The following is a 51204-nucleotide window of genomic DNA, read 5'->3' as shown; positions in this document are numbered from 1 at the left end:
CAACGTATTGACCGGGTACAGCTAGGCGGAGGCGTGTCGAGACCAACACAGCTCTCCCGAGCGGAGAGCGGCTTGTGCTGGACACGACACGCTCGACCAGCGGCGCGCTACTTCTCCAGGGCCATCAGCGCGAGGGCCAGGAGGAGGCGGTCGTGGGGGTCGGAGATGCTCTTGCCGGTGAGGTCCTGGATCTGCTTGATGCGGTAGATGACCGTGTTGCGGTGGCAGATCAGGTCGGCGGCGGCGTGGGTGGGGGAGCCGCCGTGGGCGATCAGGGCGCGGAGCGTCGCGAGCAGTACGTCCGACTGGTGAGCGGGCTGGGTCAGGATCGGGCCGAGGGTGCGACGCACGAGCAGCGCGGAGACCGCCGGTGAGGCGGTCAGGAGCACCTGCGGCAGGCGGTCGTCCACGACCGCGATGTCGGTACGTCCCCGGGGCACCGTCTCCACGGTGTGCGTGGCGAGCTGGAAGGCGGTGCCGAAGCCGCTGAGGTCGTCGGCGGTGGCGATCCCGACCCGGCCCGAGTTGCAGGCCGAGAGCTGCTCGACGAGCTCGGCGACGGCCGTGGCGACCGGGCGTGAGCCCAGCGGGACCAGCCCGAAGTGGTGGTCGCCGCGGACGTGCCAGAACGACATCAGATCGGCCCTCTCCAGCCGGTCGTCGGGGTTGCGCAGCGGTGAGTCGCGGCTGCCGTCGAAGGCGGCCACGACGCAGGCCATCTGCTCGTCGGCGGCGATGCCGAGGATGTCCTGCACCTCGGCGGCGAAGGCCGGGTCGCCGCCGCGCCCCTCCGCCAGCCCGTCGAGGAGCCGGCCCTGGAGCTGCAGGTCGCGGCGCTGGAGCAGCGCCGCCTCCTTGCGGTAGGCCGAGGACATCACCGAGTTCTGCACGTCCAGGTCGGTCCAGACCTGCCGCCCGGCGAGCACCATCACCCGGTCGTCGATGCCGAGCGCCTCCTGCTGGCGGACCATCGCCTCCCACAGCATCCGGGTGCCGACGGTGTAGGCGTTGAGGCAGTACTCCAGCGGTACGCCCTGTCGCGCTCGCCGCCGCCCGGTCTCTCGCCACAGGTCGACGGGATTGGCCCCAGGGGTCATCCCGGCCATGGCCTGGATGCCGCGGCGTACGTGCTCGCGGGTGCTCGACCGGAGGTCGGCCCGCACCGACGGATCGGCGTTGGCGTGCCAGTCTGGCTGGATCGCGATCAGGGTCAGCGTGATGTCGTCGGCGATCGCGTCGGCCTGGCTCACCAGCGAGGCCCAGGCACGCTCCACCAGAGGTCGAAGCTCCGAGTCGGGAGATGTGTCGCTCATCACACCCATGTGCGGAGCGTCCCACGACTGTTGCCACATTCGCCAGGGAATCAAGGAACCTCGGACGCTGCGCCTGAAGGATTTTGGGCGCACTGCCCATATCCCCGGTTGTGCGGAAAGTCCAAAGTGAGAGCCGTCACATAGGGCGAAGGGAGCACGATGCAGAAGCCTGGCGGAGGCAACGACCTTCAGACCTCGCCGCTGTTCGCGGTCGAGGGAGTCTCGGTCCGGTTCGGGGGAGTACGCGCCCTCGAGGGCGTCTCCTTGGAGGTCGCGCCCCACGAGGTGCTCGGCGTCATCGGCCCCAACGGCGCCGGCAAGACCACCCTGTTCAACGTCGTGTGCGGCTTCGTCAGCCCCGCCGAGGGCGAGCTCCGGCTGCGCGGCGAGAGGATCCGCGACCTGCGGCCGCACCAGCTCGCCGGCCACGGCATCGCCCGGACCCTGCAGGGGCTCGGGCTCTTCGAGCGGATGACGGTGCTCGACAACGTCATGGTCGGCGCCGACCGCCTCGCCCGCGCCGGCTTCCTGCGCGGTCTGCTGGGCCTCGGCCACCGCGACGACGCCCGGCTCGCCGCCAAGGCGCGGGAGGTGCTCGGCGAGCTCGGCATCGAGTCGTACGCAGCCCGCTACCCCGGCAGCCTGCCCTACCCGATCCGCAAGAAGGTCGCGCTCGCCCGCGCGCTGGTCGCCGAGCCCGAGCTGCTGCTCCTCGACGAGCCGGCCAGCGGGCTGAGCGCCGAGGAGATGACCGAGCTCGGCGAGATCATCACCGGCCTCACCGAGCGCACCGCGGTCATGCTCGTCGAGCACCACATGGACCTGGTGATGTCGGTCTGCCACCGCATCACGGTCCTCGACTTCGGCCGCGTCATCGCGGCCGGCACGCCCGAGGAGATCCGCAACGACCCGGCCGTGCTCGCGGCCTATCTGGGTGAGTCGGTCGACGACCCGGAGGTCCCGACAGGCTCGACCACCGATGGAGACGTGGTCTCGACAGGCTCGACCACCAGAGGGGAGGAGGCCTGATGTTCGCCGTCGAAGAGCTGAGCGCCGCGTACGGACCGGTGAAGGCGCTCAACGGCGTCACCTTCACCGCCGCGAGAGGCCAGGTCACCGCGGTCCTGGGCGCCAACGGCGCCGGCAAGACCACCCTGCTGCGGACCGTCTCCGGGCTGGTGCGGTCCACCGCAGGCACCGTGAAGCTGAACGGCAAGGACATCACCCGCACCGCGACCGAGAAGCTGACCTCGTACGGCCTCTCCCACGTCCCGGAGGGCCGCGGCGTCATCGCCGAGCTGACCGTCACCGAGAACCTCCGCCTCGGCGGGCTGCACCGCGCGACCGGCTCCGAGCCGATGCCGGTCGGGCGGGTCTTCGAGCTCTTCCCAAGGCTCGGGGAGCGCCGCGAGGCGACCGCCCACATGCTCTCGGGAGGCGAGCGGCAGATGCTCGTCATCGGCCGGGCGCTGATGGCGCGGCCGAGCGTGCTGCTGCTCGACGAGCCCTCCCTGGGGCTGGCCCCGCGGGTGGTCTCGCAGATCTTCGACCTGCTCCGCGGGCTGGTGCAGACCGAGGAGCTCACCGTCGTCCTGGTCGAGCAGAACGCCCGCAGTGCCCTGTCCATCGCTGACCACGGCGTCGTCCTCAACCTCGGCAAGGTCGTCGCCTCGGCGCCGGCTGCCGAGCTGGCCGCCGACGAGCAGCTCCGCCACGCGTACCTCGGCTTCTAGAAGGGCTGAAAGATGCAGCAGTTCCTCGACACCACCCTCGGCGGGCTGGTGCTGGGCGCGGTCTACGCCGCGTTCGCGCTGGCCCTGTGCCTGATCTGGCGCTCGACCCGGATCGTCAACTTCGCTCAGGCGGCGATGGCGATGGTGACCACCTACATCGCGCTCAGCCTGATCAACGCCGACGTGCCCTACTGGGTCGCCTTCGTCGCCGCCCTCGCCGCCGGGTTCGGGCTCGGCGCCCTGATCGAGCGGGTGATCATCCGCCCGGTCGAGGGCAAGGCCGAGCTCAACGCGGTCATCCTGACGCTCGGGCTGTTCATGGTGCTCCACGGGCTGACCGCGATCACCTTCGGCGTCCAGCACCGCGGCTTCCCCGCGCCGGTCAGCACCAACGCGATCGAGGTCGGTGACACCTCGATCGGGATCACCCCGTTCGGCATCCTCTCGATCGTCGTCGTCGCGGTCGTCATGGCCGGGCTGGTGGTCCTCTTCCGTTTCACCGACCTCGGGCTGCGGATGCGCGCCTCCGCGTTCAACGGCGAGGTCTCCCGCCTCCTGGGAGTACGCGTCGGCCGCATGCTCACGCTCGGCTGGGCGCTCGCCGCCGCCGTCGGTGCGGTCGCCGGGATGCTCATCGCCGGCGGCGACCTGGTGAACCCGAGCTTCATGGACCCGTTCGTGATCTACGGCTTCATCGCCGCCGTGCTGGGCGGCCTCGACTCGCCGCTCGGATCGGTGATCGGCGGGCTGATCCTCGGCCTCTCGCTCTCCTACGTCACCGGCTACGTCGGCGAGCACCTGGCTCCGCTGGTCGCGCTCGGGATCTTGATGGTGGTGCTGCTGGTGCGTCCCAGCGGCCTCTTCGCAGCGGCTGCGGCCAGGAGGGTCTGACCATGGAACGACTGCGCTCACTTCTCCGCCCGGTGACCTCGGTGCCGCTGGCGCGCCATGTCCTCGTCGCGCTGATCGCCCTCGTGGTGGCGATGGCCGTCATCGGCAGCTCCAGCCAGTACCTGCAGACCCGCTACGCCGAGATGGCCTACTTCGCCATCGCCGCCGGCGGCCTCACGCTCCTCACCGGTCTCTCCGGCCAGCTCTCGCTGGGCCATGGCGCGCTGATGGCCGTCGGGGCGTACGCAGCGACGCTGGTGCTCGAGCGCGCCGGCGGCGAGACGCTGGCCGACGTCTTCCTCGCCCTGCTCACAGCGATCGCCGTCTGTGCGGTGGTGGGGGTGGTCGTCGGGGTACCGGCGGCCCGGCTGCACGGGCCCTACATCGCCGGCGCGACGCTGACTCTGGCCGTGGCGGTGCCCCGGCTGGCCAACCAGTGGGAGGCGCTCGGCGGTGAGCAGGGGCTCCAGGTGCCGGTGCCTCGGGCGAGCGAGCTCCCGGCCTGGATCCAGGACCTGATCTGGTTCTTCACCGCCGTCGAGATCGACCAGTACTCCTTCCTCGCCTATCTCGGCTGGCTGCTCCTCGCCATCACCTTCGTGGCGCTGGCCAACCTGAGCCGCTCCCGCGTCGGACGCCGCTGGCGCGCGGTCCGCGACGACGACGTCTCCGCCGAGCTGGCCGGCATCCACCTCGGCCGCGCCCGCGTCGTCGCCTTCACCGTCAGCGCGATGTGCGCCGGGCTCGCCGGCGGGCTGATGGCCATGAACGTACGCCTCACCGCGCCGGGCGCGTTCACGATCACGCTCTCGCTGACCCTGCTGGCCGCCGTGGTCCTGGGCGGGCTCGGCAGCCTGACCGGGGCGCTCATCGGCGCCGGCGTACTCGCCTTCCTGCCCCACTTCGCCACCGATCTCGGGGAGTCGCTCGGGTTCAGCGCCACCCAGGCCGCGGAGGTCACTCCGGTGGTCTACGGGCTGGTGCTGATGCTCGTCATCCTCCTCGCGCCGGCAGGGATCGTCGGCAGCCTGCGCCCGCTCCTCGCCCGCATCTCATCCCGCACCTCATCTCTCGGGGCAACCAAGGAGAAGACACCATGAGAACCACTGCACGCAGAGCCGTCCAGGCCGTCTGCGTCCTCACCACCGCTTCCCTCCTCGCGGCCTGCGGAGCGGGGAAGGAGCGGCCCTCCGAGGACGGCACGGCGGTCGGCGTCACCGACACCACCATCAAGGTCGGCGCGCACTTCCCGCTGACCGGTCCGGCCGCGCCCGGCTACTCCGAGATCCCCTCCGGCCACCAGGCGTTCTACGAGTACGTCAACGACGCCGGTGGCGTCCACGGCCGCAAGATCGAGATGGTCGTCAAGGACGACGCCTACAACCCGACCAACACCAGCGCCGTCACCAACGACATGATCCTGCAGGACGAGATCTTCGCGATGGTGGCCGGCCTCGGCACCCCCACCCACCGCGCGGTCGTGCAGCGGCTCAACGACGACGGCATCCCGGACCTGTTCGTCTCCAGCGGCTCGCTGCAGTGGGGCGACGACCCGAAGAAGAGCCCGATGACGTTCGGCTGGCAGCCGGACTACGAGATCGAGGGCAAGATCATCGGCAAGTACGTCAAAGAGAACATGCCCGACGCCAAGGTCGGTCTCTTCCTCCAGGACGACGACTTCGGCGAGGACGGCGAGAAGGGCGCGCGGCAGTTCCTCGACTCCCAGATCGTCGACGTGCAGAAGTACACGCCGGGCGGCTCGACCGACTTCTCCCCGCAGATGTCCTCGTTCAAGTCCAAGGGGGTCGACCTGGTGCTCGGCTTCAACACGCCCTCCTACACCGCGCTGAGCCAGATCGCGGCTCAGGGGGTCGGCTTCAAGTCGAAGTGGTTCTACTCCAACGTCGGCTCCGACCCGGCGCTCGTCGGTGGCCTGCTGGCCTCGATGACGAAGGGGAAGATCCCGGCCGAGCAGGGCGTGAAGCTGATGGACGGGATGATGACGACCGAGTACATCCCCGGCGTCGACGCTCCCGAGGACGAGTGGGTCAAGCTCTGGCAGAAGGTCTGGGACAACTACTCCAAGAAGGGCGACGAGAAGCTGACCAACTACCGGATCTACGGCATGTCGCAGGCGTACACCTTCGTCCAGGCGCTGCAGGCCAACGGCAAGGACCTGACCCGCGAGTCGATCGTGGAGACCCTCGAGAAGGAGGGCGGCTCCTTCGAAGGCCCGGGCCTGGCGCCGTTCCGCTTCTCCGAGGACTCCCACATGGGCATCTCCGGAACGAGCGTCGTCGAGATCAAGAACGGCGCCTCGGAGCCGCTCACGCCGGTCCAGGTCACCGACATCGGCGACGCTCCGATCGAGGAGGACGACAGCGCCGCCTCGGACGCTCCGCCCTCCTCCGGCATCCCTGAATGATCCGGCCCCGGTGGTCGAGCCTGTCGAGACCCCCGATGCGTACTGATCAGTAGGTAGTCACACGTTCACGGATCGACCTCGGTACAGTGGTCAGCCAACCCCAATCGCCACTGGAGGTGGTCGGTCCGTGAACGTACTCGCACCCGGTAGCGGCGTGGTGGTGACCGGGGCAGCCCGCGGGATCGGGAAGGCCATGGCCACGCGGTTCGCCGAGGAGGGATGTCGGGTCGTCGTGGCGGACATCGACGCCGCCGAGCTCGGCGCGGTGGCCGACTCGATCGGTGCTCTCGCCGTCCCCGGCGACGCCGCCTCGGCCGCCGGCACCACGGCGCTCGTGGACGCTGCCCGGGAGGAGCTCGGCAAGATCGACGCCTGGTACGGCAACGCCGGGGTCGAGCGCGGCCGCGGCCTGGAGGCCTCCGACCACGCCTGGATGACCTCCTACGAGGTCAACGTCCTCGCCCACGTACGCGCCGCTCGGCTGCTGCTGCCGGAATGGGTCGCCCGCGGCGCCGGCCGGTTCGTGGTCACCTCCTCCTCCGCAGGCCTCCTCACGCTGCTCGGCTCGCCCTCCTACGCGGCCACCGAGCACGCCGAGATCGCCTTCGCCGAGTGGCTCGCCGCCACCTACCGGCATCAGGGCGTGGTCGCCCAGGCGATCGTCGCGCGCAGCGTGAAGACCGCGATGCTCGAGCGCTCCTCCGGACTGCCGGGCTTCCGTTCGGCCGAGGGCGCGCTCACCGCCGAGGAGGTCGCCGACGCCGTCTGGGAGGCCGGGCAGAGCTCGAAGTTCTGGATCTCGCTCGAGCCCGACGTGGCCGAGGAGTACGCCACCCGAGCCTCGGACGTCGACGCCTGGATCGACGACGTGAACCGGGTCCGGCAGGAGCTCGACGCTCCTCCCGACGCGGACTGAGCCGGGTTCAGTCGCCGAGGCGGGCGAGCGCGAGCTCGTGCGCCCGCGCGAGCGCCTCGTCAGCGGCGCAGGCGACGTCCGGCCGCACCCCGGTGCCCTCCCAGTTGGTCCCGGAGACCGGGTTGACCGAGCGTCCGGTGGGGACGGTGACCTCGAGGTGGGGGTGCACGGTCCAGCCGTCGCACGGGTGCGCGCCGCCGCGAGTGGTCTCGCCGACGATGACTCCCCGGCCGAGCTGCTGCAGGTCGTAGGAGAGTTCCTCGGCCGCGGAGAAGGTGTGCCCGCTGGTGAGCACGTAGACCGGCTTGCTGCCACCGAACCGGGCGCCCGGGACGTACGGCAGGGTCCAGGACTGCTCGACGCGGCCGTCGTCGCGCCAGTGCATGGTGTTGAGATGGGTGCGCTCGTCGAGGAGGTGGCTGCAGACGAAGGCGACGGTGTCGGGGTCACCGCCGCGATTGCCGCGCAGGTCGATGATCAGCGCCTCGGCGCCGGAGACGAGGGTGAGCGCGGCGCTCAGCGGCTCGGCGGCCCAGCCGAGGGGGAACAGCATCGGCGCCATCTCGAGGACGGCGACCCGGCCGTCGAGCAGCTCCAGCCTCGGCACGCCGCCCAGCGACGTCTCGAAGTCGCGCCGGATCGCCTCCATAGCGGCCGCGCCCTGCTCCGGCGAGACCGGCTCGGCGTGGTGCTTCAGCCGCAGGTGCTTGTCCTGGTTGACCGACTGGAGATCGGCGGTGACGAGCGCGGCGAGCTCCTCGGCGGTCGCGCCGTCGTACGCCCCCTCGTCGAGCCGCCGCTTCAGCACCTCGGCGACCTGCGCGGCCGTCTCGGGGAAGACGTAGTGATCGGTCAGCAACCGGATCGTCTCGTCGATGAGGGGAGCGGGCTCGAGGGTCTGCGCAGCGTTCACGGCAGGGAGTGAAGCAGAGCCGTCGGGCGGCGTCAACGACGTTGTGAGGGTGCCTCTACTAGTCTCGCCGACGTGGAACCTTTGGTCTCGACCTGGCTCAGCGGCCTCGACGGCGTCCCGACGCAGGCCCAGAACGTCAACCAGCAGCACTACGCGGCGAGCCTGGTGAAGGTGCCCGTCGCGATCGCCGCCTATCGGCTGCGTGATCGTGGGCTGCTCTCGCTGGACGAGCCGATCGAGGTGCATGCCGACTTCGACTCGGCCGTCACCGGCGAACGGTTCGAGATGGACCGGTCCGAGGACCAGGACCCGGAGACCTGGGAGGCGGTCGGCTCCTCGCTGCCGCTGGCAGGCCTCGTACGCCGCTCTCTGACCGTCTCCGGCAACCTGGCCGCCAACCTGGTGCTGGAGCGGGTCGGGCTCGAGGAGGTCGCCGAGGTGCTCGCGGACGCGGGGGTCACGCCGATGACGACGGTCGCCCGCGGGATCGAGGACGCGCCGGCGCGGGAGGCAGGGCTGCAGAACCTGGTCACTGCCAACGACATGGGCAAGCTGCTCACCAAGCTGGCCTCCGGGCGGTTGCTGTCGCCGGAGTCGACGGCCGAGATCGAAGGCATCCTGGTCGCCCAGAAGTACCGCGACGCGATCCCGCTCGGCGTGCCCGAGGACGCGGTGGTCGGCAACAAGACCGGCTGGGTCGACGGCGTCCGCCACGACATGGCCATCATCCGGCCCGCCCAGGGTGATCCGCAGGTGATGGTCGTGCTCACCACCGGGCTCGACGACGACGAGTCGGAGTTCCGGATCAGCGAGGTCGCGCGCTACCTGTGGTCGACCCTGTGACCGCTCCGCGGATCGTCGCGATTCGCACCCAGCGTGTCCGGGTGCCGCTGCACACTCCGTTCGTGACCGCGCTGCGGCGCACCGAGTTCGCCGAGACGGTGGTCGCCACCGTGGAGGACTCCGACGGCTGCGTCGGTTGGGGCGAGGCGCCCCAGGTGTGGCGAGTCACCGGCGACTCGCTGGCCGGCTCCGCCGCTGCACTGGAGGGGCCGATCGCCGACGCGCTGGTCGGTGCCGCCGCCGACCTGTCCTCGGCTCGGCTGATCCAGGACGCGGTCGTCGGCAACCGGTCGGCCAAGATGGCCGCCGACATCGCCCTCCACGACCTCTGCGCCCGGCGCGCCGACGTCTCGATGGGTGGACATCTGGCGAACCTTGACGGGCACTTTGTGGACTTGACGGGTGTTTCAGTGCCCGTCAAGTCCAGGGATACCCGGTCGACCGGGTATCCCTGGGGCGACCTCACCACCGACGTCACCCTCTCCGCAGGCGCCCCCGACGCCCTCGCCGAAGCCGCAGCAGCCCGAGCGGCAGACGGCTTCACGACCCTCAAGATCAAGGTCGGAACGGACGCCGCGGGCGATGCCGAGCGGGTGCTCGCGGTCCGCGAGGCGGCCCCGGGCTGCGTACTCCGTCTGGATGCGAACACCGGCTGGCGGGCGGACGAGGCGGTCGCTGCCCTGACCACCCTCGCCGACCGCGACGTCGAGCTCGAGTTCGTCGAGCAGCCGGTCGCTCGGCGGGACCTGGAGGCGATGGCGTACGTCCGTCGTCACCAGCCCTACGAGATTCTGGCCGACGAGTCGGTCTTCGACCTCGAAGACCTCGTCGACGTCATCCGCGCGGGTGCGGCCGACGCGGTCAACGTGAAGCTCGCGAAGTGTGGCGGCCTGACACCCGCCATCGAGCTGCTCACGATCGCCGAGAGCCACGGCCTCGGACGTCTCGTCGGCTGCATGATGGAGTCCCACCTCGGCATCGGCGCCGCCGCAGCACTGGTCGCGGCGACAGGCATCCCCGGCGAGCAGGACCTCGACGCCGGCTGGTGGGCGAAGAGCAGCCCGTACGCAGGCGGCGTCGGCTACGACGGTCCCCGCATCCATTTCCCCGACGGCCCCGGCCTCGGCATCGAAGGAGTCCTCGAATGATCACCGTCACCCGGCCGACCTTCGTCGTGACCGAGCCCGCCGACGACGCCGAGCACGAGACGGAGGTCGTGCCCGGTGAGGAGGTCGTCGTCGTGGAGGAGCAGGGGGAGTGGGCCCGCGTCCTGGTCCCGTCGCATGCCACGTCGAAGGACGAGCGCGGCTATCCCGGGTGGCTGCGTGCGGACGCGGTCGGCGAGGGCACCGAGCGGATCATCGTCACCGCCGTCGGGGTCGAGGCGCTGCTGGCGAAGGCCCGCACGTTCCTCGGCGTCCCCTACGTCTGGGGCGGCACCACCGACGCCGGCATCGACTGCTCGGGGCTCGTCCTTCGAGCGGCAGAGGCCATCGGCGTACGCGTCCCGCGGGACGCCCGCGACCAGGCTGTCGCGCTCGAGAAGGTCGGGCTGGACGAGGTCCGGGCCGGCGACCTCTACTTCTTCGCGAACCCGGACGGCCGGGTCACTCATGTGGCGATCGCGGCCGCACCGCCCGAGCCGGACGGCGCACGACCGATGATCCACGCCGACGGCGTCAAGGGGCTCGTCGTCGAGGAGCCGATGCCCGCGGACCGCGCCGCTGCCCGGGTCAGCGCCGCCCGGCTCTGACGTCTCGGCCGCCGAGATCGCAATCTCGGCGGGTAAAATCGAAGACTCGCGCGCCAGAAGTGACAATTCGGCGTGGTGAGTTAACTTCGAACGTATGACTCGTACAGGCGCACTGAGTCCACAGAGCCGCGATCAGGCGATCGGCACGATGGTCGGCGCGGGCGGTGAGACCGAGCTCGACGTGCTCGTCGTGGGTGGGGGTGTGACCGGCGCCGGCGTGGCGCTGGACGCCGTCACCAGAGGCCTGAGCACGGGCCTGATCGAGCAGCGCGACCTGGCCTCGGGGACGAGCTCGCGGAGCTCGAAGCTGGTCCACGGCGGGCTGCGCTATCTCGAGATGCTCGACTTCGAGCTGGTCCGCGAGGCGCTCCAGGAGCGGGGCCTTCTGCTCAACACCCTTGCGCCCCACCTGGTCCGTCCGGTGCCGTTCCTCTACCCGCTGACCAACCCGGTCTGGGAGCGTGCCTACGTCGGCGCCGGCCTCGCGCTGTATGACGGGATGGCGAGCTTCGGCCCGCTCTCCGGGATGGGCAACTCCGGGCTGCCGCGCCACCGCCACCTCACCCGCCGAGGCGTCTCCCGGATCGCCCCCGACTTCAACACCGACGCGATCACCGGCGCGATCAAGTACTACGACGCCCAGGTCGACGACGCCCGCCTGGTCATGACGATCGCCCGCACCGCCGCCTCCCACGGCGCTCACATCGCCACTCGCGTCCAGGTGACCGGGTTCCTGCGCGAGGGCGAGCGGGTCGTCGGGGTCCGCGCCCGCGACCTCGAGCACGACCAGGACCTGGTCATCCGCGCCAAGACCGTCGTCAACGCCGCCGGCGTCTGGACCGACGACATCCAGGAGATGGTCGGCGGCCGCGGTGCGCTGCACGTGAAGGCGTCCAAGGGCATCCACCTCGTCGTGCCGCGCGACCGGATCCGGTCGGAGGCGGGCTTCATCGTCCGCACCGAGAAGTCGGTCCTCTTCGTGATCCCGTGGGGCCGCCACTGGATCATCGGCACCACCGACACCCCCTGGACCTACGACCTCGCCCACCCGGCGGCCTCCAAGACCGACATCGAGTACGTCCTCGAGCATGTCAACGCGATCCTGCGGGAGCCGCTCGACCTCGAGGACGTCGAAGGCGTGTACGCCGGGCTCCGCCCGCTCCTCACCGGCGAGTCCGACCAGACCGCGACCCTGAGCCGCGAGCACACCGTGGTCACGCCGCTCCCGGGCCTGGTGCTGATCGCCGGCGGCAAGCTGACCACCTACCGGGTGATGGCCAAGGACGCCGTCGACGCCGCCGCCCACTCGCTCGGCACCACCACCAACATGACCCTGCGCGACTCGATCACCGACAAGGTGAGGCTGGTCGGTGCCGAGGGCTTCGAGACCCGCTCCAACCAGCGCGTCCTCCTCGCCCGCCGCTCGGGCCTGCACGTCGGTCGCATCGACCACCTCCTCGGCCGCCACGGCGGCCTGATCGACGACGTCCTCGACCTCATCCAGCAGCGCCGCCCGCTCGCGCTCCCCCTGGAGGGCGCCGACGACTACCTCGCCGCCGAGGTCGTCTACGCGGTCAACAGCGAGGGCGCCCGCCACCTCGACGACGTCCTCGAGCGCCGCACCCGCATCTCGATGGAGACCTTCGACCGCGGCGTACGCGCTGCTCCGGGGGTCGCCAAGATCATGGCCGAGGAGCTCGGCTGGGACGAGCAGCGCACCAAGGAGGAGGTCGACCACTACCTGCGTCGCATCGAGGCCGAGCGCCGCTCGCAGCTGCAGGTCACCGACGAGGAGGCGGACCGCGCCCGGCTCGAGGTGGAGGACCTGGTCTGATCCGCGGTGCGGAACACCCCCGAATTGGCGTGGCGGCTGCAGCGGTTGACGTAGCACCCTGACGACATGTTCCCCATGTCCGGCGCGGGACAGCGCCTGGTCGCAGATCCCCCCGAGCCGCTGGCCACCGACGAGTTCGTCCTCGCACCGCTTCGGCCGGAGCTGCTCGAGCTGGACACCGAGGCCTATCTGGCCAGTCCGGATGTGATCCGCGACCACAGCTGCGGCCGGTGGCCGGTCGAAGGGTTCGGCGCGCGGGACAATCTGCCGCTGGTGATCCGGCACTGGTCCGACCACCAGGCCGGACGGGCGTTCACCTACCTCTTCCTCGACCCGGAGAAGACCTCCTCGCTCGGCTGCCTCTACGTGCAGCCGCTCTTCCCCTACCTGGAGGCGATGGGCGCCGACGCCCGCACCCTGCTCAGGTACGCAGGGGGTGCCACCGCGCGCGTCAGCTACTGGCTCCGCCAGGACCGTGAGCCCGGCCTGACGGCCTCGGTCGCCGAGCGGCTCGACGAGTGGCTGCGTACGCAATGGCCGTTGAAGTCCTACCTCTACCGGGCCACGCCCGCGGAGGAGTGCACCGTCCACGCCCTCGACCGGCTGCCCCTGGACCGGGTCGTCATCGATCTCCCTGCCGAGCAGCACGACTACCTGTGGTGGGCCGCCGACGTTCGCATGGTGAGTTAGTGGGACGCGTGTCTGGCGTCCGAGACGACCGTCACATACTCTCGGTACATGAGCGCATCGAACCCGACCCCTTCCGGCGGCCCGATCGTCGAGGGCCCGCTCGATCCCGAGCACGACGCCTCGGCGTCCCTGGCCCTCGAGCCCGACTACGTCGCCCGCCTGGCCGGCCGCATCGCGGCGACCACGGGTGAGACCAACGAGGTCATCAGTCCGCTCAACGGAGCGCCGCTGGCGCACATCCCGCAGTCGAGCGACGACGATGTCGCCGCGGCCTTCGCCAGGGCCCGGATCGCTCAGGAGAAGTGGGCGGCGACGCCCGTCGCCGAGCGCGAGCGCATCCTGATCAAGCTCCACGACCTGGTCCTCGACCGGCAGGACGAGATCCTCGACCTGATCGTGCTGGAGTCGGGCAAGGCCCGCAAGCACGCCTTCGACGAGCCGCTCCACATCGCTCTGACCGCCCGCTACTACGGGCGCAGAAGCAGCAAGATCCTCGACACCGAGCGCAAGCTCGGCGTCATCCCGGTGCTGACCCGAGTCGAGCTCAACCACGTCCCGAAGGGCGTCGTCGGCATCATCAGCCCGTGGAACTACCCGTTCACGATGGCGCTGTGCGACGGCCTCGCCGCGATCGCAGCGGGCAACGCGGTGGTCATCAAGCCGGACTCGCAGACGATGCTGAGCGCGCTCCTCGGCGCCGAGCTGCTGGAGGAGGCCGGGCTCCCGAAGGACCTGTGGACCGTCGTCGCCGGGCCGGGCTCGAAGATCGGCACCAGCATCATCCAGCGCGCCGACTACGTCTGCTTCACCGGCTCGACCAACACCGGCAAGCTCGTCGCCAAGCAGGCCGCCGAGCGACTGATCGGCGCCAGCCTCGAGCTCGGCGGCAAGAACCCGATGCTCGTCCTGCGTGATGCCGACATCCAGAAGGCGGCCGAGGGTGCGACCCGCGCGGTCTTCTCCAACTCCGGCCAGCTCTGCGTCAGCGTCGAGCGGCTCTTCGTCGACGACAAGGTCTACGACCGGTTCGTGGAGCGCTTCGTGGCTCGCACCCAGGCGATGACCCTCGGTGCCACCCTCGGGTGGGAGAACGACATGGGCACCCTGATCTCGCAGGCCCAGGTGGACACCGCCGTCGCCCACGTCGAGGACGCCGTCTCCAAGGGCGCCCGCGTCCTCACCGGCGGCAAGGCCCGCCCCGACCTGGCCCCGTTCTTCTTCGAGCCGACGATCCTCGAGGGCGTCACCCCGGAGATGACCTGCTTCGGCAACGAGACCTTCGGCCCGGTCGTCTCGATCTACCGCTTCCACAGCGAGGAGGAGGCGATCGAGCGCGCCAACGACGGCGAGTACGGCCTCAACGGCGCCATCTACAGCCGCGACACCGCCCGCGCCCGCCGCATCGCCCGCCAGATCAAGTGCGGCACGATCAACATCAACGAGGCCTTCGGTGCCACCTTCGCCTCCATCGACGCCCCGATGGGCGGCATGCGCGAGTCGGGTCAGGGCCGCCGTCAGGGTGTCGAGGGCATCCTGCGCTACACCGAGACCCAGTCCGTCGCCTCGCAGGCGCTGCTGCGCTTCGCCCCGCAGTTCGGCATGAGCGACCAGGCGTACGCCAAGTTCATGACCGCCTCGCTGCGCGTACTGAAGGCGCTGGGCCGAGCATGAGCGAGAACCACTACGACGTCCTCGTCATCGGCTCCGGCTTCGGTGGATCGGTCAGCGCGCTGCGGCTGACCGAGAAGGGCTACTCCGTCGGTGTGATCGAGGCGGGCCGCCGCTTCGAGGACGACGAGCTGCCCAACAACTCCTTCGACCTGCGGAAATACCTGTGGGCGCCGGCGATCGGCTGCTACGGCATCCAGCGCATCGACCTGATCAAGGACGCCGTGATCATGGCCGGAGCCGGGGTCGGCGGCGGCTCGCTGGTCTACGCCAACACCCTCTACGAGCCGCTCGACCCGTTCTACGAGGACCCTGCCTGGAGCCACATCACCGACTGGAAGGAGGAGCTCGCTCCCTACTACGAGCAGGCCAAACGCATGCTCGGCGTCAACCTCTACCCGAAGCTGACCCCGGCCGACGAGGTCATGCAGAAGGTGGCCGCCGAGTCCGGCCGGGGCGAGACCTTCCACAAAGCACCCGTCGGGGTCTTCTTCGGGGGCCCGGGTCAGGCGCCCGGTGAAGAGGTCGAGGACCCGTTCTTCGGCGGCGAGGGCCCGAAGCGGCGTACCTGCACGGACTGCGGTGAGTGCATGACCGGCTGCCGCCACAACGCGAAGAACACCCTGGTCAAGAACTACCTCTACCTCGCCGAGAAGAACGGCGCCGAGGTCCACCCGCTGACCACGGTCACCCGCGTCTACCCGGCCAAGAACGGCAACGGGTACGTCGTGGAGACCCGCTCCACGAAGGCCAGGCTCGGCCTGGGCCGCACCACGCGGTTCACCGCCGACCAGGTGATCTTCTCGGCGGCCTCGCTCGGCACCCAGAAGCTGCTCCACAAGCTCAAGCGCACCGGCGACCTCCCGCAGGTCTCCTCGCGCCTGGGCGAGCTGACCCGCACCAACTCCGAGGCGATCCTCGGTGCGATCGCCCCGGACCGGACCATCGACTACTCCGAGGGCGTCGCGATCACCTCGTCGTGGCACCCCGACGAGCACACCCACATCGAGCCGGTCCGCTACGGCCACGGCAGCAACGCGATCGCTGCGATGCAGACGGTGCTCACCGAGGGCGGTCCCCGCCGGATCCGCCGGTGGCTCAAGGAGATGTGGAGCCAGCGGAAGTCGCTGCGGATGTTCTACGACTTCAAGCACTGGTCCGAGCGCACCGTCATCGCGCTGGTCATGCAGGCGATCGACAACTCGATCACCACCTTCCCGAAGCGCACCCTCTTCGGCTGGCGGATGTCCTCGAGGCAGGGTCACGGCAAGCCCAACCCGACCTGGCTCCCGGCCGGCCACGACGCCGTGCGGAAGATGGCCGGGGTGATGAGCTCGGGCGACAAGGAGGGCTACGCGGGCGGCACCATCGGCGAGCCGTTCAACAAGCCGATGACCGCCCACTTCATCGGCGGCTGCACCATCGGTGAGTCGCCCGAGACCGGCGTGATCGATCCTTACCAGCGGCTCTACGGGTACGACGGTCTGCACGTCGTCGACGGCTCCGCGATCTCCGCCAACCTGGGCGTGAACCCGTCGCTGACGATCACCGCGCAGGCCGAGCGGGCGATGGCGTTCTGGCCCAACAAGAACCAGCCGGACCCGCGTCCGGCGATGGGGGAGTCCTACGCTCGGATCCAGCCGGTCGCACCGGCGAACCCGGCCGTCCCGGCGACCGCCCGTGCTGCCCTCCAGCTGCCCATCGTTGACGTCTCGTGACTTTTCTGTTGCAAAGGTGACACGCAAATAAAGGAAATTCTGGTTGACCCGTAACCGAGGTCAGCGGGGTTCGTTGGAGTGATCAGACCCGGGATTGCTCCCTCCCTAATACATGCCGGGTCTTCAAGTCCGGGACACGTTTGCCTCGGGCGATCAGGGCCCGGCCACCTCCCTCCCCGGCCGGGCCCTGGTGCGTTTTCCGGGCAGCCGCAGGGAGATTCGGTTCGGGGCGTACGTCCTCGTTAGGATTCCTGCATGACGCAGGCTCCTGGGGCGGAAGAGCACGATCTGGTTCTCGTGGTGGACTTCGGCGCGCAGTACGCGCAGCTGATCGCCCGCCGCGTGCGTGAGGCGAAGGTCTACTCCGAGATCGTCCCGCACTCGATGCCGGTCGAGGAGATGCTCGCCAAGAACCCGAAGGCGATCATCCTCTCCGGCGGCCCCTCCAGCGTGTACGCCGACGGCGCTCCGGCCATCGACAACACCCTCTTCACCGCGGGCACCCCGGTGTTCGGGATGTGCTACGGCTTCCAGCTGATGGCGCAGGGCCTGGGCGGCACCGTCGACAACAACGGGGCGCGTGAGTACGGCCGCACCCCGGTCACCGTCGGCGTCTCCGGCATCCTCCTCCAGGACATCCCGCCCGCCCACAACGTGTGGATGTCTCACGGTGACTCGGTCTCCGAGGCGCCCGAGGGCTTCACCGTCCTCGCCAGCACCGAGGGCACCCCGGTGGCGGCGTTCGAGAACGTCGGGTCGCAGATGGCCGGCGTGCAGTGGCACCCCGAGGTGCTCCACTCCGAGCACGGCCAGAAGGTCCTCGAGCACTTCCTGCTCGACATCGCCGGCGCGCGCCCGACCTGGACGATCGGCAACATCGCCGAGGAGCAGATCGAGCGGGTGCGTGAGCAGATCGGTGACCACCGCGCGATCTGCGCACTCTCCGGTGGCGTCGACTCCGCGGTCGCCGCCGCCATCGTCGCGAAGGCGATCGGTGACCGGCTGACCTGTGTCTACGTCGACCACGGCCTGATGCGCAAGAACGAGTCGGTCGCCATCGAGAAGGCCTTCCGGGAGTCGACCGGCGCCGAGCTGAAGATCGTCGACGCCGAGAAGGAGTTCCTCGACGCGCTCGCCGGGGTCACCGACCCGGAGGAGAAGCGCAAGATCATCGGCCGCGAGTTCATCCGCTGCTTCGAGCGGGCCGAGGTCGAGATCCTCGGTGACTCCGACGAGAAGGTCGCCTTCCTCGTGCAGGGCACGCTCTACCCCGACGTCGTCGAGTCCGGCGGCGGCTCCGGCACCTCCAACATCAAGTCCCACCACAACGTGGGCGGCCTCCCCGAAGACCTCGAGTTCGAGCTCGTCGAGCCGCTGCGCGAGCTCTTCAAGGACGAGGTCCGCGCGGTCGGCTCCCAGCTCGGGCTGCCCGACGAGATCGTCCAGCGCCAGCCCTTCCCGGGTCCGGGCCTCGGCATCCGCATCATCGGCGAGGTCACCAAGGAGCGGCTCGACATCCTCCGTGAGGCCGACGCGATCGCCCGCGAGGAGATGACCCGCGCCGGCCTCGACCGCGACATCTGGCAGATGCCCGTGGTGCTGCTCGCCGACGTCCGCTCGGTCGGCGTCCAGGGCGACGGCCGCACCTACGGCCACCCGGTCGTGCTCCGTCCGGTCACCTCCGAGGACGCCATGACCGCCGACTGGGCCCGGCTGCCCTACGAGGTCATGGAGCGCATCTCCACCCGGATCACCAACGAGGTGAGCGAGATCAACCGGGTCACCGTCGACATCACCTCCAAGCCCCCGGGCACCATCGAGTGGGAATGAGCGAGCCCGGGCTCGCCCAGCGTCTCCTCGACGCTCATGTCGCCCACGAGATGGCGGCACTGCGCGGCGTACGCTTCCTCGATCTCGTCACCGGCGAGATCGACTTCGCGCTGCGCTCGGCCGCCGAGCTGACCCTCGACCAGGTGATGCCGCGCGAGCTCATCAAGGAGGTCGCGCTCAAGTACGTCAGCAGCTTCCGGCTCCCCGGCGCGATCCCGGAGGTCGCCGGTGCGCTCGCGACCCGGCTGAAGGCCCACCCCGCCAACGAGACCCCGCTGGGCGAGGTGGTCAGCCGGCCGCGCATCGACGAGCTGGTCGAGGCGCTCGTCGAGATGCGTACGCTGCGCCGTGAGCTCCTGCGCAGCCTCGCCGACAACTCCGGGATCCAGGCCGGCGTCGGCACCGTCGTACGCGGCACCGCGCGCGGCGCTCTCGACACCGGGCGCCGGCTCGCCGACAACGTTCCCGGGGGCTCCTTCGGGTTCTCGCTCGCTGAGCGGGTGGCCGGCCGGGTGGCCGGGTCGGTGAGGGGCACGCAGGTCGGCGCGGCCGTCGACCAGAACGCCCGCGAGCTCGCCGAGCGCGGAGCCGGAGCGCTGCTCGGCTACCTCACCGACACCGCCGCCAGCTCGGTCACCGACGACGAGGTGCACGCCGCGCTGCTGGAGATCTGGGACGCGCTGGCGACCCGGCCGGTGCGCGAGATCGCAGACCTGATCGACGACGAGCAGCTGGTCGCTCTCTTCGTCGGGCTCTACCAGGTCTGGCTCGACATCCGTGACTCCGACTATCTCCGTGCGCTCGTCGACACCGGTGTGGACTTCTTCTTCGACACCTACGGCGGCTTCACCCTCGACCGGCTCCTGGAGGAGTGGGGTCTGGGTCGCGACGACCTCATCGAGGAGGCGCTCCGCTTCGGTCCGCCGGTCATCGAGGCGCTCGCCGAGGCGGGCGTGCTCGAACAGCTGGTCCGGCGGCGGCTGGCGAGCTTCTACGAGTCTGCGGAGGCTCGGGCGCTCCTGGGGTGACTCGTGGGGGTGGGGCGAATTCCCGCCATGGCGGGAAATCGCCCCCGCGCGTGCTCGACCCGCCAGCCGGGTACCGAGGCGGAGAACGCGAACGACGAAGGAGGCACGAGATGGCCGAGACGATCGTCGACGACAGGCTCTGGGAGAACTTCCACCGCGCCGTGAACATGACCTCGCGCGACCTGCGGTCGTGGCTGGCGGTGCAGGGCGCGGGGGAGACGGCCGAGACCGAACCCGACCGGGCCGGCAGCGAGCTCGGCCACCGGGTGGCCGACATCCTGGGCAAGCGCCGCGTCGACCTGACCTCTGACGATGTCGAGGTGATGCAGCGCGTCACCGACAAGGTCACCGACCTGCGCGGCGGCGACACCGGTCAATGGGAGCCGACCGCCGGCGACGCGCAGTGGCGGCGCCGGCTGATGAACGTCGGGCACGACCCGCTCAAACCGTGAGCGCTGCCGAGTGGGTGCCGGAGTCGCCGACCCTCGACGACCTGCGCAACGCGGTCCAGGAGTGCCGCGGCTGTGAGCTCTACCGCGACGCGACCCAGGGCGTGATGGGCGAGGGGCGTACGCCGGCTCCGCTGATGCTGCTCGGCGAGCAGCCCGGCGACCGGGAGGACCGTGAGGGCGAGCCGTTCGTCGGGCCTGCGGGAGGTGTCCTCCACGAGGCGCTCGCCGACGCCGGGATCGACCCGGAGGAGGTCTACACGACCAACGTCGTCAAGCACTTCCGCCACCGCCTCTCCGGCAAGCGCCGCATCCACCAGGCGCCGACCAGCAAGCAGGTCGGCGCCTGCGCGCCGTGGCTGGCCGCCGAGCTGGATCTCGTACGTCCCCGAGGCGTCGTCCTCCTCGGCGGAACCGCCGGCAAGGCGCTCTACGGTTCGTCGTTCCGGGTCGGTGACTCGCGCGGCCACCTCATCGACTGGCCCGAGGCGATCGCCACCGCGGACCTCGACCCCTGGGTCCTCGCCACGACCCACCCCTCGGCGGTGCTCCGGGCGGAGGACGAGAGGCAGGAGACGTACGACGGTCTGGTCGCGGATCTGAAGGTCGCCGCCGAGGCTCTGGAGAAAAAGTGATGAGGGATGTCGAAGGAGCAGGTGCCCGCTCGACGTCTGGGTGAGAGCAACAACCACCACCCTTCGAGGAGATCGAGATGAGCACCAACGCACGACGAGCCGGCTGGGTCATCACCGTCCTGGTCACCCTGTTCCTCGCCTTCGACGCCATCACCCACCTGCTCCGGGTGGATGCCGTCATGGACTTCAACGACAAGGTCGGCGCGCCTGCCTGGTTCCCGGTCGTCTGTGGTGCCGTTCTGGGCCTGTCGCTGATCGCCTACCACCTCCCGAGCACCCGGGCGATGGGCACGGTCCTGATCACCGCCTACCTCGGCGGAGCCGTCACCGTGAACCTGGTCTTCGGCCAGCCGGCCTTCAACACCGTCTTCGCCATCGCGGTCGCCGTCCTGGTCTGGGCCGGCGCCTGGCCCCGCGACGAGCGACTGCGGGCCTTGGTTGCAGCCTGAGATGACAGCCTGTGGCGTTGCAGCGTCGTGTCTCGACCTCGGGGGCGCGAACGCGTAACGCCGGAGGTTGTCGGTGGCACGGTCTAGCGTCACGTGCGTGATGTGGAACTACCCGACGATGGCGGACGGCACGAAAGTGCCTTTCCGCCCTTCGGAGCGTCCGCGAATATCCCCGTGGATGCGTGCCCACATCCTGGAGCGACACCAAGCTGCTCCAGAGGATCGGCCGGAGTGGCCCACGAAGTCCAAGTTCCCGGCTGAATGGAACGCCGACCGGATCATCGAGGCGGTCGACCTCACTCTCGCTGACCCGGGCCGTCCGCCGGCGCGATACGGCGACAAGATCCGCTTCGAGCGAGTTGTCGACGGCCACGTCGTCCGCGTGCAGGTACGAGTCGACATGGAGCCGCCCGAGATCTGGAACGCCTATCCCGTGGAGAGGGAGGGCTAGCATGGTCGTCATGAACGTCGAGGACTTCGCCTATGGCGTGTTGATGGAGGCACTGCCTTCCATCCCTGCCGACGTGCTCGAGGTCATCGCCGACGACATCGATGCAGGTGAGTATCTGACGTCCTTGATCGAGCTCATCGAGCGAGCGCCGGAGACTGTTTCTCTAGCCGTCGTCGATGCTCTCGAAGGTCATCTCGAGGCTCTCCCGGAAGGGCCTCATCGCCGGATCGGCGCCGACGCGGTGGCTCGGCTCCGCCACCTCAAGTCCGCCTGATCTCCCCGCAGCGCGCCTAGCCGTGGCGGAGCCGGGTGAAGGCGCCGAGGACGGTGCGCTCGGAGAGCACCAGGTAGTCCTGCAGCTCGGCAGCGGCGGCGGGGCCGCCCTGGGCGAGGAACGTCTCGAGCATGGAGCGGTTGAGGGCGACGAACGGGGCGTGCAGGGCCTCGGGGTTGTCGATCTCCAGGAACGCGAGCCGCAGCTCGGCGGCGATGTCGCGGAAGAGCCGCTCCAGCCGAGGGCTGTCGGCGAGGGCGACGATGGCGTCGTGGAAGGCCATGTTGGCGCTGCCGACCGTGCGCCAGTCACGCTCCTCGAGGCTGGCCTCGCCCTGTTCGACCGCCTCGCGCATCATCGCGACGGCGGGATGGAGCGGAGAGGCGGCGGAGAGGGCGGCGGGTTCGACGTAGCGCCGGGCCCGGTAGATGTCGACGACGTCGGCGACCGTGGGTGAGGCGACCGAGACGCCGCGATGGGGGACGTGCTCGACGAGCCCCTGCTCGGAGAGGACGCGGAACGCTTCGCGCAGCGTGTTGCGCGAGACCCCGAGCTTCTCGGCGAGCGAGATCTCGGAGAGCCGGGTGCCGGGAGCGAACTCACCATCGATGATCCGCCGGCGCAGGGCGTTCGTCAGGGTGTCCTCGACATCGGGCATGACCGCATCCTAGGGGAATGGCATCCGCGGACAATCGAAACGTCATTTTAACAGGACCGACTACCATTGTTGAACAATCGATGCCATCCTGTACTACATAAAGAGTGTGGTGCCGCCCACACGGCCCGCTGATGGCAGGAGTCCCCCATGCCCGAGACGACGACAAGCGCAGAGCGCGCGAAGAGCTTCGCCCGTTCCCGTCGAGGACCCATCCTCGGCGCGATCTTCTTGATGGCCACCTCGGCCATCGGCCCCGGATTCATCACCCAGACCGCGACCTTCACCGCCCAGCTCGGCGCGGCGTTCGCCTTCGCGATCCTGGTCTCGATCCTGATCGACTTCGCGCTGCAGATGAACGTGTGGCGCATCATCACCGTCGCCGGCAAGCGCGCCGGCGACCTGGCCAACGACGCGGTGCCGTTCACGGGATACGTGCTCGCGACGCTGATCGTGGTCGGCGGGCTGGCCTTCAACATCGGCAACATCGCCGGCGCCGGGCTCGGCATGAACGCCCTGCTCGGCCTCGACCCCAAGGTCGGCGGCCTGATCTCGGCGCTGCTGGCGATCGGCATCTTCATGTACAAGCGCGCCGGCCGCGTCGTGGACATGGTCGTGCTCTGCCTCGGTCTGCTGATGATCGCGCTGACCCTCTTCGTCGCGTTCGCCTCGCAGCCCCCGGTGGGCGACGCGCTGCGTCAGACCTTCGCGCCCGACACGCTCAACTTCGCGACGATCACCACGATCGTCGGCGGCACCGTCGGCGGTTACATCACCTACGCCGGCGCCCACCGCTACCTCGACTCCGGCCTCACCGGCCCCGAGCACGTGCCGGCCGTCCACCGGGCCTCCATGAGCGGCATCCTGGTCACCGGGATCATGCGCTACGTGCTCTTCCTGGCGATCCTCGGCGTCGTGGCCTCGGGCGTCACCCTCGACTTCTCCAGCCAGGCGGCCAACCCGGCCGGTCAGGCGTTCGGTGCGGTGCTCGGCGACGCCGGGATCCGCACCTTCGGCGCGATCTTCTGGGCCGCCGCGATCACCTCGGTGATCGGTGCCGCGTACACCTCGGCGACCTTCATCTCGACCTTCTCCAAGAAGCTGGGGGTGGGGTGGCCGCTGCAGCTCGCGACGGTCGCCTTCATCCTCGTGTCCCTCGTCCTCTACCTGCTGATCGGCGCCGCCCCCGCGGCCATCCTGGTCTTCGTCGGCGGGTTCAACGGCCTGATCCTCCCGATCGGTATGACGATCTTCATGTACATCGGCTGGTTCCGTCAGCGTGACCTCCTGCGCGGCTACCGCTACCCGCTGTGGCTGCTGGTCCTGGGGACGGTCGCGACGCTGCTCACCTGGTACATGGGCATCGTCTCGATCCGGCCGATCTTCGCCTTCATCGGAATTGGAGCGTGAGCACCATGGCAAACTCTGCGGCAACCATCGACCTGAACTCCGACCTCGGCGAGAACGCGCCCGACCGGGTGGTCGCCGACGACGCGGCGATGCTCGAGATCGTCTCGAGCGCCAACGTCGCCTGCGGTTTCCACGCCGGCACCCCCGAAGGGATCCGTACGACGCTCGCCGCCGCCGTCGCCAACGGCGTCACGATCGGGGCCCACCCGGGCTACCGCGACTACGAGAACTTCGGCCGCGTCGCCGTGGACATCGACTCCGCGACGCTGCAGGCCCACGTCGAGTACCAGCTGGGCGCGCTGCTCAGCATGACCTCGTCGGTCGGCGGTGCGGTCCGTTACGTCAAGCCGCACGGCGCGCTCTACAACACCATCGCCCGCGACGAGCGCCAGGCGCGCGACGTGGTCGCCGCGATCAAGGCGATCGACCCGTCGCTCGTGCTCCTCGGCCTGGCCGGCGGCGTCGTCCTCGACGTCGCCGAGAAGGCCGGGCTGACCACTGCCGCCGAGGCCTTCGCCGACCGTGCCTACACCCCCGGCGGCGAGCTCGTCTCGCGCTCCGAGCCGGGCGCGGTGCTCCACGACGCCGGCGCCGTCGCCGCCCGCATGCTCCGGCTCGCTCGCGAGGGCGTCGTCGAGGCGATCGACGGCACCGACGTGGCCGTACGCGCCGACTCGATCTGCGTGCACGGTGACAGCAACGGTGCCATCCGGATGGCCGCCGAGACGCGGACCCTCCTCGAGGGAGAGGGCATCGAGATCGCGCCCTTCGCCGGGGCCGCCGCATGATCCCTGGCTCCACGCAGCTCACCGAAGCCCGCGCCGCGCGCGCGTCCTATCGGGCAGGCGACGTCGCTCCGACCAGCGGCGTCGCCCACGGGCTCGTCCAGGCCAACCTCATCTCGGTGCCGGCAGACTGGGCCTTCGAGGTGCTGCTCTTCGCGCAGCGCAACCCGAAGCCGTGCCCGGTGCTCGAGGTGCTCGACCCCGGCAGCCACGCGTCGGCGATGGCGCCCGGCTCCGACCTGCGCACCGACCTGCCTGCGTACCGGATCTGGCGCGACGGCGTCCTGACCGAGGAGGTCACCGACGCGTCCGCGGCGTGGGAGGAGCACCCCGACCTGGTCTCGTTCCTGATCGGCTGCAGCTTCACGTTCGAGGCCGGGCTGGCCGACGCCGGCATCCCGATCCGACACCAGGAGATCGGCCGCAACGTGCCGATGTACCGCACCTCGCGCGCGTGCGCGCCGGCCGGGCGGCTGCGCGGCGACATGGTCGTCTCGATGCGCCCGATCCCGGCCGACCGTGTCGCCGACGCCGTACGCATCTCCGGCCGCTACCCGGCGGTGCACGGCGCGCCTGTGCACGTCGGTGACCCGGCCTCGCTCGGCATCGCCGACCTGGACGCCCCCGAGTTCGGCGACCCGCCCGAGGTGCGCGAGGGCGAGGTGCCCGTGTTCTGGGCGTGTGGCGTCACGCCGCAGGCGGCGGTCATGGAGTCGCGCCCGCCGTTCGCGCTCACCCATGCGCCCGGCTACATGTTCATCACCGACGTACCGGATGCGGAGTACCTGGCGTGAGGCGCGTTCTGATCGCATCCGATCACGCCCTGCTGGTCGAAGAGGACGACCTGGAGGGCGCGATGCGGCTGCACGCGGCGCTCGTCGCCGAACCGCCCACGGGCGTCGTCGAGCTGGTCCCGGCCGCCCGGACCGTGCTGGTCCGTTTCGACCCGACGCTGGTCGACGAGGCGAGCCTGGCCAAGGAGCTGAGCGCCGTCGAGGCCGTCCACGGCGGCCTCCCCGAGGCGGGCTCGGTGACGATCGGGGTCCGCTACGACGGGCAGGACCTCGACGAGGTCGCCGAGCTGCTCGGGGTCAGCCCCGAGGAGGTCGTGGCGCGACACACGTCGGCCACCTGGAGGGTGGCCTTCACCGGCTACGCTCCGGGCTTCGGCTACCTGGTCGGCGACGACCCGCTCTTCGACGTGCCGCGGCGCTCCTCGCCACGCACCCGGATCCCGCCCGGCTCGGTCGGCCTGGCCGGCTCGTTCTCGGGTGTCTACCCCCGCGAGAGCCCGGGCGGCTGGCAGCTGATCGGGCGTACCGACGCACCGATGTGGGATCTCCATCGTGACCCGCCCGCGCTGCTCGCACCCGGGATGACGGTGCGGTTCGAGCGGGATGAGCGCGAGTCGATCTCGCTCGAGGGCGGGGTCTCGACAGGCTCGACCTCCGGCCCCGCCGTCGAGGTCGTACGTCCCGGCCTGCAGCTCGTGCTCGAGGACCTCGGCCGCCCGGGCCATGCCGCCCTCGGCGTCTCCGCGTCCGGCGCGGCGGACCGGCGCGCGCTGCGCGCCGCGAACCGCGCCGTGGGCAACCGGCCGGGCGCGGCCGCTTTCGAGCTCGCCGGAGGTGGTGCGATCCTGCGCTTCACCGGTCCCGCGGTCGTCGCGGTCACGGGCGCGCCCGTCGAGACGACGATCGTCCGCAACGACGCCCCGTCCCTCCCCGTCGAGCACGGCGCCGCGACCGCGCTCGAGGACGGCGAGGAGCTCCACCTCGGCGGGCTGACCACCGGCCTGCGCACGGTGATCGCGGTGCGTGGCGGCCTGGACCTCGAGCCGGCCCTCGGCAGCCTCTCCAGCGACACCCTCGCCGGGCTCGGCCCCGGCGGCCTCGGCGGACGGCCGCTGCGCGCGGGCGACGTCGTGCCGCTGCACGGCCCGGCCGCGACGCCCCACGCGGTCGAGCCCCACCCGGCTCCGGCCGACCCGCTGCCCGCGCCCGGCGACACCGTCGAGCTGCGCGTGCTGCTCGGTCCGCGCGAGGACTGGTTCACCGCCGCCGGGGTGCGCACCCTCCTCGAGCAGGAGTGGACGGTCACGCCACGCTCCGACCGGGTCGGCGTACGTCTCCACGGAGACGTGCCCCTCGAACGGTCCGTCTCCGGCGAGCTGCCCAGCGAGGGTGCGGTCACCGGTGCGATCCAGGTGCCGCCCGACGGCCAGCCCGTGCTGTTCCTGCCGGACCACCCGCTCACCGGCGGCTACCCGATCATCGCCGCGGTCGTCGACCGCGACCTGGACCTCGCCGGGCAGCTGCCGCCCGGGGTCCGCATCCGTTTCCGTCCCGTGTCGCCCGATGCGCCGACGGCTGAGATCCGAGGAGACTGACATGCGAGCTGACACGCGGTCCGGCATGCGCAGAGTGCTCATCGCCAACCGAGGAGAGATCGCCGTCCGCATCGTGCGGGCGGTCGCCGAGGCCGGCCTGGTGTCGGTCGCCGTCTACGCCGACCAGGACGCCGACGCGCTGCACGTGCGGCTGGCCGACGAGGCCTATGTGCTCGGGGGCGACACCGCCTCCGACTCCTACCTCAGCATCGAGTGGGTCCTTGCGGCGGCGCAGGCCTCCGGTGCCGACGCGGTCCATCCGGGCTACGGCTTCCTCTCCGAGAGCGCGGAGTTCGCCCGCGCCGTCGAGGCGGCCGGCCTGATCTGGATCGGGCCGAGCCCGGAGAGCATCGACAGCCTCGGCGACAAGATCACCGCCCGCCGGATCGCGCAGAGCGTCGGAGCGCCGCTGGTGGCCGGCACCGACCGGCCGCTGGAGTCGGCCGACGAGGCCGTCGCCTTCGCCCGCGAGCACGGGCTCCCCATCGCGATCAAGGCCGCGTTCGGCGGTGGCGGCCGCGGGCTGAAGGTCGCCCGCGAGCTCGACGACGTCGCCGACGCCTTCGAGTCGGCCGCGCGCGAGGCCCAGGCCGCGTTCGGTCGCGGCGAGTGCTTCGTGGAGCGGTTCCTGGAGCGTCCGAGGCACATCGAAGCGCAGGTGCTCGGTGACGGCGCCGGCAACGTGGTGGTCGTCGGCGACCGCGACTGCTCGCTGCAGCGCCGCAACCAGAAGCTCGTCGAGGAGGCCCCGGCACCGGGGCTGACCGAGGAGCAGCGCCGCCGCATCCACGACGCCGCCCGCGACATCTGCGCGGCCGTCTCCTACCGCGGGGCCGGGACGGTCGAGTTCCTGATGGGCGAGGACGGCGTCATCTCGTTCCTCGAGGTGAACACCCGCCTGCAGGTCGAGCACCCGATCACCGAGGCCGTCACCGGGGTCGACCTCGTCGCCGAGCAGCTGCGGATCGCGGCCGGGAAGGGCCTCTCCTTCACCGAGACGCCGGCGCCCTCGGGCCACGCCATCGAGCTGCGGATCAACGCCGAGGACCCCGGCCGCGGCTTCCTCCCGAGCCCCGGCGTGGTGACCGCGATGCGCGTCCCCGCCGGCCCCGGTGTGCGCTGGGACGCCGGGATCGAGGCGGGCGACACCGTGCAGAGCGCCTTCGACTCGCTGATCGCCAAGCTGATCGTGCACGCCCCCGACCGGGACACCGCCGCCGTACGCGCTCGTCGTGCGCTCGACGAGCTGCACGTCGAGGGCGTCGCGACCGTGGTGCCCTTCGCCCGGCTGTTGCTCGAGGACCCGGCCTTCTCGACCGAGGGGTTCGCCGTGCACACGCAGTGGATCGAGACGACCCTGATGCCTCGGCTGGAGACCCAGCGCCGCCCCGAGCCGCCGCTCACCAGGCCGCTCCGACGGGTGCCGATCGAGGTCGACGGCCGCCGGATGATGCTCGGTCTCCCGGACGACCTGCTGCAGGGGCTCGCCGCGGGTGCCGGGTCCGACGCGCCGGCCGAGACCGGGCCGGCAGCGGCAGCCGCCGACCCGGCCGCGCTGGAGGCACCCGTCCCCGGCGTACTCGTCGACTGGCTCGTCTCCGACGGTGAGAAGGTCAGCGAGGGTCAGGACGTCGCCGTCGTCGACGCCATGAAGATGGAGACGCGCGTCCCCGCGCATCGGACCGGCGTGCTCTCCAGAGGCGCCGACGTCGGCGGCACGATCGCGGTCGGCGACGTGATCGGCAAGATCGAGTAACGCTACGCGGTGTGGTCGAGGATCGCCGGGATCACCACGTCCCAGGCGTAGGGAGGCGGCGGCTCGTGGCCGACGCCATCCAGGAGCAGCAGCCTCGCGTCGGGGATCCCGCGTGCGAGCACCTCGCCGTGGCCGATCGGGAAGAGCGGGTCGCGGGTACCGTGGATGACCAGCGTCGGGGCGGCGATGTCGGCCAGCGTCGCCTCGACCGGCTCGCCGTCGCTCATCACGTGGTGGTTGGCGAGGCTCGGTCGCATGTCCGGGGTGCGGCGTACGGACCGCTCGACCACGGCTCGCATCCGTGCCTCGTCGAAGCGCTCCGGGACGAACGCGCGCTGGTCCTCGACCAGCATCGTGACGAGGGCTTCGTGGTCGCTGGGGTCGGGCACGGTGGTCTCGGCGGCGGCTTCGAAGAACTCGGCCAGCTCCTCACCGATGGGCGGCAGGCCGGGTACGCCGTCGAAGGCCGGGGAGGTCTCGTCGAGGATCAGCGTCGCCACCCGGTCGGGGTAGAGCACCGCCACGCACTGGGCGAGCGCGGCGCCCATGGAGATGCCGAAGACGTGGGCCCTGTCCAGACCGAAGGCGTCGAGCAGCGCCGGGATGTCGGCGATCATGTCGCGTCCGGTGTAGCCGGGCTCGCCCGGCGGCCAGCTGGTCGAGCGGCCCGTGTCGCGATGGTCGTAGCGGATCACGAACCTCCCGCCGGCAGCCAGCGCCGCGCAGAAGTCGTCCTCCCAGTAGTCCATCGAGGCGCTCATCCCGCCGACGAGCAGGATCGGCGGGTCCGTCGGCGATCCGAAGGTCTCCGTGCACAGCTCGATCCCGTTGACCGCCAGCATCTGCTCCATGACCTCAGCAGACCGCCGTCGACGGACCGCGTCAAGCGCTATCCGCCGGTCGAGTACGCCGCGATCTCGCTGTTCAGCCGGGTCTTGACGGCCTCGGGGGCGTAGGAGAGGTCGACCGCGGCGCGGGCGAGGCCGGCGACGCCGGCGGCATCGAGACCGAGGAGGTCCGCGGCGATCTCGTACTCCTGGTTGAGCGTGGTCGCGAACATCGGCGGGTCGTCGGAGTTGATCGTGACCGGGATCCCGGCGTCGACGAAGGTCTTCAGCGGGTGCTCGGCGAGCGTGGCGACCGCTCCGGTGGCGATGTTGGAGGAGGGGCAGACCTCGAGCGGGATCCGGTGCTCGGCGAGGTGGGCGAGCAGGTCGGGATCCTGGGCGGCCGAGGTGCCGTGGCCGATCCGCTCGGCCTTCAGCACGTTCAGTGCGTCCCAGATCGTCTGCGGACCGGTGGTCTCACCGGCGTGCGGCAGCGAGCGGAGCCCGGCGGCCCGCGCCGCGTCGAAGTACCGCTCGAACTGCGGCCGGGGCACGCCCACCTCGGGCCCGCCGAGCCCGAAGCCGATCAGCGCCTCGGGACCGTGGTCGACCGCGTACGTCAGGGTCGCATCGGCCGCGGGCAGCCCCGCCTCGCCGGGGATGTCGTAGATCCACCGCAGCGTGATCCCGAAGTCGCGCTCGGCGCCCACCCGGGCGTCCTCGAGGGCCTCCGTGTAGGCCTCGATCGGCATCCCGGTGTGCCCGGTCCCGGCCGGGCGCTCGGCCAGATCCGGGCGTACGGAGGTGTAGGGGGTGCAGGTCAGCTCGGCGTACCGGACCTGCTGCGTCTGCGCGAGATCGCGCGCGATCTCGTAGGTCAGGTAGCGGATGTCCTCCGGCGTGCGCACGAGGTCCACGACCGAGAGGTAGACCTCGATGAAGTGCGCGAAGTCGCTGAACGTGAAGTAGTCCTTCAGCAGCTCCTCGTCGGCCGGCACGACCCCGGGGTGCCGTGCGGCCAGCTCCGCGACGATCCGCGGCGAAGCCGACCCGACGTGGTGGACGTGCAGCTCTGCCTTCGGCAGGCCGGCGATGAAGGTCTTCAGGTCACTCACGCCCCGATCCTCACACGCCCGATCCCACTCCCGCGACTTCGTTTCGGTCGGCCCTCGGCGGTCGCCGAAGCGGTAGCCTCGATGGACCGACGGGCTCAGGAGGAAGAGATGCGGGCGATCCACCACTGGGACCTCTGGGTCGACGACTTCGAGACGGCTGTGGGCGAGTGGGGGTGGCTCTTCGGCGAGCTTGGCTGGGAGGCCGGGGAGAAGGGCCACTTCTGGGAGGCGCCGGACGGGACGTACGTCTTCATGGAGCACTCCACCGACCAGCACGGCACCCAGGACAGGCTGCGGCCCGGGGTCAACCACATCGCGTTCATGGTCGACGACCGCGAGCTGCTCGACCGGATGCGGGCGGCCTCGACCGAGCACGGCTGGCACGAGATGTATGCCGACCGCTACCCGCACGCGGGCGGGGACGAGCACACGGCGCTCTACCTGGAGAGCTCGGAGGGCTTCGAGGTCGAGGTCGTGCTGGAGGTCGAGGATCTCACGGCCTAGGCGCGCTCCGCCTCTGCGCGCTCGTCGATGACGTGCATGGCGGCCTCCTCGGCGGAGGCGCCGGCGCCGTCGATGCCTGCGTCCGTGCCGTAGACCTCCGACTCGGTGTCCTCGCCGGTGCCACGATCGGGGTCGACGAGGCGCCCGGCGCGCTGGTCGCCGACCTCACGCCCGTCGGGGTCGTCGCTCTCCTCGGCGTCCTCGTACTCGGTGGCGTAGGGGTCCGGCTCGGGCACCTCCTGGAGACGGCGCTGGTCGATGCACTCGCGGTGGGTCTCCTCCCACGGGGTGTTGCCGTAGTCGGTGGAGTAGCGGTCGGCGGTGACGATGCCGTGGTCGAGCTCGTCGCGCACCTCGCCCTCGAGGACGTCTCCGGAGAGCGCGTCCTCGCCGGTGAGCTGGTCCTCGTCATCGACGCTGTAGTCCGCGCTGTATCCGTGCGATTCGCTCACCTGAGGCTCCTCATCGGCCGGCTTTGGGGCCATCGAGACCCCTTCGGTAACGTTAACCCGGTCCGGCAGGGAGGGGAACCGGACAGCGACATACGACGCGGGGACCCGACCGAGGGAGCAGACTCAGATGGCGCCTCGCGCCCGATTGGCAGTGACCGCTGTTGCCGTGCTCGCCGCCTCCTCGATCGCGCTGGCTGCGCTGCCCGACTCGGCCAGCCCGCTGGGTCCGCTCGGCACGCTTGCCGGCAACGCCATCGCCCGCGCCGACAAGGCTCCCGACGGCGTGGTGCCCTCGGTGCCGACGGCGACGCCGGAGTGGTCGCGCCCCTCGACCCAGCCGAACATCCTCATGATCACGGCCGACGACCTGGCCTACGAGGATCTCGACTACATGCCCCACACCCGCCACCTCCTGGCCGAGCAGGGCACCTCGATGACCGAGGCGATCGCGCCCACGCCGATCTGTGTTCCGGCCCGGGCGTCGCTGCTGACCGGTCAGTACAGCCAGAACCACCAGACCCTCACCATCAACGGCGAGCGCGGTGGCTACCAGGCGATGGACCACACCGGCACGCTGCCCGAGGCGATGCAGGAGGCCGGCTACGACACCCTGTTCACCGGGAAGTACCTCAACGGCTACGGCCTGAAGGGCACCGCGAAGGACGTGCCGCCCGGGTGGACCGACTGGCGGGCGACGGTGGACATGTCGACCTACAACTTCACCAAGCCGAAGATCAACCACAACGGCAAGATCACGCCTCATCACCGCTACACGACGTACGTGATGCGCGACCAGGCCAACGAGATGATCTCGGCGCCCGAGCGCGCCGACAAGCCGTGGTACATGTGGCTCAACTACGTGGCGCCCCACCACGGCGGGCCTGCGGACAAGGACGACCCCGAGGGCACCAGCACGACCCGGCCGGCCGACGAGGACAAGCACTCCTTCGACGGCCTCGAGCTGCCCGACCTGCCCTACATGTTCCGCACCCCGACCGACGCGCCGCCGATCTCGGCCTCCCAGAAGCACTTCGACACGCAGGGCCGCGCCGAGCTGCGGATCGCGCACGAGCAGCGGGTCGAGGCGGTGCAGGCGCTCGACCGCGCGGTCGCCAGCCACGTGCTCCGGCTCCAGGAGACCGGCCAGCTCGACGACACCATCATCATCTTCTCCTCCGACAACGGCTACACCACCGGCGGCCACAACATCAACGGCAAGCTGATGCACTACCGCGAGACCCAGCGGATCCCGCTGATCCTGCGCGGCCCGGGCATCCCACAGGGCCGCACGCTGTCCACCGCGGTCGGCAACCCGGACATCGCCACCACCGTGATGGCCCTCGCCGGCGCCGAGCCGCCCCGCGCCCAGGACGGCGTCAACTTCATGCCCTGGCTCAGCGCCCCTGCGCAGAACCGGGTGATCCCGCTCTCCGCCTGGCGGGTCAACGACGGCAGCAGGCAGATCTACTCCGGGATCCGCTACGGCGACTGGACCTACGCCCGCTTCTCCGACGGCAGCGAGGAGCTCTACGACCTCGCCGAGGACCCCTACCAGATCCGCTCGCTCGCGCTGCTCCCCGAGTACGCCGACGAGCTGGCGGAGCTGCGCAGGCTCGACGAGAAGTACGCCGACTGTGCCGGTGACACCTGCCCGAAGGAGTTCTACCCGGCGGGCTGACCGGCGTCGGCGGCGCAGCGGAACCCCAGGTTTCCGGCCGTCGAGTCGGGCGGGCTGCTGGAGCGCGCCGAGAGCCGGTAGCGGTGGCAGTAGGAGTCGTGGCAGAGGTAGGAGCCGCCACGCATGACCCGGGTCAGGCCCTCCGTCGGGCCCCGCGGGTCGAGGGTCGCGCCCGACGAGACGAGCTCGTCGTAGTAGGTCGGCGAGAACCAGTCGGCACACCACTCCCAGACGTTGCCGATCATCTGGAAGACGCCGAACCCGTTGGGCTCGTACGTCCGCACCGGCGCGGTGGTGACGTAGCCGTCGGCCGCGGCGTTGGTGTCCGGGAAGTCGCCCTGCCAGACGTTGGCGTGGTGGACGCCGTCCTGCTCGAGCTCGTCGCCCCACGGGAACCGTGAGCCGGCGCGGCCGCCACGGGCGGCGTACTCCCACTCGGCCTCGGTCGGCAGCCGGGTGCCGGCCCACTCGCAGTAGGCGAGCGCGTCGTCGTGGGAGACGTGCACGACCGGATGGTTGCCGCGGCGGCCGACGTTGGAGCCGGGACCCTCCGGCGCCCGCCAGGTGGCACCGCGCACGCCGAGCCACCAGGGCGCCTCGGGGGAGCGGCCCAGCACGTCGCGGGGGTTGCCGTCGAAGGCGAGGTGGAAGACGGCCGAGAAGCCCTCCCGCTCGGCCGTGGTGACGTGGCCGGTCGCCTTCACGAACCGGGCGAACTCCTCGTTGGTGACCGCGGTCGCGTCCAGCCGGAAGGCGGGCAGCTCGACCTGGTGCACCGGGCCCTCGCCGTCGGCGCGGTACCCCTCGCCGAAGCCGTCGCCGGCGGCGTAGGTGCCGCCGGGGAGGTCGAGGAGGGTGCGGCGGCGCTTGCGGGGCAGGGCCGGTGGCCGCTGGGCCGGGTCGGGGCTCGGCCCGCGGGTGGCGCCGAAGGTCAGGTCGGAGGGCACGTCACCAGCCTACGAGGCCGGGTAGGTGGCCTTCAGTGCACCCGCGCTGGCCACGATCTTGCCCTTCTTGCCGGTGACCATGAGACCGGGCGTACGCGCCTTGCCGTTGGCGTCGGCCTCGATCTTCACCGTGCAGGTCTTCTTCTTGCCGGCGCACTTGAAGTCACCCGTCGGACGGTAGGTGATCGTCAGCTTCTGCTTGTCGGCGAGCCCCTCGACGTACGCCGACATGTAGGTGCACTTCGGGGTGTCCTTCGGGCAGGAGCGCTTGACCGGGTGCCACTCCAGGGTCGGTGCGGAGGCCTTGCCGCAGACCGCGGTCGGCTCGCCGGTGCGGACGGTGCCCCAGGCGTACGTCACCTTGGTGGTCGCCTGCACGCAGGCCTCGGTGCCGCCCTTGGCGACCGGCAGCGTGTAGGTGAGGTCGGGGTCCTCCTCTGTGGTCGGCTGGGCGGCGCCGTCGTCGATGGAGGCGATGCCGGAGGCGACCGCAGGGGCGGAGACCTTCAGCGTGACCTCGCGGTAGCCGGCGGTCGCGGTGCCGGTCGGCGCCTCCGGGGTGCGGGCGTAGCAGCTGTCCAGACCGGTGATCGCGGCGACGTTCTTGGCCGCGAGCTCCTCGTCGGTGAGCTTCAGGTCGGTGACCGCGAGCACGCCGGCGATCGCCGGGCGGCCCAGCTCGCGGAGGCAGCGCGGGTCGTGCAGCGTCCACGCGGAGGCGACCTGCCTGCTCCAGCTCCTCGAGCCGCCGTCCGCGCAGCCGAGCAGGGCGTCGTACCACTGCGCGCCGAGCGCCGAGGGCCACTCGCCGGTGTAGCTGAAACCGCGGCCGGCCCGGGCGACCACGCCGGCCTGGACCAGCCCGGCGCTGCCCTTCTCCTTGACCACGGCCTCTGCCGCGCAGCGGATCTGCTCCGGGTCGGCCCACGAGGGGGTGTCGCCGGTGAAGGTGAGCGTGCGCGCCACCGCCTTCTCGTCACCGCGCAGCGGACCGATCTCACCGGTGAAGTAGGCCCACGCGGAGGTGCCGAGAAATGCCATCCCCACCAGCACGCCGACGATCACGAGCCAGCGGAATGCCAGCCGGATCGGACGACCTCGGTCGCGCCGCCGACGCGGCAACGGCGGCAGCCCGAGCCGACGCCGACGCGCCTCCTCGGCCGCCGCGTTGGCGAGCTCGGTGGGTTTCGGTCGTTGCTGAGCGGTACTGCCGGTGGGGTCGGACATCTCACTCTTCCTCGAGACAGTTCAGCGAGGATCGTAGAGGGTAGTCGTTTCGGATACCCCCTGCCACTCCCTCGAGGTGGATCTGGAGACTGCGAGAGGGGACTACGTCCAGGTCGCCGCCGCCTTCAGCAGCCGTTCGATGGAGCCGTGGGTCCGCGTCGTCGCCACGCCACCGGTGGCTCGCTCCAGCTCGAAGGTGGGGCTCCCCGCGGTGTTGCGTGGTTTGCGGATCAGACTCAGAGCGATCCCGTCCTGGATCTGCAGCACGTCGACGTCGTCCTTGGCGTTGGTCCAGGGAGTCGACCAGCTCGGCTCCTTGCCGCCTCGGAAGAACGTCACGGTCTCGCGGTAGGTGTGGGGAGACAGGTGCCTCTCGAACACCCCCAGTGCCATCAGCGCTTCCAGATCCGCCAGCGGCCTCAGGAAGGCTGCGTCGTCGTACGCCGCAGCAGAGGCCAGCTCGGGGGCTGCCGCAGCCACGACTCTCTCGGGGTCGTCGGCCTCGAGCAGCACCGTTCCGTTCGTCTGGAACGACCTCACGCGCAGAGCACCGGCCCGCGCGAGCGAACCCTCGAGCTGTTCGCGCGTCGGTGACCCGGCATGACCGAGGTTGAGGTTTCGGTAGAAGACCGCATGCATCGGGTCATCGGCCTTCGTACAACGTCGTCCGCTCGCGTACCGCCCGTCCGATTCCCGCACCGATCTCCTCGAGCTCGGCGACGGTCTTGGCCGACCCGTGCTCGGAGCCGGCCATCCGGGAGATCGTCTCCTCCATCAGGGTGCCGCCGAGGTCGTTGGCACCGGCCTGGAGCATCGCCCGGGTGCCGTCGACGCCGAGCTTGACCCAGCTGGTCTGGATGCTGTCGATGCGGCCGTGGAGCATGATCCGAGCCATCGCGTGCACGGCGAGGTTGTCGCGCATCGTCGGGCCGGGGCGGGCGGCGCCGGCCAGGTAGATCGGCGCGCTGGTGTGCACGAAGGGGAGCGGGACGAACTCGGTGAACCCCGCGTTGCCGTGCTCGCGGGCCTTGTCCTGGATGCCGGCCAGCACCCGGAGGTGGCCGACCCAGTGGCGCGGGTTGTCGACGTGGCCGTACATCATCGTCGACGTCGTCGGGATGCCGACGCGGTGGGCCGTCGAGACGATCTCGATCCAGGTCTTCGCGGGCAGCTTGCCCTTGGTCAGCACCCAGCGGACCTCGTCGTCGAGGATCTCCGCGGCGGTGCCGGGCAGGCTGCCGAGGCCGGCCTCGCGCACCTTGATCAGGAAGTCCTCGATGGAGAGGCCGGTGCGGGCGGTGCCGTTGACGATCTCCATCGGGCTGAACGCGTGCACGTGCATCTCCGGCACCCGCTGCTTCACGGCCTGGACCAGGTCGAAGTAGGCAGTCGAGGGAAGCTCGGGGTCGATCCCGCCCTGCATGCAGACCTCGGTGGCGCCCAGGTTCCACGCCTCCTCGGCACGGTCGGCGACCTGGTCGAGATCGAGGGAGTACGCATCGGCGTCGGTGCGGCGCTGCGCGAAGGCGCAGAAGCGGCAGCCGACGTAGCAGACGTTGGTGAAGTTGATGTTGCGGTTGACGACGTAGGTCACCTCGTCGCCGTTGACCTCCTTGCGGAGGTCGTCGGCGAGCTTCGTGACCTGGCGCAGCAGGTCGCCCTCCGCGGTCATCAGGGTCAGCGCGTGCTCGTCGGAGAGGTTGCCGGGGTCACTCTCGGCCGCGCGCAGCGCCGCCATGCCTTCGCTGGTCGCGCCTCCGGTGGTCGAGCTGCCCGCGCCGCCCCCGCTGGTCTCGACACCGGCTCGCTGGCGCTCGCCGGGCTCGACCAGCGGTTGGCTGGTGGCCTTCGCCGCCTCGCGGACCGCGTCCCAGTCGCCGTAGACCGTCTCGAAGTCGTCGCGGCGGTCGTTGGTGCGGCCCTCGGTGTCGACGGCGGTGTGCAGGTCGGTGCGGCCGGCGGCGGTGAAGCCGCCGTCGGGCTCCTGCCACGGACGACCCTCGGGCCGGATGCCCTCGCGGGCGAGCCCGTCGGCGTCGGCGAGCGCCTCGACATGCCCGATCACCCGCGGGTCGATCCAGGACTGGCCGTCGCGCAGGGTGCCGCTGACGTACTCCGGGTGGACGGTCAGCCGTGGCCGCAGCGTGAAGCCGGCCTCGGCGGTCACCTCGCGCAGCGAGTCGAGCGAGGGCCAGGGGCGCTCGGGGTTGACGTGGTCGGGGGTGAGCGGCGAGACGCCGCCCCAGTCGTCGATGCCGGCGGCCAGCAGCGCCCGACACTCGTCGAGGTCGACCAGGTTGGGCGGCGCCTGCACCCGGGCTTTCGGCCCGAGGACGATGCGCGTGACGGCGATCGCCGCGAGGTACTCGTCCAGCCCGAGGTCGTCGACATGGCGCATCGCGGTCGAGGGCTTCGCGCGGAAGTTCTGCACGATCACCTCCTGCATCCCGGCGTACGCCTTGTGCACCTTGCGCAGCGCGAAGATCGTCTCCGCGCGCTCGGTGAGCGTCTCGCCGATGCCGACCAAGAGGCCGGAGGTGAACGGGATCGAGAGCCGGCCGGCGTCCTCGAGCACCCGCAACCGCACCGCCGGGTCCTTGTCGGGGGAACCGTAGTGGGCCTCGCCCTTGGTCTCGAAGAGGCGGCGGCTGGTGGTCTCCAGCATCATCCCCATCGAGGGCGAGACCGGCTTGAGCCGGTTCATCTCCTCCCAGGACATCACCCCGGGGTTGAGGTGGGGGAGCAGGCCGGTCTCCTCGAGCACCCGGATCGCCATCGCACGCACGTAGTCGAGGGTCGACTCGTAGCCGCGGCTCTCCAGCCACTCCTGCGCCTCGGGCCAGCGGTCCTCGGGGCGGTCGCCGAGGGTGAACAGGGCCTCCAGGCAGCCCAGCTTCGCGCCCTCGGCGGCGATCTCGAGGATCTCGTCGGGGCTCAGGAAGGGCTCGCGACCCTCGCGCGCCGCCTGGCCGGGCGTCTCCACGAACGTGCAGTAGTGGCACCGGTCCCGGCACAGCCTGGTGACCGGGATGAAGACCTTCGGCGAGTAGGTCACCGTCTCCGGTCTCCCCGCCGCGACCAGCCCGGCGTCGCGCACCTTCGCCGCGGCGGCGGTCAGCCGTCTCAGGTCGTCACCACCGGCCGCGAGGAGAGCCGAAGCCTCCGCCACGTCGAGGGTCGCGCCGCGTTCGGCCCGGGCCAGCGCCCGGCGGATCTGCTGAGGTGTCGGCTGCTCGCTCATCACCAGCAGCCTAGTAGGCGTCGCCCAGTTGTCGAACGGGTTGTCGATGGCTGGTCGCCGACCCGGCTAGTTCTCGATCTGGCTAGTTCTCGATCTGGGCGCTGGCGCCGGCGGTCTTGGCGACGAACCGGTCCTTCCAGTCCTGCGGGCCCGACCACTGCACGATCGCGCCGCGACCGTCACCGCCCGGGGTGCCGGGCCAGTCGCACTTGGCGTTCTTCGCGGGCGAGCACTTGCCGCCGTTGAGGGTGAGCTTCACCATGAACTTCTTGCCGGGCTGGAAGCCCTCGAAGTTGAGCTGCCAGGTGTTGCAGGCGATCTTGAGCTTCGTGTAGTCCTTGTCGGTGCACTTGTCGAGCTTGTCCCAGGTGAGCTTCTTCGGCTCGGCCTTGCCGCACGCCTCGGTGGCAGTGGCCTTCTGGGTGCCCCAGGCGAAGTCGACGGTGGTCTTGACCGACACGCAGCCCTCGACGCCGCCCTCGGTGACGGGGAGCTCGTAGCTGGAGCCCTTGAGCGCCTCGAAGCTGCCGCTGCCCTTCTTGGCGACCTCGATCTTCGACTCACCGCCGGGAGCGCTGGGGTCCTGGACGTCGAAGTCGACCTGCATGTAGGCGGGCTTCGGGGTCACCTTGGCTCCGAGCGCGTCCGCCTTGACGTAGCACCCGTCGAGCGCCTCGACGGCCTTGTCCTTGGCCGGACCGGCCGCGCCCGGGTCGTCGTCCTTGAGGAGGACCGATACGGCCAGGAGGCCGGCCATGGAGGTCTTGTCGACCTCCTTCTCCATGCAGCGGGTGTCGCCGACCTTCCAGTGGTCGCCGATCTCGGTCGACCAGGACTCGGTGCAGTCGAGCAGACCCTGGGTGAACTTCATCGCGTCGTCGGCGGGCCAGCTTCCGGTGTAGCTCCACTCGTCGCCGGCGTCCACGACGCCGTGGGAGCGCAGCTCGGCGGCCGGGACCTTCTCCACGAGCGTCTCCGACGCACAGGTCATCTGGTCCTCGGTGGCCCAGCCCGGCTTGGGTACGCCGCTGGCGATCGCCTCCGCGGCCTTGGCGTCGTCGCCGTGGAGGCCGAAGATGCCGAAGCCCTGGGTGAAGATGCCGACCCCGACGAGCAGGACGGCGGCGATGCCGCCGCCGACGATGGCGTAGAGCTTCTTCTTGTCGCCGCCGTCGCCCTGCCCGGCGCTGGAGTGGTGGGAGGGCAGCCACTCGGGCTGGTCGGTGCCCGTGCCGCCCGGGCCGGCTCCGGCCGCGGCAGCGGCTGCAGCGACCGGAGGAAGGTTCTTGCCGCTGTGGACGACGGTCGAGTCGGTCTCGTTGGCGACCGGCGCCGGAGGCGCGGGCGTCGGGGTGCCCTCGCCCGGACGCTTGACGACCGTCGGCTGGGCCTCGGCCTCGGGCACCGGGGTGCCGCCGCCGGAGGTGCCCCCGGAGCTGTTCGCGGTCGTGTCGTAGCTGGCGCCGGGGCGCGAGCCGAGGTCGGCAGCGCCTGCGCCGGCGACGTTGCCGATGACGCCGCCGCCGAGGCCGGCCTCCTCGAGCCGGTCGGCCGCCTTGTCGAGGGCCTTGGCCAGCTCGGACGCGGTGCGGTAGCGGTTCTCCGGCTTCTTCGCGAGCGCCTTCTGGATGATCGGGTTGATCAGGTCGGCGCCCGGCGTCGAGGCGGGCAGCCGCGGCACCGGGTTGTTGATGTGAGCGCTCATCAGCTCGAAGTCGGTGCCGGCGTAGGGCGCCTTGCCGGTCAGGCAGGCCCACAGCAGACAGCCCGCGGCGTAGATGTCACCCGCTGCGGTCGCCTGCTCGCCCATGTGACGCTCGGGCGACATGTAGGGCAGCGAGCCGACCACGGAGCCCGCGCGGGTGACGTTGGAGTCGCCCTCGGTCGCGATGCCGAAGTCGGTGAGGTAGGGGACGAGCTCGCCCTCCTGGCGCTCCCACAGCAGGACGTTGGAGGGCTTGACGTCGCGGTGCACGACCCCGGCGCGGTGGGCGTCGAAGAGCGCGTCGCTGACGTCGCCGACCAGGCGCAGGGCCGGCACGGTCTCCAGCGGGCCCTTGGTCTTCAGCCAGCCGTGAAGGTCACCGTCGGGTACGTACTCGGTGACCAGGTAGACGGTGCCCTCGACCTCGCCGTACTCGATGATCTGGACGATGTTGCGCGAGCGGAGCTTGGCCAGGATGTTGGCCTCCCGCTCGAAGCGGGTGATGAAGTCCTTGTCGACGGTGAGCGAGGGCAGCACCAGCTTCAGGGCGACCTTTCTGCGCAGCGCCGGGTCCTTCGCCTGGTAGACGACACCCATGCCACCCTGACCCAGGACCCGCTCGACCACATAGCGACCGAACTGTTCGCCTTCCTGGGGGAACGCAACCATCTCTTAGAACCTCGCCCTGATTTTTTAACCCGATTCCAGACCTCTGCCGAAACCCTAGCGTCCCGCCGACGATCGGCGTGCGGCAACGCCGCCCGGCGGACCAATTGTTGAACGCTAGTTCGGAAGCACGGCTTTCAGCCCGTCCACCTCGGCCGTGAACCGGTCCTTCCAGCCCTTCGGGGCCGTCCAGTTGGTCCAGGTGCCGCTCGGCTTGGTGACGAAGGCGGTGTCCTTGCACGACCCGGACGCCGAACGGCAGTTGCCACCGTTGAGCTTCAGCTTGATCGTGACCCGGTCGAAGAGCTTGTAGCCCTCGTAGTGGAGCGTCCACGAGTTGCACGGTGCGTACTTAGGCTGAGCACACTTCTTGTCCTTGGTCCACCACAGCCTGCGGTCCTTGGCCTTGCCGCAGGCCTTGTCCTCGCTGGTCTTCGTGGTGCCCCAGGGGTAGCTGATCGACGCCTCGAAGGTCGCGCATCCCTGCTGGCCACCCTCGCGGACGGGGATGTTGACCTTGCCGTTGGTGACGGGGGTCCACTCCGAGGAGTCGTCGGCCTTCGCCTTCAGGGTCACCTCGCTGCCCTCGACGGTGGGCGCCTTCACCGCGAAGTCGACGCCGAGGACCGCCGGGGTGGCGGTGGCGGTCGGTGCGCTCAGCTCGTCGCTCGCGTAGCACTCGTCGAGCGCCGAGACCGCCTTGTCGGCCTGCTTGTCGACGCCGGCGTCCTCGACCTCCATGTTCTGGCTGGTGATCAGGCCGGCCATCGCCTTCTCGTCGATGTCACCGAGGCAGCCGGTGTCGCTCAGCGCCCACTCCGAGCCGATGGCCTTGCTCCAGTCGTCGGCGCAGGAGAGCAGACCCTGGGAGTACGCGGTCGCCTGCGGTCCCTTCCACGAGCCGGTGTAGGTCACGGAGTCGCCGGAGACCTTGATCAGCCCGGCCTCGCGAAGCGCGTCGCTGCGCTCGTCCCTGACCAGCTTCTCGGCGGCACAGGTCGCGTTGCGATCCGAGGCCCAGGTCGGCTTCGGCGCCTCCGCGGCGATCGCGGTCACTGCCTTCTCGTCCTCCGCGCTCAGCGGACCGAAGCCCAGACGTCCGGTGAAGAACGCCCAGGCACCGGTGCCGAGCAGCGCGACGAGCACCACGGCACCGGCGGCGCCCAGGCCGATCAGCAGGCCCTTGTTGCTCTTCTTCGGCTGGTGGTGAGAGGGCAGATAACCCGATCCGTACGCCACCGGCGGCTGCCCCGCAGGAGGACCGTAGCCGCTGGGCGGCGCCACCGGCATCGCCGTCGTGGGAGGCGGCGGAGGCGGCGGTGTCGACGGGGGCCCGCTCGGGGGAGGCATGGTCGGGGGCGCGCTCGGCGGCGGGCTGAACGGAGGCGGAGGCGGGGGCGGGGGCGGAGGGGTCGGACCGGCGTTCGGGATCCGGGTCGCGTCGGGGTCGACGGGATTCGCCGGCTCAGGCGCCGGAGGCGGCGTCGGCCGCGGCGTCCCGGGTCTCGTCTTGTCCTGGTCCTCTGACCCCATGTCGCACGTCCTGCATTCAGTGAAGTGGAGCGACCGAGCCGAGCGACCCGAGTCGTAGGCACATCGTAAAGACAGTTGGCGAAAAGCGCATTCAGAACCCCTCAGGACGGCGAGGGCGGCGGATCTCGGGCACGTCCTGAGGCGGTACGTCATGCGGTCGGGGACCCTGCGGGCGCCACTGCTGCGGCGGCGACTGCTGCGGACGCCACTGCTGCGGAGGGGTGGCCCGGAGGTCGCGCGGCGGCCGCGGGCCGCGCATCGGCGGCGGCTGCCGGAGCTGCTCCTGGACCGGACGGACCGGACGGCTCGGCCGCACCGGCCCGAAGGACGGCGCGGCCGGGACGGCGGCATCCGCCTGTCCGCGCGCGAGCCTGCTGGGCCACCAGATGACGTCGCCGAGGTCGAGGTTGATGGCGGTGACGAGGATCGAGCGGACGACGAGGGTGTCGAGCAGCACGCCCAGCGCGATCGCCAGACCGATCTCGATGAAGCTCACGTGCGGCAGCGTGGTGAGCACCGCGAAGGTCGCGGCGAGGACGATGCCGGCGCTGGTGATGACGCCGCCGGTCGCGGAGAGCGCGACGAGCGAGGCGCGCCGGGTGTCGCCGTGCTCGACGACCTCCTCGCGGACCCGGTGCATCAGGAAGATGTTGTAGTCGATGCCGAGCGCGACCAGGAAGACGAAGACGAACAGCGGGAACTCACGTCCCTGCCCGGCGAAGCCCATCGCGTCGAAGATGACCGCGGAGAGGCCCAGGGCCGCGCCGAAGCTGAGCACGACCGTGGCCATCAGCAGGACCGGGGAGAGCACCGAGCGGAGCAGGATCATCAAGATGATCAGCACCAGACCCAGCACCAGCGGCATCACGACCTTGGTGTCCCGGTCGGTCGCCGAGGCCATGTCGAGCTGGATGGCGGCCGTGCCGGTCGCCAGCGCGTCGGCGCCGTCGACGTCGTGGACGACGCTGCGTACGTCCTCGACGGCGTCGAACGACGCCTTCGACATCGGGTCGGTGGAGAGCGGCACCGCGGTCAGCGCGATCTCGTGGCTGCCGTCGGTCACCGGGGTCACGCCCTCGTAACCGGCCGCCGTGAGCGCCGCGACGACCTCCTTCTCGGTGCCGGGTGCGGAGACGACCTGGATCGGGCTGGAGGGGTCCCCGAGATCGTGCTCCTCGAGCACCCGGTCGCCGACCAGCGAGGGGAAGTCCTTGGTGTAGGTCTCCGAGCTGTCCAACGTGGTGATGTTGAGCATCGAGAGACCAGCACAGCAGGCGAGCAGCGCTGCGGCGGTGCCGATCCAGACCTTCCGCGGCCGCACCCGGATCCACTCGCCGAGCCGCGTCCAGACGCGGCCCGTCTTCGCAGTCGTCGCGCCGTACGTGGGCTTGACCGGCCAGAACACCCAGCGGCCGGTGATCACCAGCAGTGCCGGGAGCAGGGTGAGCATCACGATCAGGCCGGCGACGATGCCGATCGCGCAGACGGGGCCGAGGCTGGCGGTCGAGCCCATGGTGGCGACCATCAGGCCGAGCATCCCGACCGTCACGGTGCCGGCCGAGGCGATGATCGCGGGCGCGGACCCGCGCAGCGCCACCGCCATGGCCCGGTGCCGATCCTCGTGGCGGGCGAGCTCCTCGCGGTATCTGGCGATGAGCAGCAGCGCGTAGTCGGTGCCGGCGCCGAAGACGAGCACGTCGAGGATGGCCCGGTTCATCTGGTTGAGGGTGAGCCCGGCGTACTTCGCGCAGAGGTAGACGACGCCCATCGAGACGACGAGCGCGACCAGCACCGAGACGAGCGGGAGGAACCACAGCACCGGGCTGCGGTAGGTGATCAGCAGGATCACGATCACCACGCCCGCGGCGGCGTAGAGCAGGGCACCACTGATCCCGGCGCCCGCCTCCATCTGGTCGGCGGTGGAGCCGCCCGAGCCGCCGATGTAGACGTCGACGCCTTCGATCTTCGTCATCTCGACGAGGTCGTCGCGCAGGTCGAGCAGAGCGGTCGCGTCGTCGTCGGCGTAGTTGACGACCAGCGAGACGGTGGCGACCTCACCGTCCGCGGAGACCAGACCCTGCTTCTGGCCCTTCTTCTCGCCGGTCGGGTAGGCGATCGACGGCATGACCGTCGACTCACCCGGTGATCGAGCTTGCCGAGAACCCGCCTGCTGGCTCGTCACCCCGTCGAGCGCCGCGATCTCGGGGATCTGCAGCACGATCGAGGTGTAGTCGGACTTCGTCAGCCCGCCCTCGCGGTGGTAGACGATCGTCGTGGTCAGGTCGTCGGGGTCCTGCACCTTGGCGAGCTCGTCGATCGCCTTGGTCGACTCCGCGTTGGCCGGGAGCCAGTCGGAGTTGTCGTGGGACTCGACATCGCCCAGCTTGCCGGTGAGCGGGCCCATCAGGACCAGCATCACCAGCCAGAAGCCGAGCACGACCCATTTGGTGACGGGTCCGGTGATGACGCCCACGATCCCGCCCGAGAGCCCGCCCAAGATCCGCTCAGCCATGCGTCAATGCAACCAATGCCCATGGGGGCAGCGGCGAAGCGGGAGGTACGGGCCTGCTGTGGGTGTGCGCGAGTTCACAGCCAGAGGCTGTCAGCTCAGCCACTCCTTGACCCGGCCGATGGCAGCGAGACCGTCCGTGCCGAAGGCGGGGGTGACCTGGAGGCTGGTCACGCCGGCCTCCTGGAACGCCGCGATCCGCTCCTTGACGAACGACTCCGGGCCGACCAGGTTACCGGCCTCGAGCCACGCCTCGGGCACCTCGGCCTCGGCGTCCCGCTTGTGACCGTCGAGGTAGAGGTCCTGGATCTTCTTGGCCGCGTCGCCGAAGCCGTACTTCACGGCCATGTCGTTGTAGAAGTTCTTGCCGCGAGCGCCCATGCCGCCGACGTAGAGCGCGATCAGGCCGCGCATCGAGTCGCGGTGGCGCTTGATCTCCTCGGCGTCGTCGGTGATCGCGAGCAGGCCGCCGGCGGAGATCTCCAGCGGCTTCAGGTCTGCGGAGCGCTTGGCCAGGCCCTTGTCGATGGCCTCGCCCCAGACGTCGCGGGCCTTGTCGGGCAGGAACTGGAACGGCAGCCAGCCGTCGGCGACCTCGGCGGTCATCGCGACGTTCTTGTCGCCCAGCGCGGCCACCCAGATCGGGGTGTCGGCACGCTCGGGCTTGTTGAGCAGCTTGAGCGGCTTGCCGAGGCCGGTGCCCTGGTCGGCCGGGAGCGGGAGCTTGTAGAGACCGTCGCTCTGCAGCTTCTCGCCGCGCAGGCCGGAGCGGAGCAGGCCGATGATCTCGCGGGTGCGGGTCATCGGCTTGTCGTACGCCACCCCGTGGAAGCCCTCGATGACCTGCGGTCCGCTCGCGCCGAGGCCGAGGATCGCGCGGCCGCCGGAGACGTTGTCGAGACCGGCCGCGGTCTGGAGCAGCGCGCCCGGCGTACGGCTGTAGATGTTGAGAATGCCGGCACCGAGCTCGACCGTCTCGGTCTTCGCGGCCAGGTAGCCGAGCAGGGAGACCGCGTCGAAGCCGTACGGCTCGGCGACCCAGAGCTGGTCGAGGCCCGCCTTCTCCAGGCCGACCACCTGGTCTGCGGTCTCGCGGGGGTTGCCGAAGTAGGTCAAAGGCATCGCAAGCTTCATGCCGAGGAGAGTACGGCGGTCGAGCTTGTCGAGACCACCCCGGCCGGTAGGTTGGCCATGTGACGGAGATCAGGTTCGGATACAAGGCGTCCAACGAGCAGTTCGCACCGACGGAGCTGCTGAACTACGGCGTGATGGCGGAGGAGCAGGGTTTCGACTCGGTCTTCATCTCCGACCATCTCCAGCCCTGGCGGCACGACGGCGGGCATGCGCCGTTCGCGATGACCTGGCTGGGCGCGCTCGGCGCGCGCACGGAGCGGATCGTGATGGGCACCTCGGTGCTCACCCCGACCTTCCGCTATCACCCGGCCATCGTCGCCCAGTCCTTCGCGACCCTCGGCTCGCTCTTCCCCGAGCGCGTCGTGCTCGGCATGGGCACCGGCGAGGCCATGAACGAGGCCCCGCTGGGTGTCGAGTGGCCCGAGGGCAAGGTGCGCTTCGCGCGGTTCCGCGAGGCGGTGCGAGTGATCAAGAAGCTCTGGTCGGAGGACCGGGTCACCTTCGAGGGCGACTACTACCAGCTCGACCGGGCGACCATCTACGACAAGCCCTCCACCCCCGTCCCGATCTACCTGGCGGGCTCCGGCCCGGCGGCCACGAAGTACGCCGGCCGCGCCGGTGACGGCTACATCACCACCTCCGGCAAGGGCGCCGAGCTCTACACCGACACCCTGCTCCCCGCGGTGCGCAACGGCATCGAGCTCTCCGACCGCAAGCCGGAGGACGTCGACATGATGATCGAGGTCAAGGTCTCCTTCGACCACGATCTCGAGCAGGCGATGGAGGCCACCCGCTTCTGGGGCGCCCTCGGTCTCAGCCCCGAGCAGAAGCACTCCGTCGAGGACCCGGTGGAGATGCAGCGCCTCGCCGACGCGCTGCCGACCGAGGCCACCGCGAAGCGCTTCATCGTCTCCACCGACCCCGACGAGCACGTCGCCCGGATCAAGGAATACCTCGACATGGGCTTCACCCACCTCGTCTTCCACGCGCCCGGGCCGGACCAGGCGAAGTTCCTCAAGCTCTACGGCGAGGAGATCCTGCCGAAGCTCCGCGCTCTCGGCTGAGGCGCACGCGGTCCGGACATGACCAGGGCCCCGGTCCGGGAGTCGGTGACCGGGGCCCTGGGAGGACCGCCCCACATACGGGGTACGCCGTGCGGATGCGTGGCGTTGCACCTTTTTGCGTGGCTTCTAGATTTTTCTCGGCCGGATGAGCGGCCAGGACGTACACACGATCACCGGCACCTGGCTCAACGTGACCAGCGGGATGTTTCCGGGCTGATCGGGTTAAGGTTCCCGGCATGTCTTGGACCAGGGGTGAGCCGCTCACCGACGTTCATCGGGAGCGGCTCATCGCCGCCGGGCTCGCGCCGGAGGTGCTCACCGGGCTCGAGCTGCGCGAGATCACCGGCCCGCTGCCGGAGTGGTGGCACGAGGGCGGCAACGCGCTCTACCTGCGCGACGGCTTCCCGCTCGACGAGCGGCTGATCGACCTGCTCGGCTTCTACCCGTTCTCGGACGCGCTGATCGTGATCGCGACCGACATCACCTCGATGCAGGCGCTGCTGGTCGGTGGCGACCGGCCGACGATCTTCATCGGCCCCGACACGAGCATGGTCTGGGGCGAGGTCTACTGCGGCGGCGACTCCGCGGTGATCCTCTCCGGCGGCCTCGTCGCCACCTCCCGCGCACAGATCGACGCCCGCAACGGCGGCTCGATCGTCACCGCCCCCGACCAGCTCTGGGCCGCGAACGTCTACGTCGCCACCGACGACATGCACCGGCTCGAGGACGCCGAGACGGGGCAGCGGATCAATCCGTACGGCGCGACGATCCGCTTCGGCGAGCACGTCTGGCTCGGCCGTGACGCCATCGTCACCGGTCACGTCGAGATCGGCGACGGGGCTGTGGTCGGGATGCGCAGCATGGTCCGCAACCAGAAGGTCGAGCCGCGTACGGCCGTGGCCGGCGTCCCGGCCAGGCTGATCCGCGAGAACGTCGCCTGGTCCGGCGAGGACACTCCCTGACGCTCGCCGGGTGAACCGAACGGTCCGCTGGTCGTCACGTCCCGTTCATGTCGCGCCTGCTGGGGCGTCGCCGGCGGAACGCACGCTGGCGTCATGGCACCGGCTCACCGCCCACTCGTCATCGGCCATCGCGGAGCACCCGGCTATCTGCCGGAGCACTCCCTCGACTCCTACCGACTGGCGCTCCGCCTCGGCGTCGACGCGCTCGAGACCGATGTCGTGATGACCCGCGACGGCGCGCTCGTGCTCAGACACGAGAACGAGCTCAGCCGCACCACGGACGTGGCCTCGCGCGCGGAGTTCGCGGGGCGGCGTACCACGAAGGTCATCGGCGGCAAGCGCTGGACCGGCTGGTTCACCGAGGACTTCACCCTGGCTGAGCTGGCCGGCCTCGGGGCGCCGACCACCGACCACCCGATCATCACCCTCGACACGCTGCTCCTGCTCGTCGCCGAGGAGTCGCGGCGCCGCGGCCGACGAGTCGGGCTGCACGTCGAGGTCAAGCACCCGACCCACTTCGCCTCCATCGGCCTGCCCGTCACCGACGTCCTCCTGAAGACGCTCGCCGACCACGGCGTCGACGGTTGGAGTGCGCTGCCCGGGCTGCCGACGCAGCGACTGTGGCTGCAGAGCTTCGACGCCGCGTGGGTGCGGGAGATGAGCAGCCGCACCGATCTGCCGCTGGTGCAGCTCGTCGACAAGCGCTGGGGTGCGGTCGACTGCGCGGAGATCGCGACGTACGCTCAGGCCATCGGCCCCAAGAAGTCGATGGTTCGCAAGAAGGGCCAGCCGCCGACCGGACTCGCAGACGAGGCCCATCGGCACGGCCTGCAGGTCTTCGTGTGGACCCTCAAGGCAGGCCGTGACCAGGCGAACCGCCTCTTCGAGGCAGGCGTCGACGGGGTCTTCGCCGACTACCCGGACCGTCCGATCGCCGCACTGGCCGAGATCACCCGGACGTACGCCGCCTGAGGGCCCGTCATGCCCACTATGGTTCGGGCATGCCGCCCCAGAATATGGACCGTGCGGTCCTGATCGCTGCTCGCACGGTGCTGCTCAGGGATGCCCGCGCGACCATGGCCGCGATCGCCGAGGAGGCCGGGATGGGCGTGGCCGGCCTCTACCGCCGCTACGCGAACAAGCAGACCCTGCTCCAGGCCGTCGCCGCTGACAACTACCGCCGCTACGTAGCCTTCGCCGAGGCCGCACTGAGCGACACCGACGACCCCTGGCACGCCTTCACGGACTTCCTCCGTCACGTGCTCGACGAGGGCCTCCCGCGCCTCACCGTCGCCCTCCGCGGCGAGGTCACCTTCGACCAGCGGTTGTCGGACCTGGACAAGCTCGCCGTCAACACCACCAACCGCCTCCTCCGCGCCGCCCGAGGCAGCGGCGCCCTCCGCCCCGAAGTCACCCGCGCCGACATCACCGTCCTCCTCGAGCAGCTAGGCCGCATCGACGTAGGAGACGACGTACGCAGCGCCGCCCTCCGCCGCCGCTACCTCACCCTCGTCTGCGACGGCCTCCGCGCCGACTCCGCCACCCGCCGCCTCCCCGGCCCACCCCCGCACGAAGCTGAGCTGCTGGGGCGCTGGGCTTGATCTGGCCCCGGCGGTCGAGCTTGTCGAGGCCTGAGCCCCCGGTGGTCGAGCTTGTCGAGACCACTGTGCGTGCGGACATCGCCAAGCGGCTGTGTTTTCGTTCCCAGGTTCGCCGCCGACCCGATCTCTGAGTGTTTCTCGATCGCGCGCCGCGTCAAGGACGCCCTTCGGGCGCCGGCTTCGCCGGCCGCTTTGCGGTCCTTGACCCGGCACCCGATCGAGAAGAGATTCCGCCTATATCGGGGCGGCGGCGAGGGGTGTGGCGCGGGCGAGATAAGACTTCAGAAGTGCCAGCGATTGAGAGGCGCGGGGACCCCTCGCTCCCGCTGGTCGAGCCGCTGGAGCCCCTGAGCGGAGGCGTGTCGAGACCAACACAGCCCCTTCCCATCGATGGCGTCGAGGTCCAAACACCGGAGGTCGAGCTTGTCGCCCCCGCCTTCGAGGACACGCCCGGCCCCGGTGGTCGAGCCTGTCGAGACCCAGCGTCCCGGTGGCGTCCCGGTGGTCGAGCTTGTCGAGACCATCCTCTGCGAAAGATCAGCCCGGTGACCCGCACAAGACCGGCCGCCGGCGTTGCTCGAAGCGGGGTCCCGACAAGCTCGACCACTGATGGGTCGCGGCACGGCGTTGCCGCGCGCGGGTCAGCTGTCAGCGCGCCGGGTGAACCGGATCTGGCCGTCCGGCAGCCGGTCATAGGTGTACTTCGGATCGTGGATCCGGTGATGATCACTCGGACACAGCAAGACCATGTTCGCGAGGTCTGTCTTGCCGCCTTCGCCCCACGGATTCAGGTGATGCGCTTCGGTCCAAGCGGCTGGTGCGTCGCAATCCTCTGCCTGACAGCACTTGTCTCTCAGCCGTAGTGCGCGGTGTTGGATCGGGTGCGCCAGCCGGGCGGTGCGACCGAGGTCGAGAATCTCCGAGTCCGTGCCCAACACGACCGGGACCAGGTCGGCGTTGCAGGCCATCCGGCGGGCTTCGGCGGCGGTGATCTTGTCGCCGTCGAAGCCGAGGGAGGCGGTGGCGAGGTCCTTGCGGAGCTCGTCGAGGCTCATGGTCACGAAGACTGTGGTGGCGTGGCCACCATGACGCGGCAGCTGGTCGACGTCGTAGGTCTCGATGACCCGCGCGAAGGCCTGACCCAGCAGTCGGTCATAGGGGGCTTTGCGGCCCTTCTCTTCTGCGGACCACTTCCGCGGCTGAGCCAGGGAGTCCAGCATCGTCCGCAACC

At 70.4% G+C, this 51204-nt stretch carries 46 protein-coding genes and 1 pseudogene; 32 read left to right on the top strand and 15 right to left on the bottom strand.

Features of this window, described 5'->3' with window-relative positions; translation table 11 throughout:
• Window positions 1-107: 107 nt before the first annotated feature.
• A complete protein-coding gene (locus tag IEY81_RS21940; RefSeq protein ID WP_189120627.1) occupies window positions 108-1313 on the bottom strand; it encodes a PucR family transcriptional regulator in 1206 nt (401 codons plus the stop codon).
• A gap of 159 nt (window positions 1314-1472) precedes the next feature.
• Between IEY81_RS21940 and IEY81_RS21935 the strand changes: the two genes are divergently transcribed.
• From IEY81_RS21935 to IEY81_RS21910, 6 genes are all read left to right on the top strand, one after another.
• Complete coding sequence (locus tag IEY81_RS21935; RefSeq protein WP_189120626.1) at window positions 1473-2342, top strand: ABC transporter ATP-binding protein; 870 nt, start codon at window positions 1473-1475, stop codon at window positions 2340-2342.
• Window positions 2342-3046, top strand: a complete 705-nt coding sequence (locus IEY81_RS21930; protein WP_189120625.1) for an ABC transporter ATP-binding protein — start codon at window positions 2342-2344, stop codon at window positions 3044-3046. Before IEY81_RS21935 ends, IEY81_RS21930 begins: the two co-directional genes overlap by 1 nt.
• 12 nt (window positions 3047-3058) lie before the next feature.
• Window positions 3059-3937, top strand: a complete 879-nt coding sequence (locus tag IEY81_RS21925) for a branched-chain amino acid ABC transporter permease (RefSeq protein ID WP_189120624.1) — start codon at window positions 3059-3061, stop codon at window positions 3935-3937.
• A gap of 2 nt (window positions 3938-3939) precedes the next feature.
• A complete protein-coding gene (locus tag IEY81_RS21920; protein ID WP_189120623.1) occupies window positions 3940-5037 on the top strand; it encodes a branched-chain amino acid ABC transporter permease in 1098 nt (365 codons plus the stop codon).
• Window positions 5034-6362, top strand: a complete 1329-nt coding sequence (locus IEY81_RS21915) for an ABC transporter substrate-binding protein (protein WP_189120622.1) — start codon at window positions 5034-5036, stop codon at window positions 6360-6362. Before IEY81_RS21920 ends, IEY81_RS21915 begins: the two co-directional genes overlap by 4 nt.
• Before the next feature lie 127 nt (window positions 6363-6489).
• Window positions 6490-7278 (top strand): SDR family oxidoreductase, encoded by a 789-nt coding sequence (locus IEY81_RS21910; protein ID WP_189120621.1) that lies wholly within the window; start codon window positions 6490-6492, stop codon window positions 7276-7278.
• 7 nt (window positions 7279-7285) lie between these two features.
• On the opposite strand, the gene IEY81_RS21905 is transcribed toward IEY81_RS21910, so the two are convergent.
• On the bottom strand, window positions 7286-8191 hold the full coding sequence (locus tag IEY81_RS21905) for a S41 family peptidase (protein ID WP_229788077.1): 906 nt from the start codon (window positions 8189-8191) through the stop codon (window positions 7286-7288).
• Window positions 8192-8263: 72 nt separating this feature from the next.
• Between IEY81_RS21905 and IEY81_RS21900 the strand changes: the two genes are divergently transcribed.
• The 14 genes from IEY81_RS21900 to IEY81_RS21835 all read left to right on the top strand — a co-directional run bounded on the left by IEY81_RS21900 (window position 8264) and on the right by IEY81_RS21835 (window position 21813).
• Window positions 8264-9034 carry a serine hydrolase gene (locus tag IEY81_RS21900; protein ID WP_229788076.1) on the top strand — a complete coding sequence of 257 codons (771 nt, stop codon included), beginning with the start codon at window positions 8264-8266 and terminating at the stop codon, window positions 9032-9034.
• Window positions 9019-10182 carry a dipeptide epimerase gene (locus IEY81_RS21895; protein ID WP_306341463.1) on the top strand — a complete coding sequence of 388 codons (1164 nt, stop codon included), beginning with the start codon at window positions 9019-9021 and terminating at the stop codon, window positions 10180-10182. The genes IEY81_RS21900 and IEY81_RS21895 overlap by 16 nt, the downstream gene beginning before the upstream one ends.
• The gene (locus tag IEY81_RS21890) at window positions 10179-10787 is read left to right on the top strand and encodes a C40 family peptidase (RefSeq protein WP_189120617.1); all 609 of its coding nucleotides are present in this window, start codon (window positions 10179-10181) and stop codon (window positions 10785-10787) included. The genes IEY81_RS21895 and IEY81_RS21890 overlap by 4 nt, the downstream gene beginning before the upstream one ends.
• 94 nt (window positions 10788-10881) lie before the next feature.
• Entirely contained in the window at window positions 10882-12621 is a 1740-nt protein-coding gene (locus tag IEY81_RS21885; protein WP_189120616.1) for a glycerol-3-phosphate dehydrogenase/oxidase, read from the top strand.
• 66 nt (window positions 12622-12687) lie between these two features.
• Window positions 12688-13311: a hypothetical protein gene (locus tag IEY81_RS21880; protein ID WP_189120615.1), complete on the top strand. Its 624-nt coding sequence runs from the start codon at window positions 12688-12690 to the stop codon at window positions 13309-13311.
• A gap of 48 nt (window positions 13312-13359) precedes the next feature.
• The gene (locus IEY81_RS21875; protein WP_189120614.1) at window positions 13360-14982 is read left to right on the top strand and encodes a succinic semialdehyde dehydrogenase; all 1623 of its coding nucleotides are present in this window, start codon (window positions 13360-13362) and stop codon (window positions 14980-14982) included.
• Window positions 14979-16697, top strand: coding sequence for a GMC oxidoreductase (locus IEY81_RS21870; protein ID WP_189120613.1), 1719 nt, complete (start codon window positions 14979-14981; stop codon window positions 16695-16697). Before IEY81_RS21875 ends, IEY81_RS21870 begins: the two co-directional genes overlap by 4 nt.
• Window positions 16698-16952: 255 nt before the next feature.
• On the top strand, window positions 16953-18527 hold the full coding sequence (guaA, locus tag IEY81_RS21865; protein WP_189120612.1) for a glutamine-hydrolyzing GMP synthase: 1575 nt from the start codon (window positions 16953-16955) through the stop codon (window positions 18525-18527).
• On the top strand, window positions 18524-19555 hold the full coding sequence (locus IEY81_RS21860; RefSeq protein WP_189120611.1) for a hypothetical protein: 1032 nt from the start codon (window positions 18524-18526) through the stop codon (window positions 19553-19555). The genes guaA and IEY81_RS21860 overlap by 4 nt, the downstream gene beginning before the upstream one ends.
• A 110-nt stretch (window positions 19556-19665) precedes the next feature.
• Window positions 19666-20007 carry a DUF3140 domain-containing protein gene (locus tag IEY81_RS21855; protein WP_189120610.1) on the top strand — a complete coding sequence of 114 codons (342 nt, stop codon included), beginning with the start codon at window positions 19666-19668 and terminating at the stop codon, window positions 20005-20007.
• Window positions 19932-20639, top strand: coding sequence for a UdgX family uracil-DNA binding protein (locus IEY81_RS21850; RefSeq protein WP_229788074.1), 708 nt, complete (start codon window positions 19932-19934; stop codon window positions 20637-20639). The genes IEY81_RS21855 and IEY81_RS21850 overlap by 76 nt, the downstream gene beginning before the upstream one ends.
• Before the next feature lie 77 nt (window positions 20640-20716).
• On the top strand, window positions 20717-21088 hold the full coding sequence (locus IEY81_RS21845) for a DoxX family protein (RefSeq protein WP_189120608.1): 372 nt from the start codon (window positions 20717-20719) through the stop codon (window positions 21086-21088).
• A 178-nt stretch (window positions 21089-21266) separates the two neighbouring features.
• A complete protein-coding gene (locus IEY81_RS21840) occupies window positions 21267-21539 on the top strand; it encodes an EndoU domain-containing protein (protein WP_189120607.1) in 273 nt (90 codons plus the stop codon).
• A 10-nt stretch (window positions 21540-21549) separates the two neighbouring features.
• Window positions 21550-21813 (top strand): hypothetical protein, encoded by a 264-nt coding sequence (locus IEY81_RS21835; protein WP_189120606.1) that lies wholly within the window; start codon window positions 21550-21552, stop codon window positions 21811-21813.
• A 16-nt stretch (window positions 21814-21829) separates the two neighbouring features.
• On the opposite strand, the gene IEY81_RS21830 is transcribed toward IEY81_RS21835, so the two are convergent.
• The gene (locus tag IEY81_RS21830) at window positions 21830-22471 is read right to left on the bottom strand and encodes a GntR family transcriptional regulator (protein WP_189120605.1); all 642 of its coding nucleotides are present in this window, start codon (window positions 22469-22471) and stop codon (window positions 21830-21832) included.
• A 147-nt stretch (window positions 22472-22618) separates the two neighbouring features.
• Between IEY81_RS21830 and IEY81_RS21825 the strand changes: the two genes are divergently transcribed.
• The 6 genes and pseudogenes from IEY81_RS21825 (at window position 22619) to IEY81_RS21805 (ending at window position 28808) form a co-directional block, all read left to right on the top strand.
• Window positions 22619-23878, top strand: a complete 1260-nt coding sequence (locus IEY81_RS21825; RefSeq protein WP_189120604.1) for an NRAMP family divalent metal transporter — start codon at window positions 22619-22621, stop codon at window positions 23876-23878.
• A 5-nt stretch (window positions 23879-23883) separates the two neighbouring features.
• On the top strand, window positions 23884-24666 hold the full coding sequence (locus tag IEY81_RS21820; RefSeq protein WP_189120603.1) for a LamB/YcsF family protein: 783 nt from the start codon (window positions 23884-23886) through the stop codon (window positions 24664-24666).
• On the top strand, window positions 24663-25457 hold the full coding sequence (locus IEY81_RS21815) for a putative hydro-lyase (protein ID WP_189120602.1): 795 nt from the start codon (window positions 24663-24665) through the stop codon (window positions 25455-25457). The genes IEY81_RS21820 and IEY81_RS21815 overlap by 4 nt, the downstream gene beginning before the upstream one ends.
• Window positions 25454-26056 (top strand): annotated as a pseudogene (locus tag IEY81_RS24575) (5-oxoprolinase subunit B family protein); the annotation flags it as partial. The gene IEY81_RS21815 and the pseudogene IEY81_RS24575, both read left to right, overlap by 4 nt.
• On the top strand, window positions 26039-27052 hold the full coding sequence (locus IEY81_RS24570) for a 5-oxoprolinase subunit C family protein (protein ID WP_306341464.1): 1014 nt from the start codon (window positions 26039-26041) through the stop codon (window positions 27050-27052). The pseudogene IEY81_RS24575 and the gene IEY81_RS24570, both read left to right, overlap by 18 nt.
• A 1-nt stretch (window position 27053) precedes the next feature.
• Entirely contained in the window at window positions 27054-28808 is a 1755-nt protein-coding gene (locus IEY81_RS21805; protein ID WP_229788072.1) for an acetyl/propionyl/methylcrotonyl-CoA carboxylase subunit alpha, read from the top strand.
• Between the two features lie 2 nt (window positions 28809-28810).
• On the opposite strand, the gene IEY81_RS21800 is transcribed toward IEY81_RS21805, so the two are convergent.
• Complete coding sequence (locus tag IEY81_RS21800; protein WP_189120601.1) at window positions 28811-29659, bottom strand: alpha/beta fold hydrolase; 849 nt, start codon at window positions 29657-29659, stop codon at window positions 28811-28813.
• A gap of 38 nt (window positions 29660-29697) precedes the next feature.
• Entirely contained in the window at window positions 29698-30750 is a 1053-nt protein-coding gene (locus tag IEY81_RS21795) for an adenosine deaminase (protein WP_189120600.1), read from the bottom strand.
• A 108-nt stretch (window positions 30751-30858) separates the two neighbouring features.
• Between IEY81_RS21795 and IEY81_RS21790 the strand changes: the two genes are divergently transcribed.
• Window positions 30859-31254 carry a VOC family protein gene (locus IEY81_RS21790; RefSeq protein WP_189120599.1) on the top strand — a complete coding sequence of 132 codons (396 nt, stop codon included), beginning with the start codon at window positions 30859-30861 and terminating at the stop codon, window positions 31252-31254.
• Here IEY81_RS21790 and IEY81_RS21785 read toward each other — a convergent pair.
• Window positions 31251-31706: a DUF5709 domain-containing protein gene (locus tag IEY81_RS21785; protein ID WP_229788071.1), complete on the bottom strand. Its 456-nt coding sequence runs from the start codon at window positions 31704-31706 to the stop codon at window positions 31251-31253. The genes IEY81_RS21790 and IEY81_RS21785 overlap by 4 nt on opposite strands.
• Before the next feature lie 151 nt (window positions 31707-31857).
• Here IEY81_RS21785 and IEY81_RS21780 point away from each other — a divergent pair, with 151 nt between their 5' ends.
• Window positions 31858-33384 (top strand): sulfatase-like hydrolase/transferase, encoded by a 1527-nt coding sequence (locus IEY81_RS21780; RefSeq protein WP_189120597.1) that lies wholly within the window; start codon window positions 31858-31860, stop codon window positions 33382-33384.
• On the opposite strand, the gene IEY81_RS21775 is transcribed toward IEY81_RS21780, so the two are convergent.
• The 8 genes from IEY81_RS21775 to IEY81_RS21740 form a co-directional block, all read right to left on the bottom strand.
• Complete coding sequence (locus IEY81_RS21775) at window positions 33369-34331, bottom strand: formylglycine-generating enzyme family protein (RefSeq protein ID WP_189120596.1); 963 nt, start codon at window positions 34329-34331, stop codon at window positions 33369-33371. The two genes, IEY81_RS21780 and IEY81_RS21775, sit on opposite strands and share 16 nt — an antisense overlap.
• Window positions 34332-34340: 9 nt before the next feature.
• A complete protein-coding gene (locus IEY81_RS21770; RefSeq protein ID WP_189120595.1) occupies window positions 34341-35558 on the bottom strand; it encodes a hypothetical protein in 1218 nt (405 codons plus the stop codon).
• Between the two features lie 102 nt (window positions 35559-35660).
• Window positions 35661-36197, bottom strand: a complete 537-nt coding sequence (locus IEY81_RS21765; protein WP_189120594.1) for a DUF1697 domain-containing protein — start codon at window positions 36195-36197, stop codon at window positions 35661-35663.
• Between the two features lie 4 nt (window positions 36198-36201).
• Window positions 36202-38799: a bifunctional FO biosynthesis protein CofGH gene (locus IEY81_RS21760; RefSeq protein ID WP_189120593.1), complete on the bottom strand. Its 2598-nt coding sequence runs from the start codon at window positions 38797-38799 to the stop codon at window positions 36202-36204.
• Between the two features lie 82 nt (window positions 38800-38881).
• Entirely contained in the window at window positions 38882-41173 is a 2292-nt protein-coding gene (locus IEY81_RS21755; RefSeq protein WP_189120592.1) for a serine/threonine protein kinase, read from the bottom strand.
• Between the two features lie 114 nt (window positions 41174-41287).
• Entirely contained in the window at window positions 41288-42454 is a 1167-nt protein-coding gene (locus IEY81_RS21750; RefSeq protein WP_189120591.1) for a flagellar basal body-associated FliL family protein, read from the bottom strand.
• Between the two features lie 340 nt (window positions 42455-42794).
• Entirely contained in the window at window positions 42795-45215 is a 2421-nt protein-coding gene (locus IEY81_RS21745) for an MMPL family transporter (protein ID WP_189120590.1), read from the bottom strand.
• A gap of 90 nt (window positions 45216-45305) precedes the next feature.
• The gene (locus IEY81_RS21740; RefSeq protein ID WP_189120589.1) at window positions 45306-46346 is read right to left on the bottom strand and encodes an LLM class F420-dependent oxidoreductase; all 1041 of its coding nucleotides are present in this window, start codon (window positions 46344-46346) and stop codon (window positions 45306-45308) included.
• A 59-nt stretch (window positions 46347-46405) separates the two neighbouring features.
• On the opposite strand from IEY81_RS21740, the gene fgd reads away from it, so the two are divergent.
• From fgd to IEY81_RS21720, 4 genes are all read left to right on the top strand, one after another.
• On the top strand, window positions 46406-47410 hold the full coding sequence (gene fgd, locus IEY81_RS21735) for a glucose-6-phosphate dehydrogenase (coenzyme-F420) (RefSeq protein WP_189120588.1): 1005 nt from the start codon (window positions 46406-46408) through the stop codon (window positions 47408-47410).
• A gap of 236 nt (window positions 47411-47646) precedes the next feature.
• On the top strand, window positions 47647-48372 hold the full coding sequence (locus IEY81_RS21730) for an acyltransferase (RefSeq protein WP_189120587.1): 726 nt from the start codon (window positions 47647-47649) through the stop codon (window positions 48370-48372).
• 93 nt (window positions 48373-48465) lie between these two features.
• On the top strand, window positions 48466-49344 hold the full coding sequence (locus IEY81_RS21725; protein WP_189120586.1) for a glycerophosphodiester phosphodiesterase family protein: 879 nt from the start codon (window positions 48466-48468) through the stop codon (window positions 49342-49344).
• Window positions 49345-49373: 29 nt separating this feature from the next.
• Window positions 49374-49973 (top strand): TetR/AcrR family transcriptional regulator, encoded by a 600-nt coding sequence (locus IEY81_RS21720; RefSeq protein ID WP_189120585.1) that lies wholly within the window; start codon window positions 49374-49376, stop codon window positions 49971-49973.
• Window positions 49974-50614: 641 nt separating this feature from the next.
• On the opposite strand, the gene IEY81_RS21715 is transcribed toward IEY81_RS21720, so the two are convergent.
• Window positions 50615-51204, bottom strand: a 590-nt coding sequence (locus tag IEY81_RS21715) for an HNH endonuclease signature motif containing protein (RefSeq protein ID WP_189120584.1), incomplete at its 5' end; no start/stop codon positions are given.

This window comes from Nocardioides luteus, assembly GCF_014648595.1.
Classification (GTDB): domain Bacteria; phylum Actinomycetota; class Actinomycetes; order Propionibacteriales; family Nocardioidaceae; genus Nocardioides; species Nocardioides luteus.
Note: the sequence above shows the minus strand (reverse complement) of the source record. Positions and strands in the feature narration are given on the sequence as shown.

Coding starts and splice junctions, on each gene's coding strand:
- IEY81_RS21940 (WP_189120627.1), bottom strand. CDS start 1,313: ATGAGCGACACATCTCCCGACTCGGAGCTTCGACCTCTGGTGGAGCGT.
- IEY81_RS21935 (WP_189120626.1), top strand. CDS start 1,473: ATGCAGAAGCCTGGCGGAGGCAACGACCTTCAGACCTCGCCGCTGTTC.
- IEY81_RS21930 (WP_189120625.1), top strand. CDS start 2,342: ATGTTCGCCGTCGAAGAGCTGAGCGCCGCGTACGGACCGGTGAAGGCG.
- IEY81_RS21925 (WP_189120624.1), top strand. CDS start 3,059: ATGCAGCAGTTCCTCGACACCACCCTCGGCGGGCTGGTGCTGGGCGCG.
- IEY81_RS21920 (WP_189120623.1), top strand. CDS start 3,940: ATGGAACGACTGCGCTCACTTCTCCGCCCGGTGACCTCGGTGCCGCTG.
- IEY81_RS21915 (WP_189120622.1), top strand. CDS start 5,034: ATGAGAACCACTGCACGCAGAGCCGTCCAGGCCGTCTGCGTCCTCACC.
- IEY81_RS21890 (WP_189120617.1), top strand. CDS start 10,179: ATGATCACCGTCACCCGGCCGACCTTCGTCGTGACCGAGCCCGCCGAC.
- IEY81_RS21885 (WP_189120616.1), top strand. CDS start 10,882: ATGACTCGTACAGGCGCACTGAGTCCACAGAGCCGCGATCAGGCGATC.
- IEY81_RS21880 (WP_189120615.1), top strand. CDS start 12,688: ATGTTCCCCATGTCCGGCGCGGGACAGCGCCTGGTCGCAGATCCCCCC.
- IEY81_RS21875 (WP_189120614.1), top strand. CDS start 13,360: ATGAGCGCATCGAACCCGACCCCTTCCGGCGGCCCGATCGTCGAGGGC.
- IEY81_RS21870 (WP_189120613.1), top strand. CDS start 14,979: ATGAGCGAGAACCACTACGACGTCCTCGTCATCGGCTCCGGCTTCGGT.
- guaA (WP_189120612.1), top strand. CDS start 16,953: ATGACGCAGGCTCCTGGGGCGGAAGAGCACGATCTGGTTCTCGTGGTG.
- IEY81_RS21860 (WP_189120611.1), top strand. CDS start 18,524: ATGAGCGAGCCCGGGCTCGCCCAGCGTCTCCTCGACGCTCATGTCGCC.
- IEY81_RS21855 (WP_189120610.1), top strand. CDS start 19,666: ATGGCCGAGACGATCGTCGACGACAGGCTCTGGGAGAACTTCCACCGC.
- IEY81_RS21850 (WP_229788074.1), top strand. CDS start 19,932: ATGGGAGCCGACCGCCGGCGACGCGCAGTGGCGGCGCCGGCTGATGAA.
- IEY81_RS21845 (WP_189120608.1), top strand. CDS start 20,717: ATGAGCACCAACGCACGACGAGCCGGCTGGGTCATCACCGTCCTGGTC.
- IEY81_RS21840 (WP_189120607.1), top strand. CDS start 21,267: ATGCGTGCCCACATCCTGGAGCGACACCAAGCTGCTCCAGAGGATCGG.
- IEY81_RS21835 (WP_189120606.1), top strand. CDS start 21,550: ATGAACGTCGAGGACTTCGCCTATGGCGTGTTGATGGAGGCACTGCCT.
- IEY81_RS21830 (WP_189120605.1), bottom strand. CDS start 22,471: ATGCCCGATGTCGAGGACACCCTGACGAACGCCCTGCGCCGGCGGATC.
- IEY81_RS21825 (WP_189120604.1), top strand. CDS start 22,619: ATGCCCGAGACGACGACAAGCGCAGAGCGCGCGAAGAGCTTCGCCCGT.
- IEY81_RS21820 (WP_189120603.1), top strand. CDS start 23,884: ATGGCAAACTCTGCGGCAACCATCGACCTGAACTCCGACCTCGGCGAG.
- IEY81_RS21815 (WP_189120602.1), top strand. CDS start 24,663: ATGATCCCTGGCTCCACGCAGCTCACCGAAGCCCGCGCCGCGCGCGCG.
- IEY81_RS24570 (WP_306341464.1), top strand. CDS start 26,039: ATGACGGTGCGGTTCGAGCGGGATGAGCGCGAGTCGATCTCGCTCGAG.
- IEY81_RS21805 (WP_229788072.1), top strand. CDS start 27,054: ATGCGAGCTGACACGCGGTCCGGCATGCGCAGAGTGCTCATCGCCAAC.
- IEY81_RS21800 (WP_189120601.1), bottom strand. CDS start 29,659: ATGGAGCAGATGCTGGCGGTCAACGGGATCGAGCTGTGCACGGAGACC.
- IEY81_RS21790 (WP_189120599.1), top strand. CDS start 30,859: ATGCGGGCGATCCACCACTGGGACCTCTGGGTCGACGACTTCGAGACG.
- IEY81_RS21770 (WP_189120595.1), bottom strand. CDS start 35,558: ATGTCCGACCCCACCGGCAGTACCGCTCAGCAACGACCGAAACCCACC.
- IEY81_RS21765 (WP_189120594.1), bottom strand. CDS start 36,197: ATGCATGCGGTCTTCTACCGAAACCTCAACCTCGGTCATGCCGGGTCA.
- IEY81_RS21760 (WP_189120593.1), bottom strand. CDS start 38,799: ATGAGCGAGCAGCCGACACCTCAGCAGATCCGCCGGGCGCTGGCCCGG.
- IEY81_RS21755 (WP_189120592.1), bottom strand. CDS start 41,173: ATGGTTGCGTTCCCCCAGGAAGGCGAACAGTTCGGTCGCTATGTGGTC.
- IEY81_RS21745 (WP_189120590.1), bottom strand. CDS start 45,215: ATGGCTGAGCGGATCTTGGGCGGGCTCTCGGGCGGGATCGTGGGCGTC.
- IEY81_RS21740 (WP_189120589.1), bottom strand. CDS start 46,346: ATGAAGCTTGCGATGCCTTTGACCTACTTCGGCAACCCCCGCGAGACC.
- IEY81_RS21730 (WP_189120587.1), top strand. CDS start 47,647: ATGTCTTGGACCAGGGGTGAGCCGCTCACCGACGTTCATCGGGAGCGG.
- IEY81_RS21725 (WP_189120586.1), top strand. CDS start 48,466: ATGGCACCGGCTCACCGCCCACTCGTCATCGGCCATCGCGGAGCACCC.
- IEY81_RS21720 (WP_189120585.1), top strand. CDS start 49,374: ATGCCGCCCCAGAATATGGACCGTGCGGTCCTGATCGCTGCTCGCACG.